Source organism: Halalkalibacter suaedae (assembly GCF_017939705.1).
In the GTDB taxonomy this organism is placed as follows: domain Bacteria; phylum Bacillota; class Bacilli; order Bacillales; family Bacillaceae_D; genus Halalkalibacter; species Halalkalibacter suaedae.
This window is the reverse complement of sequence record NZ_JAGKSQ010000006.1, coordinates 229098-283333: the sequence shown is the minus strand read 5'-3', so window position 1 is coordinate 283333 and position 54236 is coordinate 229098. Positions and strand designations below refer to the sequence as shown.

45 protein-coding genes, 1 rRNA gene and 2 riboswitches are annotated in these 54236 nt (G+C 40.3%); of the genes, 43 read left to right on the top strand and 3 right to left on the bottom strand.

The window, feature by feature from the left end:
- Positions 1-169 precede the first annotated feature (169 nt).
- From rrf to purD, 17 genes are all read left to right on the top strand, one after another.
- Positions 170-285: ribosomal RNA gene (rrf, locus tag J7W16_RS15810) — 5S ribosomal RNA — on the top strand.
- A 470-nt stretch (positions 286-755) separates the two neighbouring features.
- Entirely contained in the window at positions 756-5447 is a 4692-nt protein-coding gene (locus J7W16_RS15805) for a DUF6359 domain-containing protein (RefSeq protein WP_210598416.1), read from the top strand.
- Positions 5448-5565: 118 nt separating this feature from the next.
- Positions 5566-6663 (top strand): type III polyketide synthase, encoded by a 1098-nt coding sequence (locus tag J7W16_RS15800; protein ID WP_210598414.1) that lies wholly within the window; start codon positions 5566-5568, stop codon positions 6661-6663.
- The gene (locus J7W16_RS15795; protein WP_210598413.1) at positions 6663-7229 is read left to right on the top strand and encodes an isoprenylcysteine carboxyl methyltransferase family protein; all 567 of its coding nucleotides are present in this window, start codon (positions 6663-6665) and stop codon (positions 7227-7229) included. The genes J7W16_RS15800 and J7W16_RS15795 overlap by 1 nt, the downstream gene beginning before the upstream one ends.
- 140 nt (positions 7230-7369) lie before the next feature.
- Positions 7370-7579: an NETI motif-containing protein gene (locus tag J7W16_RS15790; protein ID WP_210598411.1), complete on the top strand. Its 210-nt coding sequence runs from the start codon at positions 7370-7372 to the stop codon at positions 7577-7579.
- 76 nt (positions 7580-7655) lie between these two features.
- A riboswitch (purine riboswitch) is annotated at positions 7656-7757 on the top strand.
- Between the two features lie 104 nt (positions 7758-7861).
- Entirely contained in the window at positions 7862-8347 is a 486-nt protein-coding gene (gene purE, locus J7W16_RS15785) for a 5-(carboxyamino)imidazole ribonucleotide mutase (protein ID WP_210598409.1), read from the top strand.
- The gene (gene purK / locus J7W16_RS15780; protein WP_210598407.1) at positions 8344-9480 is read left to right on the top strand and encodes a 5-(carboxyamino)imidazole ribonucleotide synthase; all 1137 of its coding nucleotides are present in this window, start codon (positions 8344-8346) and stop codon (positions 9478-9480) included. The genes purE and purK overlap by 4 nt, the downstream gene beginning before the upstream one ends.
- A gap of 20 nt (positions 9481-9500) precedes the next feature.
- The gene (gene purB / locus J7W16_RS15775; protein ID WP_210598405.1) at positions 9501-10799 is read left to right on the top strand and encodes an adenylosuccinate lyase; all 1299 of its coding nucleotides are present in this window, start codon (positions 9501-9503) and stop codon (positions 10797-10799) included.
- A gap of 22 nt (positions 10800-10821) precedes the next feature.
- Positions 10822-11544 (top strand): phosphoribosylaminoimidazolesuccinocarboxamide synthase, encoded by a 723-nt coding sequence (gene purC, locus J7W16_RS15770; protein WP_210598403.1) that lies wholly within the window; start codon positions 10822-10824, stop codon positions 11542-11544.
- Positions 11532-11783 (top strand): phosphoribosylformylglycinamidine synthase subunit PurS, encoded by a 252-nt coding sequence (gene purS, locus J7W16_RS15765; protein WP_210598401.1) that lies wholly within the window; start codon positions 11532-11534, stop codon positions 11781-11783. The genes purC and purS overlap by 13 nt, the downstream gene beginning before the upstream one ends.
- The gene (purQ, locus tag J7W16_RS15760) at positions 11780-12463 is read left to right on the top strand and encodes a phosphoribosylformylglycinamidine synthase subunit PurQ (RefSeq protein WP_210598400.1); all 684 of its coding nucleotides are present in this window, start codon (positions 11780-11782) and stop codon (positions 12461-12463) included. Before purS ends, purQ begins: the two co-directional genes overlap by 4 nt.
- Entirely contained in the window at positions 12447-14672 is a 2226-nt protein-coding gene (purL, locus tag J7W16_RS15755; RefSeq protein ID WP_210598397.1) for a phosphoribosylformylglycinamidine synthase subunit PurL, read from the top strand. Before purQ ends, purL begins: the two co-directional genes overlap by 17 nt.
- Complete coding sequence (gene purF / locus J7W16_RS15750) at positions 14648-16060, top strand: amidophosphoribosyltransferase (RefSeq protein WP_210598395.1); 1413 nt, start codon at positions 14648-14650, stop codon at positions 16058-16060. Before purL ends, purF begins: the two co-directional genes overlap by 25 nt.
- A 20-nt stretch (positions 16061-16080) precedes the next feature.
- Positions 16081-17115 carry a phosphoribosylformylglycinamidine cyclo-ligase gene (gene purM, locus J7W16_RS15745; protein ID WP_210598394.1) on the top strand — a complete coding sequence of 345 codons (1035 nt, stop codon included), beginning with the start codon at positions 16081-16083 and terminating at the stop codon, positions 17113-17115.
- Entirely contained in the window at positions 17115-17705 is a 591-nt protein-coding gene (gene purN / locus J7W16_RS15740; protein WP_210598391.1) for a phosphoribosylglycinamide formyltransferase, read from the top strand. Before purM ends, purN begins: the two co-directional genes overlap by 1 nt.
- Entirely contained in the window at positions 17698-19236 is a 1539-nt protein-coding gene (gene purH / locus J7W16_RS15735; protein WP_210598390.1) for a bifunctional phosphoribosylaminoimidazolecarboxamide formyltransferase/IMP cyclohydrolase, read from the top strand. Before purN ends, purH begins: the two co-directional genes overlap by 8 nt.
- Positions 19237-19254: 18 nt before the next feature.
- Positions 19255-20526: a phosphoribosylamine--glycine ligase gene (gene purD, locus J7W16_RS15730; RefSeq protein WP_210598388.1), complete on the top strand. Its 1272-nt coding sequence runs from the start codon at positions 19255-19257 to the stop codon at positions 20524-20526.
- On the opposite strand, the gene J7W16_RS22305 is transcribed toward purD, so the two are convergent.
- Together J7W16_RS22305 and J7W16_RS15725 are read right to left on the bottom strand one after the other, a co-directional pair.
- Positions 20501-20611, bottom strand: coding sequence for an EYxxD motif small membrane protein (locus J7W16_RS22305; protein ID WP_346726943.1), 111 nt, complete (start codon positions 20609-20611; stop codon positions 20501-20503). The two genes, purD and J7W16_RS22305, sit on opposite strands and share 26 nt — an antisense overlap.
- 127 nt (positions 20612-20738) lie before the next feature.
- Positions 20739-20996 (bottom strand): YgaP family membrane protein, encoded by a 258-nt coding sequence (locus J7W16_RS15725; RefSeq protein WP_210598386.1) that lies wholly within the window; start codon positions 20994-20996, stop codon positions 20739-20741.
- Between the two features lie 123 nt (positions 20997-21119).
- On the opposite strand from J7W16_RS15725, the gene J7W16_RS15720 reads away from it, so the two are divergent.
- The 4 genes from J7W16_RS15720 (at position 21120) to ade (ending at position 26186) form a co-directional block, all read left to right on the top strand.
- A complete protein-coding gene (locus J7W16_RS15720) occupies positions 21120-22859 on the top strand; it encodes an adenine deaminase C-terminal domain-containing protein (RefSeq protein ID WP_210598384.1) in 1740 nt (579 codons plus the stop codon).
- Between the two features lie 58 nt (positions 22860-22917).
- Positions 22918-23961, top strand: a complete 1044-nt coding sequence (locus J7W16_RS15715; RefSeq protein WP_210598382.1) for a DUF3048 domain-containing protein — start codon at positions 22918-22920, stop codon at positions 23959-23961.
- Between the two features lie 29 nt (positions 23962-23990).
- The gene (locus J7W16_RS15710) at positions 23991-24308 is read left to right on the top strand and encodes a YerC/YecD family TrpR-related protein (RefSeq protein WP_210598380.1); all 318 of its coding nucleotides are present in this window, start codon (positions 23991-23993) and stop codon (positions 24306-24308) included.
- 144 nt (positions 24309-24452) lie between these two features.
- Positions 24453-26186, top strand: coding sequence for an adenine deaminase (gene ade, locus J7W16_RS15705; RefSeq protein ID WP_210598378.1), 1734 nt, complete (start codon positions 24453-24455; stop codon positions 26184-26186).
- 20 nt (positions 26187-26206) lie between these two features.
- Here ade and J7W16_RS15700 read toward each other — a convergent pair whose 3' ends face one another.
- Positions 26207-27445 carry a PucR family transcriptional regulator gene (locus J7W16_RS15700; RefSeq protein WP_210598377.1) on the bottom strand — a complete coding sequence of 413 codons (1239 nt, stop codon included), beginning with the start codon at positions 27443-27445 and terminating at the stop codon, positions 26207-26209.
- Between the two features lie 134 nt (positions 27446-27579).
- Between J7W16_RS15700 and J7W16_RS15695 the strand changes: the two genes are divergently transcribed.
- The 22 genes from J7W16_RS15695 to rlmD all read left to right on the top strand — a co-directional run bounded on the left by J7W16_RS15695 (position 27580) and on the right by rlmD (position 53965).
- Positions 27580-28128, top strand: a complete 549-nt coding sequence (locus J7W16_RS15695) for a helix-turn-helix domain-containing protein (RefSeq protein WP_210598376.1) — start codon at positions 27580-27582, stop codon at positions 28126-28128.
- Positions 28125-29072, top strand: a complete 948-nt coding sequence (locus J7W16_RS15690; RefSeq protein WP_210598375.1) for an alpha/beta hydrolase — start codon at positions 28125-28127, stop codon at positions 29070-29072. The genes J7W16_RS15695 and J7W16_RS15690 overlap by 4 nt, the downstream gene beginning before the upstream one ends.
- Positions 29056-29262, top strand: a complete 207-nt coding sequence (locus tag J7W16_RS15685; RefSeq protein ID WP_210598374.1) for a hypothetical protein — start codon at positions 29056-29058, stop codon at positions 29260-29262. Before J7W16_RS15690 ends, J7W16_RS15685 begins: the two co-directional genes overlap by 17 nt.
- Positions 29243-29563, top strand: a complete 321-nt coding sequence (locus tag J7W16_RS15680; protein ID WP_210598373.1) for a YbjQ family protein — start codon at positions 29243-29245, stop codon at positions 29561-29563. Before J7W16_RS15685 ends, J7W16_RS15680 begins: the two co-directional genes overlap by 20 nt.
- A gap of 58 nt (positions 29564-29621) precedes the next feature.
- Positions 29622-29807: a hypothetical protein gene (locus J7W16_RS15675; RefSeq protein ID WP_210598372.1), complete on the top strand. Its 186-nt coding sequence runs from the start codon at positions 29622-29624 to the stop codon at positions 29805-29807.
- Between the two features lie 158 nt (positions 29808-29965).
- Entirely contained in the window at positions 29966-30655 is a 690-nt protein-coding gene (locus tag J7W16_RS15670; RefSeq protein WP_210598371.1) for a nuclease-related domain-containing protein, read from the top strand.
- Between the two features lie 518 nt (positions 30656-31173).
- Positions 31174-31355: riboswitch (cobalamin riboswitch) on the top strand.
- Between the two features lie 165 nt (positions 31356-31520).
- Positions 31521-33704 carry a ribonucleoside-diphosphate reductase subunit alpha gene (locus J7W16_RS15665; protein WP_210598370.1) on the top strand — a complete coding sequence of 728 codons (2184 nt, stop codon included), beginning with the start codon at positions 31521-31523 and terminating at the stop codon, positions 33702-33704.
- A gap of 18 nt (positions 33705-33722) precedes the next feature.
- Complete coding sequence (locus tag J7W16_RS15660) at positions 33723-34760, top strand: ribonucleotide-diphosphate reductase subunit beta (RefSeq protein WP_210598368.1); 1038 nt, start codon at positions 33723-33725, stop codon at positions 34758-34760.
- Between the two features lie 197 nt (positions 34761-34957).
- Positions 34958-35653: a heptaprenylglyceryl phosphate synthase gene (pcrB, locus tag J7W16_RS15655; protein ID WP_210598366.1), complete on the top strand. Its 696-nt coding sequence runs from the start codon at positions 34958-34960 to the stop codon at positions 35651-35653.
- A gap of 57 nt (positions 35654-35710) precedes the next feature.
- Positions 35711-37933, top strand: a complete 2223-nt coding sequence (gene pcrA / locus J7W16_RS15650) for a DNA helicase PcrA (RefSeq protein ID WP_210598364.1) — start codon at positions 35711-35713, stop codon at positions 37931-37933.
- Positions 37934-37947: 14 nt separating this feature from the next.
- Positions 37948-39960: an NAD-dependent DNA ligase LigA gene (ligA, locus tag J7W16_RS15645; protein ID WP_210598363.1), complete on the top strand. Its 2013-nt coding sequence runs from the start codon at positions 37948-37950 to the stop codon at positions 39958-39960.
- Between the two features lie 29 nt (positions 39961-39989).
- Entirely contained in the window at positions 39990-41177 is a 1188-nt protein-coding gene (locus tag J7W16_RS15640; protein ID WP_346726942.1) for a CamS family sex pheromone protein, read from the top strand.
- A 297-nt stretch (positions 41178-41474) separates the two neighbouring features.
- Complete coding sequence (locus J7W16_RS15635) at positions 41475-42593, top strand: BMP family lipoprotein (protein WP_210598361.1); 1119 nt, start codon at positions 41475-41477, stop codon at positions 42591-42593.
- 148 nt (positions 42594-42741) lie between these two features.
- Positions 42742-44271 (top strand): ABC transporter ATP-binding protein, encoded by a 1530-nt coding sequence (locus tag J7W16_RS15630; RefSeq protein WP_210598359.1) that lies wholly within the window; start codon positions 42742-42744, stop codon positions 44269-44271.
- Positions 44271-45329, top strand: coding sequence for an ABC transporter permease (locus J7W16_RS15625; RefSeq protein ID WP_210598357.1), 1059 nt, complete (start codon positions 44271-44273; stop codon positions 45327-45329). Before J7W16_RS15630 ends, J7W16_RS15625 begins: the two co-directional genes overlap by 1 nt.
- Positions 45330-46292 (top strand): ABC transporter permease, encoded by a 963-nt coding sequence (locus J7W16_RS15620; RefSeq protein WP_210598355.1) that lies wholly within the window; start codon positions 45330-45332, stop codon positions 46290-46292.
- 265 nt (positions 46293-46557) lie between these two features.
- Positions 46558-48066, top strand: a complete 1509-nt coding sequence (gene putP, locus J7W16_RS15615) for a sodium/proline symporter PutP (protein ID WP_210598353.1) — start codon at positions 46558-46560, stop codon at positions 48064-48066.
- 155 nt (positions 48067-48221) lie between these two features.
- On the top strand, positions 48222-48512 hold the full coding sequence (gene gatC / locus J7W16_RS15610) for an Asp-tRNA(Asn)/Glu-tRNA(Gln) amidotransferase subunit GatC (protein ID WP_210598352.1): 291 nt from the start codon (positions 48222-48224) through the stop codon (positions 48510-48512).
- Positions 48513-48527: 15 nt separating this feature from the next.
- Positions 48528-49985: an Asp-tRNA(Asn)/Glu-tRNA(Gln) amidotransferase subunit GatA gene (gene gatA / locus J7W16_RS15605; RefSeq protein ID WP_210598350.1), complete on the top strand. Its 1458-nt coding sequence runs from the start codon at positions 48528-48530 to the stop codon at positions 49983-49985.
- A gap of 12 nt (positions 49986-49997) precedes the next feature.
- Positions 49998-51428 carry an Asp-tRNA(Asn)/Glu-tRNA(Gln) amidotransferase subunit GatB gene (gene gatB / locus J7W16_RS15600; RefSeq protein ID WP_210598348.1) on the top strand — a complete coding sequence of 477 codons (1431 nt, stop codon included), beginning with the start codon at positions 49998-50000 and terminating at the stop codon, positions 51426-51428.
- A 143-nt stretch (positions 51429-51571) separates the two neighbouring features.
- Positions 51572-52474: a diacylglycerol kinase gene (locus tag J7W16_RS15595; RefSeq protein ID WP_210598346.1), complete on the top strand. Its 903-nt coding sequence runs from the start codon at positions 51572-51574 to the stop codon at positions 52472-52474.
- Positions 52475-52588: 114 nt separating this feature from the next.
- Positions 52589-53965 carry a 23S rRNA (uracil(1939)-C(5))-methyltransferase RlmD gene (rlmD, locus tag J7W16_RS15590; RefSeq protein WP_210598344.1) on the top strand — a complete coding sequence of 459 codons (1377 nt, stop codon included), beginning with the start codon at positions 52589-52591 and terminating at the stop codon, positions 53963-53965.
- Positions 53966-54236: the final 271 nt, after the last annotated feature.

Below are 54236 nucleotides of genomic sequence, written 5' to 3'. Positions count from 1 at the left end.
TAGGTCTGGTGTGGAAGCGTGGCGACACGTGGAGCTGACAGATACTAATCGGTCGAGGACTTATCCAATACAATTCTTGATTTGTTTCTTGCGTATTATCTAGTTTTGAGAGAACTATTTCTTTCAACGAAGAACAAAGAGAACCTTTTTAGGTTATCTGACGTTCGAGTCTGGTGGCGATAGCGAAGAGGTCACACCCGTTCCCATGCCGAACACGGTCGTTAAGCTCTTTTGCGCCGATGGTAGTTGGGGGCTTCCCCCTGTGAGAGTAGGACGTTGCCGGGCAATTAAGCACAATCCATTTGGATTGTGCTTTTTAATTTGCATAAAGAAATTTGATATGGAGATTTAATCACAATTTCCTGCCTAATAAAAGATCCAAAAGTTCTCCCTTCAAAACCTACTTTTTCTAATATAAGAGGAAAAGTTATCTTGATAATCACACTATTAAATTCAAGTATAGTACCTATTTTGTCGGTTATTGTAAATTTTTTATTAATAAATTTACAAATCTCTCTAATAGTTAACTGTTCCTTAATATCTAATTAATCTTTATCAAGTAAGATAGTTTAGTAGAGACTCAACTAAATAGATAGGAAGTAAGTCACATTAGGATACATATTTTCCTTATTTAACAGGTGATGTTTAAAGAAGCATACATATAGCCCTGTAAGATTTTGTATCTATAATATTGCTCAAATCTATTTAATTCTTTAATATGAAAGAGTCTTTAAAATTGTTAGAGGAGGAATAGAATGAATCAGCAACCTATGAAGAAGATTTTTAGTTTACTATTAATTTTCACTTTACTATTTTCAAATTTCTCTACAGTGTTTGCAAACGATACATCTGTAGCAGAAGACACTATTTCAGTTAGTGAAGCAATCGCTAACAATACTGGATCAGCAACGGTTGAGGGGTATATTGTTGGAACAATGACAAATGATACGGAGCCTCCCTTTTCAGCCAATACAAATCTAATATTGGCTGATTCTGTAGATGAAACAGACAGTTCTAAATTTTTACCGGTTCAATTACCAAAGGGTTCAATAAGAGATGGATTAAATCTTGTTGATAATCCGGGTAACTATCATGCAAAAATCCAAATAACTGGTGATCTTGCGGCATATTTTAGTAAACCGGGATTAAAAAGTCCAACTTCATACACTGTGGTAGAGGGTGGAGAAGCACCAGAACCGCCTCCAGAACTCGAACTTAAATCAATTAATGAAGTTAGAAGCTTGACTACTGGAAGCGAAGTCATCATCCAAGGTGTAGTTACTGCGGATAATGAAGCGATCGGTGGTGGGAAGTTATCAACTTATATTCAAGATGAAACAGCAGGAATTAATGTATACAATGGTAGCCTAACTGGATTTCCTTCTTTAGTAGAAGGCCAGAAGATTGAAGTAGTAGGAAAGTTAGCAGAATACAATGGTCTTTTAGAAGTCATTCCTAATAGTGATGGAATTAAAATTATAGAAGAGAGTGTAAGTGTACCAACAGCTAAAGCAATAACAATTGCAGAACTGCAAAATGGTGCTGTTGCTGAACCGTTAGAAGGTTCACTTGTAAAAGTAAAAGGCTATGTTCAAACGATTCCTAGTAGTCCTGCTGGTGGGGGTTATAATGTTTCTTTCTTAGATGAAGAATTTAATAGTATCACTTTACGAGTAATGGAAGATACAAATGCAATCGAGTCTTTAGAAGAAGGAAAATGGTATGACATTACAGCAGTTTTGAGTCAATATAATACATATCAGATTCTTCCACGTAAAGCATCTGATATTGTATTATCAGCTGAGCAACCAGATGCTCCTTCAGCAGCTGGAGAATATATTGCAACAGTAGCCAGCGTCACAGATGGAGATACAATTAAATTAGCAACACCTGTACTAGGAGCGAACACAGTTCGCTATGTAAATATTGATACACCGGAAACCTATCATTCTATTAAGAATGCTGCAGATCAAAATCAGAAAGATCATGGTGAAGCAGCAAAGAATTATATGAACACATTATTAAAGGCTGGTGATGAGGTTATTGTCAAAGTTGGTGAAGAACCAACCGATGCTTATGGCCGTATACTAGCTCAAATCATTCGAAAATCTGATGGTTTAAATACAAATTTAGAAATGGTCAAAGCTGGATATGCAACCACATACTTTATTTGGCCTGTAGGAGACGAGGCCGACTATACTCTTTTCCAAGATGCAGTTAAGGAAGCAAAAGACGCTGAACGTGGTATTTGGAATCCAGAAGATGAATTAATGGAGCTTCCATTCGAGTTTCGTGCAAGAGAGCAAGGAAAAGGCTTGCTAAGATATGTAGGGAATTCTGAAACAATGAAATATGTTTCCCCTGAAGACTTTGAAGATGTACCAGTTGAAGCTCGAGTATTCTTTAGTTCGAATGAAGAAGCTGAAGCAAATGGTTATCTACCAGTAGGAGATGACAGTGGTGAGCCTCAAAACCCTGAAGAACCTTCTGATAATGTATCCCTGCAACTTTTAAGTTCTAACGATTGGCATGGAATGATTGATTTAACAACAGAAATTGATGGTGTTAATTACGGCCGTGCAGATTATCTAGCTGCATATTTACGTGAACGTGAAGCAACGAATCCAAATACATTAATTGTTCATCCTGGTGATATGATTGGTGGAAGCCCACTAGTATCTGCATTATACCAAGATGAGCCGACAGTAGAAATTATGAACTCAATTGGTTATGATATCGGAACAGTTGGAAATCATGAATTTGATGAAGGTACGACTGAGCTTTTACGTATGATTAATGGTGGAGATCATCCAGAAGGTAAAGGAACAGAAAACTACACTGGAATGGATACGAAAATGCTTTGTGCAAACTGCGTGTATCGAGATTCTGGTGAAACAATTCTTGATCCTTATACAATCGAAGAAGTAGATGGTGTGAAAGTTGGATTTATTGGTGTTAATACGCCAGCTACAGCAACGATGGTAATCCCAACAGGTATCAAGGATATTAAGTTTACTGATCCGGTTGAAGCAGTAGATAAGGCAGTAGTAGAACTAAAGCAACAAGGTGTAAGAGCAATTGTTGTTCTATCTCATTTACCAGCAACACAAAATGGTGACTCAGCAACCGGTGAAGCCGCTGACTTAGCAATGAGTGTCGATGATGAAGTCGATATTGTTTATGCTGCACATAATCATGTGAAGGTGAATGCAGTTGTAGATAACAAATTGGTTGTACAAGCATGGGATTATGGTAATGCATTTTCTGACATTGATGTTGAAATTGACCGTACGACTGGTGACATAGTTGAAATGTCGGCTGAGTTAGTTGATGTTATTCAAGCTGATATTGAGCCAGATCCGGAAGTTGCGGCAATTTTAAAGAAATATTCAGACTTAGTTGATGAGCAAAAAAATGAAGTAGTAGGGAAGTCTGCCCAGACTCTAGTTAATAGCTACCCTACAAGAGACAAGTTTGGTGACCCAGGTGTAGGTAATTTACTTGCCGATTCAATGAAATTTTCAATGGATAGTGATTTTGCTTTAATGAATGGTGGGGGAGTTCGAAATCCACTACATGAGGGTGAGATTACATGGGGAGACCTATTTAACATTACTCCTTTTGGAAACTATTTAGTGAAAATTGAAATATCTGGCGCTGAATTTAAGAATATTTTAAACGCAATGATTTCTCCGCAGTATGGTGCAGATTCATTTATTGCAGGTGCAAAATATACGTGGGATCCATTAGAAAATGAAGTTGTTGATGTTTTCCTTTTAGATGAAGAAGGAAAGGTTGGAAGTGAAATCGATCCAACAGCTACGTATTCATTAGTAGTTAACAACTATATGTATGAAAACAGTGAACATAGCGATTACCGTTTACTTTCACAATACGGAAAGAACAAAATTGATGGAAAGATTGATGTTGAAGCATTAGTCGATTATGTGAAAAGCTATAACAATGAGCCTATCGTTTATCCAAATGAAGGTTTAGGACGTATTGAGGCAATTGAAGTAGTTACACCAGATCTTGGTGAAGTTACAATTAAAGAAGCTCGTGAAGCTGGTGTGAAGAAAAAAGTTACAGTTGAAGGAATTGTTACAGTGACTCCAGGTGTTTGGGGAAGCAATGGATATTATATTCAAGATGATACGGCGGGTGTCTATGTAAATGGTGCTGGAGTCAAAATTGGTGATCGTGTCAAACTGACGGGTATCACAGCAGAATCTGCTGGAGAGTTTCAGTTAACTAATTTAATCGGTCAAGCAGAAATACTTGGATCTGTCGATGTTCCTGCTGCAATTCAGTTAACACCTTCTGAAATTAACGAGGCAACTGAAGGTAAGCTAGTTGAAGTTAAGGGTGCTACAATTTCAGAATTAAAGAGCGTTAATACGTATGGTACATTCGAATTTATTGCAACAAAAGAGGGCAAATCAGTATCTGTTCGTGTTGATAATCGCGCTGGTGTAACGTATGATAACTTCGCATATAAAAACGGTGATGTTGTTAACGTAAAGGGTGTTGTTGGTGAGTTTAATGGTACGTACCAACTAAAGCCAAGAATGGTTGAAGATATCGTTGTAGCAACTGATAACGGAAATGATAATGGCTCAGGAAATGGTTCTACAGTTATAACTAAGCCAATCATCTCAGAAAAAGAGGCGGCTGTTAGCTCAGAGGATCTTGCGATTGTCACCGAGAATGGAACAGTCTCAATTGATCTGACAGATCATGAGGATGTTGAGACATTAAACTTAACGAAAGAACAATTGCAAACTCTGAAAACCAAGAATGCAGATGTATCAATTGTTAAAGATGGTGTTCAATTAAACATACCTACTTCGATTTTTAATTTAGGAGAAGATGTTGCTGTCGAGTTTAAAAAAGGTACTAGAGTAAACACGATTAGCGATGTGTACGATTTCACCATTTATATAGGGAATGATGGATCAACTCTTTCAACTTTTAGTGGGATTGAATTAGTGTTTGAAGTTGACTTGAAAGATGTCAAGAACCCAGAGAATCTTAAAGTTTTCTATCTAAATGAGATTACTGGGAAATGGGAACTAGTCGGTGGGGAGTATAAGGATGGCAAAGTGACAGCGACTACGACTCACTTTAGTGTATTTACAGTACAAGAAGTAATTACTCCAGGAGATGGAACTGACGGAGGAACTGACAGTGGATCAGGAGATGGAACTGACGGAGGGACTGACAATGGTTCAGAAGATGGAACTGATGGAGGAACTGACAACAGCTCAGAGAATGGAAAAGATATCGATTCTTCTGATAGTGAAATTGAAGATGTGACTAAAGGTGATGATGGTAAGAAATTACCTAACACTGCAACAGCAACTTATAATTGGTTAATTGTTGGAACGCTTATCCTTGCGTTCGGTCTAGTTGTACGTGCGGGCAGTCGTAAAAGAAAGCTAATCTAATAAAACTCTTAAGCTCCCCTTTCATGGGGAGCTTTTTTGTTTGCTTCGATTAGCGGTTTGTATGTTCTTTTAAAGATTGGTAATGCTAACCTTACTATCCTAAAAATGAGGTGAGTACATGCCTTCCATCATATCAGTTAGTACATTTATTCCTCCGTATACGCTTGATCAAGATACGACAACTGAATTTGCTCGTGAGCTTTTTAATGAAAGCTTCAAAGACATTGATCGTTTGCTAAAAATCTTTAAAAATGGACAAATAGACGAAAGGCAGTTTGCTGTACCAATGGATTGGTTTAAGGAGAATCATTCATTACAAGATAGAAATGATACATATATTGAGTTAGCTACTTTGTTTGGTGCTGAAGCGATAAAAGCATGCTTAAGTCAGACTGAGTTCTTGAAGAATGATGTTCGTGTCGAGGACATTGATGCGATTGTTCTCGTTTCGAGTTCAGGAATGTCGACGCCAAGTATTGATGCCAGGATTATGAATGTACTTCCCTTTTCACCACATACGAAACGAATTCCACTTTGGGGACTCGGCTGTGCGGGTGGGACTGCTGGTGTCAGTCGAGCATTTGAGTATTGCAAGGCATTTCCAGATCAGAACGTGTTAGTTGTTTGTATTGAGTTATGTAGTTTGACCTTTCAAAAAAATGATCGTTCGAAAAGCAATCTCGTTGGTACCTCTCTCTTTGCTGATGGTGTTGCTTGTGCCCTTATATGTGGGGAAGACTCTCGACTTTTAGATGAGGCGAAGCAGCCAATCCGTCCATCAATCCTTTCAACTCAATCGACATTGATGCCACATTCAGAAGAGGTGATGGGATGGGATGTGAAGGATACGGGATTACATGTTGTGTTTTCACGAGACATTCCTTCGATTATTCAAGAATGGTTACAGCCTAATGTTACATCATTTTTAAAGGACAATGGTTTAGATCTACAAAGATTGTCTTCGTTCATTGCCCATCCAGGAGGCAAGAAAGTTCTCGATGCCTACATTCATTCATTAGGAATTGATGAGGGGATGGTTACCACATCCAAAGAAGTCCTTAAACAACATGGGAATATGTCATCACCGACTGTATTATATGTATTAAAAAGCATTATGCTCGACGAACATCTTGATGGTGATTACGGATTGATGGCCTCACTAGGTCCTGGTTTTTGTTCAGAGTTAGTTCTATTACAATGGAGAGGGGTTCACTAATGATTGCAATTTATATTTTTATTACAATTGTTATTGCACAACGAATGGCAGAGGTGATGATTGCAAATCGAAATGCAAAGTGGATTGTTAGTCAAGGAGGCTATGAGGTTGGTAGGGACCATTATAAATACATTGTTATGGTTCATTCCCTTTTTTTTATAGCATTACTTATTGAAGTCTCGCTTTCAAGAAATACAGCTACCACATGGGCGATTGCACCTTTGATTGTTTTCTTAATTGCACAAGTTGGTAGAGTGTGGGCGTTGTCTTCTTTAGGGAGATTTTGGAATACGAGAATTATGATTTTACCTGGTGCAAAAGTTATTGCAAAAGGACCCTACCGTTTCTTGCGTCATCCTAACTATGTTATTGTTATTACAGAACTTGCTGTTCTTCCCCTTATCTTTCAGGCTTATTGGACTGCGATTATCTTTACAGTCATTAATGCACTGATTTTATCTGTTAGAATAAAGAAAGAAGAACAAGCTTTACAGGAAGTAACGAACTATGATGCTATTTTCGAGAAGAAAAAACGATTTATTCCTTTCCGTGATTCAAAAAATTAGTAAGTTTTTTCTCAAATAGGCTATTTAGAAAGAGTAACTTCCTCTATTATTGTTGATATGATAGTAGAGGATAAGTGAGAGGTTCTGAAGATTGTTTTCATGGTTTCTAGCAGTGTGTGAATGAGGAGGTAGAAGTGTTAGTGTCAAAAAAGAAAAAGCAGCAATTTGAAGTATTAGAATCAGAAACGATTGATCAGTGTTTAGAGAGAATGAAGGAAGAAGGGTATCAGCCGACTAGGAGAATGGAGAAGCCCATTTTTGAGGAGCGTCATTCTAAATCTACTAAGGAGTATGTACCTGTTCGTCAACAAATTATTTTTGAAGGAATTTTAGTAGAAGGCGAACAATAGATGTATGATTTTTTAAAACGTTCGACATTTTGTTGACAGCTACTACGCTTCCTTGTAATATGTAGCTATAAGATTGAACAAAAAACGAAATAGACCTCATATAAAATTGGAAATATGGTCCAAAAGTTTCTACCCAGTTACCGTAAATAACTGGACTATGAGGGAAAGTGGTTGCATGTTGGAACCATGAAAGCGTAGAAGTGGCTTCCTTTCTCTCAGATTGAGCAGATAAAGTAAGTTATTTCTACGCTTTTTTTGTACGAAAGGGGAGAGACTAGTTAAATGAATCCTGAAATTAGTATTATTATGGGGAGTACGTCTGATTGGGAAACAATGAGTGCAGCTTGTGATGTGCTTGATGAGTTAGACATTGCTTATGAGAAAAAGGTTGTTTCGGCACATCGAACTCCTGATCTAATGTTTGAATATGCTGAACAAGCAAGAGGAAAAGGTATAAAGGTCATTATTGCAGGAGCTGGTGGGGCAGCACATCTTCCTGGAATGGTTGCGGCAAAAACAACGCTTCCAGTGATAGGAGTTCCTGTTCAATCAAAAGCATTACAAGGTCTCGATTCGCTATTATCGATAGTTCAGATGCCAGGTGGTGTTCCAGTTGCAACGGTTGCTATTGGTAAGGCTGGTGCGACAAATGCGGGATTGCTGGCGGCCCAAATTCTTGGTACATACAAGCCAGAAGTCAGTCAACGTCTTGATGAACGAAGGGAACAAACAAGACAAGCTGTTATCGAGAGTAGTGAGCAACTATGAGTCAATTAATTAGACCAGGACAAACGATTGGAATTATTGGCGGTGGGCAGCTTGGAAGAATGATGGCTCTTTCGGCAAAGCAAATGGGCTACCGAATTGCAGTGCTTGAACCAACTGTCGATTCTCCCTGTGGTCAAGTGGCCGACGTCGTAATTGAAGCTGCTTATGACGATCGTGATGGAGCGAAAAGACTTGCCGAGGTCTCTGATGTCATTACCTATGAGTTTGAAAACATTGATGAGGAAACAGCTAATTGGTTAACAGCAGAAGCTGATTTTCCTCAAGGTGCAAAAGTGCTGGGTTTGACACAACATCGTCTTACAGAGAAAAGAACGATTCAATCACTAGGCATTCCGGTTGCACCTTTTCACGAAATCTCCACTTTAACAGATGTTGAGGAAGCAGCAAAAGTCATTGGTTTTCCGGCTGTATTAAAAACCTGCCGAGGAGGATATGACGGGAAAGGTCAACGGGTTGTTCGTAATCTAGACCAATTAAAGCAAGGAGCAAGTGAGTTGTTACAAAGCTCAGAATGTGTCCTCGAAGCATGGATACCCTTTGCACTAGAACTTTCTGTTATTGTTACTAGATCTAGAAATGGTGAGATAGAAGTGTTTCCGGTAGCAGAAAATGAACATCGTGACAATATTTTATATCGCTCCTATGTCCCGGCACGAGTGAACGAAGCGACTCTTGATGAAGCGAAATCAATTGCCTTGAAGCTAGCAGAAGAATTAGAAGTCGTCGGAACACTTGCAGTGGAGCTTTTTATGCTTGAAAATGGAAGATTATATGTCAATGAACTTGCACCAAGGCCACATAATTCAGGCCATTACTCAATTGAGGCATGTGTCACATCACAATTTGAACAGCATATTCGGGCGATTTGTGGATTGCCACTTGGCCCAACCACATTGATATCTCCTGTTGTTATGGAAAATATCTTAGGTGAACAGCTTGATGATGTGTTAAGAGCTCTTCCGAATCTAAATGAAGTTAAGCTCCATCTTTACGGTAAGGATGAGGCGAAAGCGAAGCGTAAAATGGGTCATTTAACTGCGACAGCTAGTACGGTAGAAGAGGCAAGCAACAATCTAGCAAGCTATATGAACGAAAAAATAGAGAATATATAGGACAGTGGAGGCTAAATTATATGATTGAACGTTATACAAGACCTGAAATGGGTGCAATTTGGACAGAGGAAAATAGATTCCAAGCTTGGTTAGAGGTTGAAATTGTTGCTTGTGAGGCATGGGCTGAGTTAGGTGAAATACCAAAGGCGGATGTTGAGAAAATCCGTGAAAATGCCAGCTTCAATGTAGAGAGAATTTATGAGATTGAAGAAGAAACACGTCATGATGTTGTCGCATTTACTCGTGCCGTATCAGAAACATTAGGCGAAGAGCGTAAATGGGTACATTATGGACTAACGTCAACAGATGTTGTAGATACTGCTCTTTCTTATTTATTAAAGCAAGCAAATGACATTCTTCTTGCAGATATTGAGCGATTTATTGAAATTTTAAAAAATAAAGCTCTTGAGCATAAATTCACGATCATGATGGGACGTACTCATGGGGTTCATGCGGAGCCAACGACATTTGGACTTAAGCTTGCCCTGTGGTATGAGGAAATGAAGCGTAACTTAGAGCGTTTCAAGCATGCAGCTGAAGGTGTTCGTGTTGGGAAGCTGTCAGGAGCTGTTGGGACATTTGCGAATATCGATCCAGCAATTGAAGCATTTGTATGTAAGAACTTAGGGCTACAAGCAGCACCGATCTCGACTCAAACCCTTCAACGTGATCGTCATGCTGAATATATGGCTGCTCTTGCATTGATTGCAACATCAATTGAAAAGTTTGCTGTTGAAGTTCGTGGTCTTCAAAAGAGTGAAACACGCGAAGTTGAAGAGTTCTTTTCAAAGGGTCAAAAGGGTTCTTCTGCAATGCCGCATAAGCGTAATCCAATTGGCTCTGAGAATATGACTGGGCTTGCTCGATTAATTCGTGGGTATATGATGACAGCGTATGAGAATGTGCCACTTTGGCATGAAAGAGATATTTCTCATTCATCTGCAGAGCGTGTCATTCTTCCAGATGCAACGATTGCTCTAAATTATATGTTAAATCGTTTTGGTAACATTATTAAGAACTTAACGGTGTTCCCTGAAAATATGAAGAGAAACATGACTCGCACCTATGGCTTGATCTACTCACAACGTGTGCTACTTTCATTAATTGATAAAGGGATGGCTCGTGAGGAAGCATATGATCTTGTTCAACCAAAAGCAATGGAAGCATGGGAAAAAGGAATTCAGTTCCGTGAATTAGTAGAAGGTGAGGAACGCATTACAGCTGTTCTTAGTCCTGCTGAAATTGAGGACTGCTTCAATTATGAGCACCATATGAAGCATGTCGATACAATTTTTACTAGAGTTGGTTTACAAGATTAATTAAAGGATCGGAGGGTCAATCATGGGAAAAGGTAACTTGCTCTATGAGGGAAAAGCGAAGCAAATCTATCAAACTGAAAATGAATCTGAGCTTTGGGTTCAATACAAAGATTCGGCTACTGCTTTTAATGGGGAGAAGAAAGAAATACTTGAAGGAAAAGCTCGTTTGAATAATGAGATTACGTCACTTATTTTTAATTATTTACAAGAGAATGGAGTAGATAGTCATTTTATTAAGAGACTATCTGAAACAGAACAGCTTGTAAAAAAAGTAGATATTATTCCATTAGAAGTAGTTGTACGAAACGTCATCGCAGGGAGCCTTTCTAGTCGCTTAGGGATTGAGGAAGGAACCGAGCTCGAAACAGCGATTGTCGAGTTCTATTACAAGGATGATGATTTAGGTGATCCATTAGTAACTGAGGATCATATTGCTATTCTGAATGTAGCAACAAGTGCCGATTTAGTGGCATTACGAGAAAAAGCACTAGCTGTTAACACCCATTTGATTACCCTTTTCGATACGATGAACATTCGTCTCATCGATTTTAAATTAGAATTTGGTCGCACGCAGTCAGGTGATATCCTGCTTGCGGATGAGATTTCTCCTGATACGTGCCGACTATGGGATAAAGAAACGAACCAACGATTTGATAAAGACTTGTTCAGACGAAATCTAGGAAGCTTGCAAGAAGGATACCAAGAAATTCTATCACGCTTAGGAGGCGCATCATGTACAAAGTAAAAGTCTACGTTACGTTAAGAGAAAGTGTTCTTGATCCACAAGGAGGAGCTGTAAAGCGTGCTCTTCACACAATGGATTATAAGGAAGTAGAAGAAGTTCGTATCGGTAAGTACATGGAGTTACTTTTGAAAGACACAACAGATGTTGAAGGGCGTATTGATGAAATGTGTTCGAAGCTACTAGCGAATACTGTAATTGAAGATTACAGCTACGAGATCGAGGAGGTTGTTCCTTCATGAAATTTGCAGTGATTGTATTTCCAGGATCAAACTGCGATTCAGATATGTTTCACGCGATCAGTGATGCTCTTCAAGAGGAAGTAGCATATGTGCGTTATGATGAGACATCTCTTGAAGGATTTGATGGTGTGCTTTTACCAGGAGGCTTCTCATATGGTGACTATCTTCGTTCAGGAGCAATTGCTCGTTTTGCACCAATTATGGATTCAGTTCAACAATTTGCAGAGCAAGGAAAGCCAGTCCTAGGGGTTTGTAATGGATTTCAAATTCTCCTTGAGGTTGGGTTACTTCCAGGGGCAATGAAACGAAATGATGGTTTGAAGTTCTTATGTCGACCTACTAATCTAGTTGTTGAAAATGATCAAACGATGTTCACAACTGGTTATAGCAAAGGCGATATCATTGAGATCCCTGTTGCACATGGTGAAGGAAACTATGAATGCAATGAGGAAACACTAGCTTCACTTGAAGAGAACAATCAAATTGTTTTCCGATACGAACGAGCGATTAATGGATCAAAAGCCAATATTGCTGGAATCACAAACGAACGCGGAAATGTCTTAGGGATGATGCCACATCCAGAACGTGCGGTTGATGCACTATTAGGCCGCGAAGATGGAATCAAATTATTTCAATCAATTGTACGAAATTGGAGGGAATCTCATGTCACTACTTCTTGAACCAACAGCTGAGCGAGTAAAAAGTGAAAAACTTTACCGAGCAATGGGATTGACAGATGAAGAGTTTGGAATGGTTGAAACGATTCTTGGTCGTACGCCAAACTACACTGAAACAGGTATTTTCTCGGTTATGTGGTCGGAGCATTGTAGCTACAAAAATTCTAAGGTTGTACTAAAGAAGTTTCCGACTGAAGGAGAACAAGTATTACAAGGACCTGGTGAAGGTGCTGGAATCATTGATATCGGTGATGGGCAAGCGGTTGTGTTCAAGGTTGAAAGTCATAACCATCCGTCTGCAATTGAGCCATTTCAAGGAGCAGCGACTGGAGTCGGCGGGATCCTTCGTGATGTGTTCTCAATGGGAGCTCGTCCAATTGCGTTACTAAATTCTTTGCGTTTTGGTGAATTAGAATCACCACGTGTTCGTTATTTATTTGAAGAAGTGGTTGCAGGGATTGCTGGCTATGGTAACTGTATGGGTGTTCCAACTGTAGGAGGAGAAATTCAATTTGATCCTTGTTATGAAGGAAATCCTCTCGTTAATGCGATGTGTGTTGGACTTATTGATCATAAAGACATACAAAAGGGTCAAGCCAAGGGGATTGGTAACACAGTCATGTATGTTGGAGCAAGCACAGGCCGTGACGGAATTCACGGTGCAACCTTTGCATCTGAAGAGCTTGGTGAGGATGCAGATGAGAAGCGTCCAGCAGTTCAAGTTGGTGACCCGTTTATGGAGAAGCTGCTTCTTGAAGCGTGCTTAGAGCTTATTCAAAATGATGCATTGGTCGGGATTCAAGATATGGGGGCAGCAGGGCTTACTTCTTCTGCGGCAGAAATGGCAAGTAAAGCTGGTTCTGGAATGGTCATGGATTTAGATCTTGTCCCACAACGTGAAGCAGGTATGACACCATATGAAATGATGCTGTCAGAGTCGCAAGAAAGAATGCTAATCGTTGTTGAAAAGGGTCGCGAGCAAGAAATTAAAGAGATTTTTGATCGTTGGGGCCTTCTATCAGCAGAGGTTGGTTATGTTACAGATGATAAGCATCTTCGCTTGCTGCATAAGGGTGAGGTTGTTGCAAATCTTCCTGTTGATGCATTAGCAGAGGAAGCTCCTGTCTACCACAAGCCTTCAAAGGTAGCAGCTTATTATGAAAAGTTTCAAAAGTTAGAAAACAAAACACCAGAAGTGAAAAATCCGAAAGATACATTGCTTCAATTATTAGCTCAGCCAACAATCGCTAGTAAGGAATGGGTCTATGATCAATATGATTATATGGTTCAAACAAATACGGTTGTTGAGCCAGGTTCAGATGCTGCGGTTGTTCGCATTCGTGGAACAAGAAAAGCACTAGCGATGACAACCGATTGTAATTCACGTTACATCTATCTTGACCCTGAAATCGGGGGCCAAATTGCTGTAGCAGAAGCGGCTCGTAACATCGTTTGTTCTGGTGCAAAACCACTTGGCTTAACAGATGGTTTAAATTATGGTAGCCCAGAGAAGCCAGAGATTTTCTGGCAATTAGAGAAATCAACAGATGGAATGAGTGAAGCATGTCGTGTACTTGAAACACCAGTTATTGGTGGAAATGTGTCACTTTACAACGAATCAAATGGTGTCGCGATCTATCCAACACCTGTAATCGGAATGGTTGGATTGGTAGAGGACGTTGATCATATAACAACACAGTCGTTCAAACAAGCAGGAGATATCATCTATCTTTTAGGTGAAACGAAGCCTGAATTCGGTGGAAGTGAGCTTCAAAAAATGGTTGAGGGCGAAATTACTGGTAAGGCACCAACTCTTGATCTTGCTGAAGAGAAGAAGCGCCAAGAAGAGCTTCTTGCTGCAATCAAAGCAGGTCTTGTCCAATCCGCACATGATGTTGCTGAAGGTGGTTTAAGTGTTGCACTAGCAGAATCAATGACTTCTGGTACAGTGGGTGCAAACGTAACAGTAACAGGGGAAGTGACTGCAGCTTTATTTGCAGAGTCACAATCTCGATTTATTGTAACAGTGCCTGCAGAGAAATCAGCACAATTCGAAGCGACTGTGTCAGCTACGAAAATCGGTGAAGTAACAGATACAGCAGTCCTTACTATTGCTGATCAACAACAACGTGTCATCTTAGAGGCGACTCAGGATGAAATCGTAACGGCTTGGAAAGGAGCCATTCCATGTTTGCTGAAATCAAAGGCTTAAATGAAGAATGTGGCGTCTTTGCAATTTGGGGTCATAAGGATGCAGCGCAGTTAACCTACTATGGTCTTCATAGCTTACAACACCGCGGTCAAGAAGGAGCGGGGATAGTCGTATCAGATGGCGAACAATTAAAAATTCATAAAGGTCTAGGACTTGTTAACGAGGTCTTTAATCCAAATACGTTCTCAGAATTAAGCGGACATGCAGCAATTGGGCATGTTCGTTATGCGACAGCGGGTGGTGGCGGTTTTGCAAATGTGCAGCCGCTTATGTTCCGCTCGCAAATGGGAAGTTTAGCGATCGCACATAACGGAAATTTGGTTAATGCCAATAGCATGAAGCATCAATTAGAAAGTCAAGGTAGTATCTTTCAATCCACTTCTGACACGGAGGTAGTCGCCCATCTAATTAAAAGAAGTGGCTATCAAACATTAGTTGATCAATTCCGTAATGCTTTAGAAATGTTAAAGGGTGCCTATGCACTTGCGGTTATGAATGAACACCAGTTGATGGTTGCTCTTGATCCAAACGGCTTACGTCCACTATCAATTGGGCGCCTAGGTGATGCTTATGTTATCGCTTCTGAAACATGTGCATTTGATATTATTGGTGCAACATATGAGCGTGAGGTAGAACCTGGCGAATTAATTGTAATTGATGACGATGGTCTCCGCTCTCAGCGTTTCTCTGGTTCAGCGACAAGAGCTATTTGCAGTATGGAGTATGTCTATTTTGCTCGTCCAGATAGTAATGTTGATGAGTTAAATGTTCACACATCTAGAAAGAACCTTGGAAAACAGTTAGCGATGGAATTTCCGGTTGAGGCAGATGTTGTCACGGGAGTACCGGATTCAAGTATTTCTGCAGCGATTGGCTATGCTGAGCAATCAGGTATTCCTTATGAGCTTGGAATGATCAAGAACCGCTATGTTGGGAGAACATTCATTCAACCATCACAAGAACTACGTGAACAAGGGGTGAAGATGAAGCTTTCTCCTGTACGTGGTGTTGTCGAAGGAAAACGAGTTGTGATGATTGATGATTCGATAGTACGTGGAACAACGAGCAAACGTATCGTTAACATGCTTCGTGAAGCGGGGGCATTAGAGGTGCATGTGCGTATAAGTTCTCCACCAATTAAGCACCCGTGTTTCTACGGAATTGATACATCTAATTCTGGTGAGCTTATTGCAGCAAATCATTCAATTGAAGAAATGCGTGTCATGATGGGAGCAGATTCATTAGCCTTTCTATCAACAGAAGGATTAACAAAAGGGATTGGACGCTCTGATGATGTCCCGAACTGTGGACAATGTTTAGCATGTTTTACTGGACAGTATCCAACAGAAATTTATCCAGATACGTTACATCCGTATGCGAAGGTTTAGAAAAGAAGGGAGCATGAAGAATGTCAGAAGCGTATAAACGAGCAGGTGTCAGTCTTGAAGCAGGATATGAAGCGGTTGAACGAATGAAAAGCCACGTCAATCGTACGAAGCGTTCTGGTGTAATGGGATCGCTTGGTGGATTTGGTGGGATGTTTGATCTTTCAACACTTGGACTAGAGGAGCCGGTACTTGTTTCAGGAACAGATGGTGTAGGAACGAAGCTGATGCTTGCCTTTATGCTCGATCGTCACGATACAATTGGTGTCGATGCAGTGGCAATGTGTGTCAATGATATCGTTGTTCAAGGAGCAGAGCCGCTCTATTTTCTAGATTATATCGCTTGTGGGAAAGCAGTGCCTGAGCGACTAGAAGCGATTGTTAAAGGAGTCGCTGACGGTTGCGCGCAGGCTGGATGTGCACTTGTTGGTGGCGAAACGGCTGAAATGCCTGGGATGTACAGTGAGGATGAATATGATCTAGCTGGATTTGCTGTTGGAGCTGTTGAGAAGAAGAAAGTAATTACTGGAGAGAAGATTGCAGCAGGAGATGTTGTAATTGGACTTTCTTCAAGTGGACTTCATAGCAATGGTTTTTCCCTTGTCCGTAAAATCTTTCTTCAAGATCACGGGTTTTCATTGAATGATCAAATAGCTGAACTAGGAAAAACACTAGGTGAGGAATTATTAACACCTACTAAAATATATGTGAAATCATTGCTCGCTTGTTTACGTCAGCAAACGGTACATGGCATGGCCCATATTACTGGTGGTGGATTCTATGAAAATATTCCACGGATGCTTCCAGAGGGAGTAGGAATTGAGATTGAAAATGGTTCATGGCAAATCCCACCTATTTTTGAGCTATTAAAAAATTACGGAGAACTTACGGATCGTGAGTTGTTCTCAACATTTAATATGGGGATCGGTATGGTGGTTGTCGTTCCTGAAAATGAGAGTGAGGAAGTTCTTTCATTACTTAAGGAACATGGTGAATCCGCATATGTCATTGGTCATGTTAAAGAAGGTAGTAATGTTTCAATTGGGGGCATTGCGTAATGAAAATAGCTATATTTGCTTCAGGGTCTGGAACGAATGCTGAAGCGATTATTCAAGCAACCGAGCAAGGCAGGCTCGATGCTACTGTAAGTCTCATTGTCACAGACCGACCGAGTGCTAAGGTTGTTGAAAGAGCAGAAAAGCACTGTATTGACGTCTTTGCTTTTAATCCAAAAGAGTATGAAACGAAAGCTGAGTTCGAGAAAGAAATTGTTGAAATACTTCAAGAGAACAAGATTAGCTTTGTTGTTCTTGCTGGCTATATGCGTTTGATCGGTTCAACATTACTTGAAGCATATGAAGGAAGGATGATCAATATTCATCCTTCCTTGCTTCCTTCTTTCCCGGGATTAGATGCAATTGGACAAGCGTTGGCTGCCAATGTCCAAGTGACTGGAGTGACCATTCATCTAGTTGATTCCGGAATGGATACTGGTCCAATTATTGCCCAGGAGCCTGTTCGAATTGAAAAAAATGATACAATTGAAACATTAAGACAAAAGGTGCAGGCATTAGAACATAGAGTATATCCAGAAACATTACAAGCACTCTTCATAGAGCAAAGAGAAAGGTTGGATAGGGATGAGTAAAAAGCGAGCGTTAGTGAGTGTGTCGAATAAAGAAGGCATTGTTGAGTTTGTTCAAGCACTTGTCGAGCAAGGATTTGAAGTAGTATCTACTGGAGGAACAAAAAAAGCTCTTCAAGATGCCGATGTTCCGGTGATTGGTATTTCTGAAGTAACTAATTTCCCAGAAATCTTGGATGGTCGTGTCAAAACATTACATCCAAATATACATAGTGGCTTGCTTGCGATGAGAGAACGAGCAGAGCATCAGGAGCAACTTTCTGAACACAATATTACACCAATTGATCTTGTCGTTGTAAATCTATATCCTTTTAAAGAAACGATTGCAAAGCCTAATTGTACATTTGAAGATGCGATTGAAAATATTGATATCGGTGGACCGAGTATGCTACGCGCAGCAGCCAAAAACCATAATCATGTAACAGTTGTTGTTGATCCAGTCGACTATGCAACGGTTCTAACTGAGCTTAAAGACAGTCAAGACGTTTCAATTGAAACAAAGCGCCGCCTTGCTGCAAAGGTATTCCGTCATACAGCAGCGTATGACGCATTAATTGCTGAGTATTTAACAGAAGCTGTTGAAGAGACAGAGCCTGAAACATTCACAGTAACATATGAGCGTAAGCAAGGACTGCGTTACGGAGAAAATCCACATCAACAAGCAACATTCTACAAAAAGCCATTAGCAGATGCGGGCTCAATTGCTAGTGCAACTCAGTTACACGGCAAAGAGCTTTCTTATAACAATATTCATGATGCAGACGCTGCACTTGCAATCGTTAAGGAATTTACTGAGCCAGCTGTTGTTGCCGTTAAGCATATGAATCCATGTGGCGTTGGTTCTGGTACAACGATTGAAGAAGCATATGGACGAGCGTACGAGGCAGATCCAGTTTCTATATTTGGTGGAATTGTCGCAGCAAACCGTGAGATTGATGAAGCAACCGCTCTAAAGATGAAAGAAATTTTCCTTGAGATCATTATTGCTCCATCATTTTCACAAGCAGCACTAGATGTGTTAACAACTAAGAAGAATTTACGCCTTTTAACTGTCGATGTAACAAAGCAAGCGAAGCCAGAAGCCATGCTAACATCAATTCATGGCGGATTACTTGTTCAAGATGAGGATCAATTCGGTTTTGATGAAGCAACAATTTCAGTGCCTACAAAACGTGAACCGACAGAAGAGGAATGGGCTGCACTTAAGCTTGCATGGAAAGTTGTGAAGCATGTTAAATCAAATGCGATCGTATTAACAAATGGCCAAATGACTGTCGGTGTTGGTGCGGGCCAAATGAATCGTGTTGGGGCAGCTGACATCGCCATTGCTCAGGCGAATGATCGTGTTCAAGGATCGGTTATGGGTTCAGATGCCTTCTTCCCAATGGGTGATACAGTTGAACTGGCGGGTAAAGCAGGGATTACGGCAATTATCCAACCAGGTGGGTCAATCAAGGATCAAGATTCGATTGATATGGCTGATAAATATGGAATTGCGATGGTTATGACAGGCGTACGTCATTTCAAACATTAAAAAAGGAGGACATTGACTGTGAAGGTTCTTATTATTGGTAGTGGTGGACGTGAACACGCTTTGGCATGGAAAGTTGCTCAAAGTACTCAAGTAACGGAAGTCTTTGTTGCTCCAGGAAATGACGGAATGGCTGACGTCGCTACTCCTATTTCGATTGGTGAAAATGATTTCGATAAATTGATCACTTTTGCGAAGGAAGAGCAAATTGACCTAACGATTGTCGGGCCAGAAGTACCACTACTTGGTGGAGTCGTTGATCGTTTCCAGGAAGAGGAGTTACGTATATTTGGTCCTAGAAAAGGAGCTGCTCTTTTAGAAGGTAGTAAATCCTTTGCGAAATCAATAATGAAAAAATACAATATCCCGACTGGGAGCTATGAGACGTTCACTGATTATGATCTGGCAGTCGCCTATGTAAAAGAACAAGGTGCACCGATTGTGATTAAGGCAGATGGTCTAGCTGCTGGAAAAGGTGTAACGGTTGCTATGACGGAGGAAGAAGCAATTACTTCGCTTCAATCAATGCTCAAGGATGCGGCTTTCGGTGAAGCAAGTGCTCAAGTTGTGATTGAGGAATATCTAGAAGGGGAAGAACTTTCTCTAATGGCCTTTGTTAATCACGGTACTGTTATTCCAATGGTGGGAGCACAGGATCACAAACGGGCATTTGACGGGGATCAAGGTCCTAATACAGGTGGAATGGGTGCCTATTCACCTGTTCCACAATTTACAAGTGCTGATGTTCAAGAGGCAGTTGATAAAGTATTGCAGCCGACAGCTGATGCTTTAATTGCTGAAGGGACACCATTTACTGGCTTCCTGTATGCAGGTCTTATGATGACAACTGCAGGTCCAAAGGTGATTGAATTCAATGTGCGTTTTGGAGACCCGGAAACACAAGTCATTCTTCCCCGTCTTGACTCAGATTTAGCCCAAATCTGTATTGATTTACTTGATGGCAAAACGCCTGAACCAGTATGGTCAAATGATGCAGTGGTTGGTGTTGTTCTGGCAAGTGAAGGCTACCCGGGATCATACCCTAAGGGGACAGTTATTGAAGGACTTGATCGCTTAGAAGATGATGTCTTTGTTTTCCATGCTGGAACGAAAAAGGAAGAAGGTAAATGGAAAACGACTGGTGGACGTGTGTTACTTGTTGCTACAAGAAAAGACACGTTAGAAGAAGCACAACAACGTGTATATGAACAAGTCCAACAAATTAGTAAAACCGGTCTATTTTATCGAAATGATATTGGTCACCGAGCTATTTCGCACGTTTCTTCTTCATGAACAAGTAAATCAATGCGACGATCCCACCAATTATCATAATATAAACAAAAAGCGAGTCTGTTGCGTATTCTTGGATGCTGAACATAGGATGTGACCTCCTTTTATCTGTATGCCAACATTTTTCCCGCTAACGCCAAACAATATGTATGTTTAAAAAAGCAGCATTTATGTTAACAAAAAGGGACCCTGCAATGGGATCCCTTTTTGTTTTTTTAATGATTCATTTCCTGCGTGCTTTCTTCGTTTCCGTTAACATCATCTACCATGTTCTTCACTTTGTGTTCTGCCATGTAGACAAGTGGGCAGAAGCGAGTGATTCCTTCAGCGACCTTCATCCCACCACACATAGCCATCAATAATGGCATAGCTGGGTCAGATTTTCCAGAAAGTTTAGCTGTTGACCAGGCAAGCATTGTAAATCCCATTGTAATCCTACAGTATGAGTCGATTCGTCCGATATTTGGTTTCATTTGTTATGTCTCCTTTACATTGTATTCACAAAAAGTTCGTGAAAAGATTTCACATCTTTTATAAATTAATTAATAAATATGTGATAAAGTATATCTAAGGAAAAACGAAAGTAGTGATGACAGATGCCAGAACGTTTATATCGTTGGACAAAACAGCGATTACGTCAACACCTTGATGTAATTAAAGGAGAACGCGCACCTTCTCTTGTATTGCAAAACGCCACGTATCTTAACTTTGCTCGTCGTAAATGGTTAAAGGCTAATATCTGGATTTCAGATGACAGAATTGTTTATGTCGGTCAAGAAATGCCAGCAATGGTTACTGATACTGAAGTGGTTAACTGTGAAAATGTAAAGGTTGTACCAGGCTATATTGAACACCATGCACACCCTTTCCAATTATATAATCCCCATAGCTTTGCTAAGTATGCATCGACAAGGGGAACGACAACACTGATGAATGATAATTTATTATTTTTTTTGCAACTTCAAAAAAAGAAAGCGCTTACTATAATTGAGGCACTTGATGAACTGCCAACTTCAATGTACTGGTGGGCTCGCTATGACTCACAAACCGAGCTTCAGTCAGAGGAACCTTTTTCGAATTCTAAGATGAAGGAATGGCTTGATCACCCATTAGTTGTTCAAGGGGGGGAACTGACTTCTTGGCCAAAAGTTTTGAATGGTGATGATTCAATCTTACATTGGATGCAGGAAACAACAAGACTCAGAAAGCCGATTGAGGGTCATCTACCGGGAGCATCTGAAAAGACACTTGCGAAAATGGCCTTGCTAGGAGTGACTTCAGATCATGAAGCAATGAGCGGAGAGGAAGCTGTTAGAAGACTTGATATGGGGTATGTGACCTCGTTACGTCATTCATCGATTCGCCCTGATTTAGCAAAAATTCTTAAAGAAATGCAAGAATTAGGTGTCGATCACTTTGACCGTTGCTTAATGACAACAGATGGATCACCTCCTTCATTTTATGAAGATGGATTTATGGATAAACTAATAGGTATTGCAATTGAAAGCGGAATCGATCCAATTGATGCGTATGCAATGGCAAGCTACAATGTCGCTAACTATTATCAGCTTGATCAAAAGCTAGGAATGATCGCTCCAGGCAGAATTGCTCATTTGAATATTCTTGAAGACATTGACAAACCTACACCGATCTCTGTACTTGCAAAGGGACAGTGGATTGTTCGTAATCAAAACGTATGCGAAGGATTTGAGAGCTTTCCTTGGGAGAAGTATGGGTTTGATTCATTCCAATTAGATTGGGACTTAACAGAGGATCAACTGCATTTTTCAATGCCGATGGGAATCGAAATGGTCAATTCTGTTATTCTGAAGCCATATCAGATCCCGATAGAAGCATCAGATCGACATTTGAGTACAGAGCATGATGAGAGTTTCTTTGTGATGATTGATAAGAAAGGCAAGTGGCATATTTCAACATTATTAAAAGGCTTTGCGACCCATGTGTTAGGCTTTGCTAGTTCTTATACAATAACGGGTGATATCATTCTTATTGGAAAGAACATCTCTGATATGATTACTGCATTTCGTGCCTTAAAGGAGCAGGGGGGCGGAATGGCATTAGCTGAGCATGGTGAGGTTATCGGCAGAGTTCCGCTTGAGCTATTAGGCATTTGTTCAAAAAAACCGATGCACGAATTAATGAAAGAGGAAGCAGCATTAGTTCAGCAACTAAGAGTAAGAGGCTACAAGCATGAAGACCCGATTTATAGCTTATTATTTTTCTCAGCCACCCATCTTCCATATATTCGTGTCACCCAAAAAGGAATTTATGATGTGAAGAAGAAAACGATACTCTTTCCTGCGATTATGCGTTAAACTAGAAAAGATTAAGAAAAAGTCATATAGTAGTAAATGAAAAAGGTTGTGTCAATATATGAAGTCAACATTCCTACTCACTGTTCTTCTTGCTGGAGGACTGACCATAACCGGGTGTTCAACTACAGAGGAAGCAGAACAAAGTGAATCAAATGAACCAATAGTAGAACCAATAGAAATAGAGGAAGAGGAGCAGGAGGAAATTATCCCTCCTTCTTCTGTATTTCCTCTTACGGGTATGGCAACCGATGAAGAGCTTGAAAGAAGGGTCATCGGTGTATCAATCAACAATGATCCTGCAGCACGGCCACAATCTGGTCTGATTGAAGCTGATATTGTATATGAGATGCTTGCAGAAGGAACGATTACTCGTTTTATTGCCTTATATCATAGTACACTTCCTGAACGGATTGGTCCTGTTCGAAGCTCAAGAACGTATCATATTGACTTATTAAAGGGCTACAACAGTATCTTTGTTAACCATGGCTGGAGTCCAGAGGCTAAGCATCGTTTAACAGTACTGGGGGAATTAGACTATATTAGTGGTATGGTCTATGATGGATACTTATTTAAAAGATCCTCCGACAGAGTCGCCCCACACAATTCCTATATCTCACCAGAGAATATTTTTAAAGGGGTTGAGTTAGAAGGCTACGAGTTAAATGGCGAAGTCCCTGAACTGTCTTTCTATGATGGAGATCCAGCACAATTAGCCGGCGATGAAGGAAAGAATATTACGCTTAGGTACTCAAATAATCATATTTTAACGTATGATTTTGATGATCAGCTTGGCCTCTATACAAGAGCAAATGGAAACGAACCTACTGTTGATTATGAGACAGGTGAACCACAACTAATATCGAACCTTCTTGTTATTGAAACTGAACATAAAGTGTTGGATAGTGAGGGAAGACGATCTATTGATTTAACTTCAGGTGGTCAAGCTCTATTATTTCAAAATGGCAAAGCAAGAAAGATCGAATGGGAGAACAGGGATGGAATCATGGTTCCAGTTTCTGAAGGAGAGGTCATTCCATTGTTACCTGGTCAAACATGGGTCAATATTGTTCCGATGGGTATGGAACAAAGCGTAACTTATTAAGTCATTGTGGATAGAAGGATGTGAAGAAGATGCAGATCGATAAACTTCGTGGAAAAGAGCTAGATCAATTATTTAATGCGATTCTATCCTTGAAAGATCTAGAGGAATGTTATCAATTCTTTGATGATTTGTGCACGATTAATGAAATTCAATCTCTTGCTCAGCGTTTAGAGGTAGCAAGAATGCTTCAAAATGGTTTTACATATCACAAGATCGAAACCGAAACAGGTGCAAGTACAGCGACGATTTCACGTGTGAAGCGTTGTCTAAACTATGGCAATGATGGCTATAAAATGACTTTGGATCGAGTCAAGGAGCAAGAGCAAGAGAAAGAAGTGAAGGAATAAAGAATAGGAGTGCATCACAGGTCATAGCAGACCTCTGGTGCACTTTATTTTTTGCACATTGTCAGGAAATCTTTCCCGAATCGTGCATTCCGTGTTATTTCATACTACAATAGGTAGAATAAATAACGGACTAGGAGGTGCCATATGCAAGAAAAGCTCAAAAAAAGAATTGCAGCAGCAACGAAAAGAGATAGAGCTGAAATAGTGATCAAGAATGCGATCATTGTCGATGTGTTCACATTAACAACGTACCAGGCAGATGTTGCGATCACTGATGGAATGATTGTTGGGATTGGGGAATACGAGGGAGAGTCAGTAATTGATGCAAAGGGTGCGTATATTGCACCGACATTTATTGATGGCCATGTTCATATTGAATCAGCGATGGTACCACCAGAGGAATTTAGTAAAATTGTTGTTCCAAGAGGTGTTACGACAGTCATGGCTGATCCTCATGAAATTGCCAATGTAGGTGGAATTGAAGCCGTGAAATATATGATTAAAGCATCAGAACAACTACCTTTAACGGTGAAAATCATGGTGCCGTCCTCTGTGCCTGCGACGGCATTTGAGAACAGTGGAGCAAGGCTAGAGGCTAGTGAGGTTGAACAGTTATTTGGTGAAACCGATGCTTATGGATTAGCTGAGGTAATGGATTATCCCGCAGTTTTTGCTGGAGATGATGAGATGATTGAAAAGCTCTATGCCGCCCAAAAAAGAGGTAGAAAAATTGATGGTCACGCAGCAGGGTTAGACCGAACGGGCTTGAATGCCTACCGGGTTGCGGGGATTCAAAATGATCATGAAGCGATAACGGCCGAAGAAGGCCTTGAACGTATTCGTAGTGGAATGTATTTATTAATGCGTGAAGGAACAGCCGCCAAGGATGTGGAAGCATTATTGCCTGTGTTAACACCGCATAATGCCAGACGTTGTGTCTTCGCAACAGATGACAAGCATTTAGATGATTTAATTGAAGAAGGTAGTATTGATGCATCTGTTCGAAAGGCGATTCGACTTGGTGTCGATCCTCTTCAGGCGATCCAAATGGCAAGCTTAAATGCAGCAGAATGCTTTGGATTAGAACATAAGGGGGCTATTGCACCTGGCTATGAAGCAAGTTTCGTTTTGATTGAAGATTTAAATGAGCTAACGATTCGAGAGGTGTACGTTGATGGCCGTTGTGTTGCAAAGGATGGTAAGCTAACGATTCCAGTTAGAGAGCGAATTCAACCACCAGAGTATCTCATGGACAGTGTTCATCTAAGTATTGAGAAGGCTACTCTTGAGCTTAATTTAGATCATGCCTCTAAGGCACATGTCATTGGTGTGAAGCCGGGTTCTATTGTGACCGAACATCTAATTGAAGAGGTCGATACAAATCAAGGGATTTTCATGTCATCTGTGACTAGAGATCAGCTAAAGCTCGTCGTGACCGAACGACATAAAGGGCTTGGGAATGTTGGCATAGGGATTGTCAAAGGATTTTCAATTACAAATGGAGCAATTGTTGCCACTGTTGCTCACGATTCACATAATATTGTTGCTTGTGGGACGGACGATGAGAGTATTTTCAAAGCAATTGCCCATGTCACTTCACTAAAAGGCGGTATAGCTGTTGTCTCTGAGGGAAAGGTGTTGGCTGATTTGTCATTGCCGCTTGCTGGATTAATGTCTCTTGAACCATTTGAGCAGATTAATGATTCGTTGAAGGAGCTTGAGAATGCATTGACTGAGATTGGATTTGACGGAGATTGGAATCCGTTTTTAACATTGTCCTTTCTCGCTCTCCCTGTCATTCCATCATTAAAATTAACCGATATGGGTCTGTTTGATGTTCAATCCTTTTCCCATATTGACGTAGCCGTAAAAGAATAAAGAAGAGCCTGCTACGATGACTACTCATCCTGCAGGCCTTTTTTTGCGAGAGTGCTTAGTTTGATTTCAAATAACAGGGCAAGACGGTGGAGTGGGTCTTTTAACTGAATGTCGGTTATCTCTTGAATCCGTTTCATACGATAGGCTAATGTATTGACATGGATATGTAATGCCTTCGAGGTTTCATTGACATTTCCGTCTTTAGAGAGAAAGACATCTAATGTTTCAAATAGAGATGTGTTGTTATTTGTATCATATATCAGCAGACTCTTAAGCACAGGGTTTTCGATAGTAATAGGTTCAGCATGCTGTTGAATAATGTCCAGATAACGGTAAATCCCTAATTCATGTAGAAAATAATTGAAGGTCAGCTCACTCTGATGCCATTTTTTTGCACGAACCACTTTTTGGGCTTCCTGGTAGCTTTGAATTAATTTTGAGTAATCATTATACAGATAGCCACAGCCTATAGTCATATCTTTAACAGCAAACCGTTCCTTCATTTGCTCCTGCATTGTTCGACTAAATTCACGTAACGCTTGTTCAGGTGAATGCTCAAGAAGTGGTGATAATAAGAAAATAATCTGGTTACGATCCGTTGTATTGATGACTAACTGAACATCCTTCGTCGTTTTTGCAACGTATTTTACATTCCGATATAAGCTATCATCTAATTTAGGGAAAGAAATCACCATAATCGTCAAAGCTCGTATTTGGGGAATGCCTGCTTCTTTAAATAATGTAGCTATAGTATGGTGCGACTGTTTTTCTGTAATTAGCTGCCATAGTAATTGCTCATTCGTCTGTTCACGGTGTTTCTTTTTGAGGGTTAATTGCATCAGTAAATTCTTTGCCTTATCTGCAGCGATTTTCATTAATTGTTTATCAGCAGCAGTTAGCTTTTTCTTCACTTCAATAACCCATATATAGCCAAGGATTTCTTGGTTTTTACGAATAGAAATCGCTACACGATTTCTGAGCCCTAGTTCAGTAATACTTGGAATGTCTAAAGGCTGATCACTTTGGTGCAGGGCTGGAATGACCCCTTCCTGCCAAAAACGATTAATGACCTTCTCCGGAACTCTGCGTCCAATAATAGTCGAGATTCTCGCAGCGTCGGTCTCATCATCATGTGAACTATAGGCAAGCAATTGGTGATTGGCATCTTCCAATGTCACAGGACAGCTTAGAGTATCACTGATCGTGTCAACAAAGTCCTCAAGTGAATGAAAGACGCGGTCAAATGGAGTTGTCTTCATTGCGGGACTCCTTTACTAGCTTAGATTATCTTTTACTATAGCATAGCTTAATAAATGTAGCGCACTCCCTTGCAATATTATTCTTTTAGTATTATTATCATTATATAAAATGATAATAATGAGAAGGGGTCGTTATGAAGAAAAAGGCAGATATGATGTTGCACCCGATCCGAATGAGAATTATTCAAACATTGCTTACACATCAACGATTAACGGTTCAACAGCTTATTGATGAATTAAAGGATGTCCCGCAAGCAACGATGTATAGACATTTAAAACAATTAACCGAAGCCGACCTAATTGAAGTGGTTGAGACAAATAAAATTAGAGGAACAATTGAAAAGATTTATTCCGTTCGAAAAGAAAATATTGCATTGTCTGATGAAGATATCAATGGAACACCTCCAGAGGAGCATCTTCGCTTTTTTATGACATACCAGGCTAATTTGTTAAAAGAATTCGAAAACTATGTCATGAATCATCAACCTGAGCAATATAAAGAAGACGGTCTTGGATATTGGCAAACAACGTTCCATTTATCAGGAGAGGAAATGCAGGAATTTGGTGAAGCCCTTTCGACTGTTTTTCAAAAATTCTCGAAGTTAGAACCATCTCCAGAACGTCATGCTCGTACGATCGCTTCCATTTTTATCCCGCAAAAAGGAACGGAGGAGAAAAAATGAAGGAACTTGAAATTCAATTTTCAACAGAACCAGCTCTCTTTGGTAGTTTAACGATTCCTGATGGTAACAGTGAGGGACCGAGGCCGACTGTACTAATTTTAAGTGGCTCTGGTCCACTAAACCGCGACGGGAATGGCAAAGGAAAACAACGCTTCGACCTCTACAATCAGCTTGCCGCTTATTTAACAGAGAAAGGCTTCGTGACATTCCGCTACGATAAAAGAGGAACGGGGAAAAGTGAGGGACGTCTAACATATACAGGTTTCTGGGATTTGGTTCACGATGGTAAGCGTGCCGTCGAGATGCTTAAGAAACATGAGTGTGTTGATGAAAATCAACTATTCATTTTAGGTCATAGTGAAGGTGGACTGCTCGCTCCGAAAATAGGAGAGGGAGAACAGATTGCCGGCTTTCTTTTTGTTGCGAGTGCAGAGTCATTACAACATTCACTAGAATTTCAGAGGGAGCAAATCGTTAGCGGCTTAAAAGAGTTAGCTGGATTCAAGGGGAAGCTCATTAGACTATTTAAGATTGACCAGAAAGCAGCGAAGCAAGGAAAGGCGTTTGATAAAAAAGTCGAAGCAACATCGAAGGATATTCTTTGGCATCAAGGAATTAAAATACCGGCAAAATGGTTCCGAGAGCATTACCAACATGATTTCTATGAGAGCTTACGTGAGATTGACTGTCCAGTTCTTGCTGTAACAGGTGCAAAAGATGTTCAGTCAAATCCAGCAAAGGTGTTTGAGATGGGAGACTATCTTTCAGGTGAACTAGATGCCAAAATCATTGCAAATATGAATCATATGTTACGTGATCAACAAGAAGAAGCGGATATTATGAAATTGAAAAAGGTCTACAAAGGTGCAGGTGGAAATCCATTATCAAAAGAGTTTCTAGAAGTAGTTGAACGGTGGTTAAGTGATCATGTCCGAACGAAGTAAATATCTATTAATCGCATTTATCTTGTTGGCTCAGCTCGTAGGCTTTGTCTTTATATTTATAAATGCTAGCGTTGCGATTGTTAGCTTTGTCATTCACTTTGTCGGGACGTTGATCTTGTTCATTTTATTCATTAAAGAACGAAGAAAAGAAAAAGAGGAGGAAATTGACTATGATGATTGTGACTACTGAGCAGGTGGCCGGATACGCGGTGGCAGAGGTGATAGGATATGTCAAAGGCAGCACGATTCAAACAAAGCATATTGGACGTGATATAACAGCTGGTCTGAAGGGGCTCGTTGGTGGTGAGATAAAAAGCTACAATGAGATGATGACAGAGGCTAGAAAGCTAGCTATGCACCGAATGGTAGAGGAAGCCAAGGCCAAAGGAGCCAATGCGATCATAGGGATGAGGATGCAAACATCAACCGTGATGGCGAACGCTGCTGAAATTATTACTTATGGCACAGCAGTTGTCATTGAGAAAAAGTAAGCCTCTCGGATGAGAGGTTTTTTTGTTTGTTGAGGCAGTGGGGAGGGGCGTGTGGCGAGTGATGGAGAGAAATCGGCGAGTAAAGGTATGGATGCGGCGAGTAAACAAGGCAAAAAAGGGAGTAAACGAAGAGCCAGCCGGTGTTGCTGGAGTTGTGGCGAGTGCTGGAGAGAAATCGGTGAGTAAAGGCACGGATGCGGCGAGTAAACAAGGCAAAAGAGAGAGTAAACGAAGAGCCAGCTGATGTCGCTAGAGGGATGGCGAGAACCGGAGCAAGATCGGCGAGTAGGGACCCAACAGCGGCGAGTAAACCAACTAAATCAGCCGGTAAATCACCTCCCCTAAAAAGGATTTCTACACATTCAGCTAGAAATACATACAATAGAAAGGAGATCTGATCATATGATTAAAAAGCCAAGAGATATTCCACTCAAAATCCTTAAATTAGAAGCTCTATTAAGGAGATTGCCCCAATTTCATCCTAGTCGAAAAAAGCTAGAAGATGAGCTAGCGAAAAACTACGCCGGGTACAGAGGGGAGCAAGCGGTTGATTATCAGTTGAAATTTCTAAAAGAGGACAACTGGCAATTTTTATTTAATGTTAGACTGGCTGGAATCAAGGATACGTTCTTTCAAATGGATAGTTTACTTATTTCTGACCGATTCCTAGTTTTACTTGAGATCAAAAATATTTCAGGTACGCTTATTTTTGATCAAGAGTTCAATCAGTTAATTCGAGTGACAAGTGAACAAGAGGATTCTTACCTAGATCCACTTCTCCAACTGCAAAGGCAGAAGGTACAAATGCAGACGTGGTTACAAACGTATAAAAATCCTCAGATTCCGATTAGTTCTCTTGTCGTGATTAGTCAACCTTCAACTAGAATTAAAGCAACCTCCAACCCAACAACCCTCGCTAAAAAGGTTGTCCATGCAGCGGCCCTTCCAGATATGATTCATTCCTTTTCTACTATATATAAAGACCCCATCCTAACGAAGAATGAAGTAAATAAACTTACCAAACTCCTAATGAAACATAATATTGAATCGAATCCGAATGTGCTTAACCAATTTCAGATTAATCCGAATTAACTACAGACAGGGGTCCATTGTCCTACTTGTTTCTCGCTTCCGATTGCGAGGGTAAAAGGTAGTTGGTTTTGTCATGAGTGTAAGCAGCCACAACGATATGCTCATCTATCTGCTCTAATTGATTATTTCCTCCTGTACGGCTCAACTATAACGAATCGACAGTGTCGTGATTATCTGCATGTCTCCTCTCAATCGAGCACTACTAAATTGCTCGCTTCACTTAATCTCTCCTATTCAGGATCATTCAGAAATCGTCAGTACCATCTATCACTAGATTCATTGCAAAGTCGGCTATTTTGCGGTAAAAAGTAGCTCGTCGACAGTAGTTCACATAATCTGGCTAGTAAACTATTTTAATCGGACAGTAAAGCCAAAAAAACGGCTAGTAACGAGGATTTTCTCCGTTTTTTGGAGCTGATTTAGAGCTGAATGTCGAAAAATAGTGCTTGCATTCCAATGATTGAGACTGTACGATATACCATATACAGTAACTATTAAAAATAAAAACAACTATATATTGATTTTGCGGAATGATCGGTGTCAATTCGACTTAAAAGGGAATCTGGTGCAATACCAGAACTGTCCCCGCAACTGTAAGTGCGACAAAATGAGGTTAACCACTGTGTAATTGTCTTACATGGGAAGGCTCAAAGTAGGTAGAAGCACGAGTCAGGAGACCTGCCGTTTTTTATTCCTTAGTCAACTATCTTCGGGGTGTGAGAGGTGAGACGGCAGAAGACTATGAGATGCTGCGACTAAGTCGTATGTTTTTCTATGTCATGTTACATACACCCGCCGTTTTACGTCCATTCTCACTCAACAAGAGAATGGGCGTTTTTATTTTCAGACAAAGGGAGAGAGCTAAATGAATCAAATCCTTGAAAAGATGAGCTTTAAAGAACGACTAGAGAATGACTTTCCATATTTGAATTTGGTTGATTGGATGAATAAATGGAAAGATGGAGATACATGGGAAAAGCGTGCACTAGATGCTTTAAATGAATTAGATATTGAACAACCTGATTGGACCTATGTTGCAGCGAGATGCTATTTGCAGTCATTATATGAGCAAGTTGAACAGGTAAGAGGGTCAAGCCTACTTGTTAAAGAGTTTCCATCATGGGTTGCAAAGCTAATTGACGACGGTATCTATGATGCACGGCTATTAAACTACTCTTTTCAAGAGCTAGAAGAATTAGCAAGAACACTAGATTTATCACAGGACAAGCGTTTTACATATATCGGAATTAAAACACTAGCTGATCGCTATTTGGCACGTCATTATGACGGAGCATTACTTGAGTTGCCACAGGAGCGTTGGATGGTTATCGCAATGATGCTGATGGTTGAAGAGCCGGTAGAGAAAAGAGTCGAGCTTGTGAAAGAAAGCTACTGGGCGTTGTCCAATCTCTATATGACTGTTGCGACTCCAACATTAGCGAATGCTGGGAAAAAGGGTGGTCAATTATCTAGCTGTTTTATTGATACGGTTGAGGATGACCTACGTTCAATTTTTGATAGTTGTACAGATGCTGCGACGGTTAGTAAGAATGGTGGGGGCCTTGGTGTCTATCTTGGAAAGATCCGAGCAAAGGGTTCGACTATTAGAGGTTTCAAAGGTGTGTCTTCGGGTGTTATTCCTTGGATGAAGCAACTAAATAATGTGGCTGTAAGTGTTGATCAGCTTGGACAACGCCAAGGAGCGATTGCCGTCTATCTTGATGTCTGGCATAAGGATATATTTGCTTTCTTAGATGCTAAGTTGAATAACGGGGACGAGCGCCAGCGGACACATGATTTATTTACAGCTGTTTCTCTTCCGGATGTGTTTATGGAGGCTGTTGATAATCGTGAATCATGGTATTTATTCGATCCGCATGAGGTCAGACAGGTGATGGGCTATTCGCTTGAGGACTTTTACGATGAGAAGCTAGGTGCTGGTTCATTCAGAGAGCGCTATGAGCAATGTGTACAAAATGAAGCATTATCAAAGGTTGAGGTTCCAGCGATTGAAATTATGAAACGAATCATGGTTTCCCAGCTTGAAACGGGTACACCGTACATGTTCTACCGTGATACAGTCAATCGACTTAATCCGAATCCGCATAACGGAATGATTTACGGATCTAACTTATGTACTGAAATCATGCAAAATATGAGCTCGACGGTAATTGCTGAAGAGGTCTTGGATAATGGGAACATTCAAATTACAAAGAAACCAGGAGATTATGTTGTTTGTAATTTAAGCTCGCTTTCAATTGCTAATGTGTTAAAAGATGATGTTCTAGAGAGAGTTGTCGAGATTCAAATTAGAATGCTAGATAATGTAATCGATATTAATCGCCTTGATGTTAAGCAAGCAGAGCTTACTAACAAGACATACCGAGCAATCGGCGGAGGCACTTACGGCTGGCATCATCATCTAGCTGTTAACGGAATCAAGTGGGAATCTGAAGAGGCTGTTGAAGAGGTTGAAAGAGTATATGAAGCGATCAATTATGCGGCAATTAAATCAAGCATGAAGCTTGCAAAGGAAAAAGGGACTTATTCGAAGTTTAAAGGATCAGATTGGGAAACAGGAGCTTACTTTAGTAAGCGGAAGTATGAATCAGCAAAGTGGACTGAGCTTCAAGAAGAAGTGAAGGAGCATGGGGTTCGAAATGGCTACTTACTTGCAGTTGCTCCGAATGCGACAACAGCACTTATTGCTGGCTCGACTGCGTCAATTGATCCAATTTTCTCGAAGCTTTATATGGAAGAAAAGAAAAACTACCGAATCCCAGTAGTTGCACCAGACTTAAATGCGAATACGACATGGTTGTATAAGCCGGCTCATCTAATCGATCAAAAATGGAGCATTCGTCAAAATGGCCGAAGACAGCGTCATGTCGACCAAGGAATTTCATTTAATATTTATGTACCAAATAACGTAAAAGCAAAGGAATTGCTAGAGTTGCACTTACTAGCTTGGCAGGAAGGTCTTAAAACAACCTATTATGTTCGCTCAACATCTGTAACAGTCGATGATTGTGAAAGTTGTTCTAGCTAAAAAAGTGGAGGATTTATTATGGATACAATGAAAAAAAGAAAATTATATGATATTCACGCTCCAAATGCTTCGACTGGGTTAATTAATGGCGAAAGCTCAAATGTGCTAAATTGGGATGATGTTCGTTTTTCATGGGCATATCCTTTATATAAGAACATGCTCGCTAATTTCTGGACACCATTTGAAATTAATATGACACATGATGCAAAGCAATTTCCTAACCTAACAGGTGATGAGCAGGAAGCCTTCAAGAAAATTATTGGACTGCTTGCTTTTCTGGATAGTATTCAGACTGATTACTCAATGAAAGTAGCAGACTATTTAACTGACTCGAGTATGGCTGCGTTAATGAGTGTCCTATCATTTCAGGAGGTTGTTCATAACCAAAGCTACTCCTATGTCTTGTCTAGTCTTGTGCCAAAATCAATGCAGGATGAGATTTATGAATATTGGAAGCATGATCCTGTTTTGAGAGAGCGTAACGAGTTTATTGTTGATGGCTATGAGGAGTTTGTTAGTGATCCGACAGCAGAATCTCTTGCTAAGTCCATTGTTTATGATGTTATTTTAGAAGGGTTAAACTTCTATTCTGGATTTGCTTTCTTCTATAATTTAGCTCGACATCAAAAGATGGTTTCAACGTCCACGATGATTAATTATATCAATCGTGATGAGCAGCTACATGTTCATTTCTTTACGAATTTGTTTAAGGAGCTTCTAAAAGAAAATCCTGAACTAGATACCCCAGAAATGAAGCAATTTGTTGAAGATGCATTTAAAGAAGCAACTGATCTTGAGATTAAATGGTTCCGTTATATTATAGGGGACAAGCTTGATGGGATTGATCCAGAGGAAATGGAATCATATTTAAAATTTATGGCAAATAAACGTGTGAAACAGCTTGGCTATGATCATATTTTCCCTGAGCACCGTACAAATACGATGCGATGGATCAAAGCATATGAGGATGTGAATGCGGCAAAGAGCGATTTCTTTGAGCAAAAGTCACGCCAGTATGCGAAGGTTTCTAGTGATAATGGATTTGATGAGTTATAGAATGGACGTCTTAAGGATCAATATGGTCCTTGAGACGTTTTTTTTCTGATAGGTAAAATGTTGGAGGGTGCACGTGACTTTTGTTAATCGAATCTACATAATTGGAAAAAAGATGAGCCGACAGCTTGGGCGACAACCCTAATCATCTTTGCTATAATTAGGGCTTAGACATACGAAACGAACGGAGTTGAAATGTCGTGCTTGAGTATCAAGAGTGGCGTCATGTATTTAAATTAGATCCAAATAAAAACATAACAGATGAAGAGCTAGAACAGATTTGTGAATCTGGGACGGATGGCCTCATTATTGGTGGCAGTGATGGTGTGACATTAGATAACACACTCCAACTTCTTATGCGTGTACGCCGGTATACGGTATCTTGTGCGCTGGAGGTTTCAACGATCGAATCAATCACGCCTGGATTTGATTACTTTTTTATCCCATCTGTAATGAATAGTCAAAAGGTAGACTGGGTTTTGGGCTATCATCATCAGGCGATTAAAGAATACGGTGCTATCATGAACTGGGATGAGATCAAGGTCGAGGGCTATTGTATACTTAATCCTGAAGCAAAGGCTGCTAAGCTAACAGAAGCGAAGACAGACCTATCAATTGATGATGTAGTCGCATATGCGAGAATGGCTGAAAACCTCTATCGTTTTCCAATTTTCTATGTAGAGTATAGTGGAACATATGGAGACGTCGAGCTTGTCAAGCAGGTAGGGAAGGTATTGTCAGATACGAAACTTTTCTACGGTGGTGGGATTCGTTCTGTCGCACAAGCGAGTGAAATGGCTGCGGTTGCGGATACTATTGTCGTTGGGAATTTAATCTATGATGATCTAAATGCAGCTATAAAAACCGTACAAGCGGTAAAAGAGACATTGAAATAAGACAAACAACAAAGTAAACTATAGAGAATAACTAGAACAAATGTTTGGAGTGAGGGTATGCAAGCGAAGATTATTGAGAAGATGCTCGCAGGACTTAATCCAGAGCAGAGACAAGCGGTAACACATACAGATGGACCTCTATTGTTGATGGCTGGTGCGGGGAGTGGGAAGACAAGAGTGCTGACCCACCGGATTGCTTATTTACTGCGTGAAAAGGCTATTGCACCATGGAGTGTACTTGCTATCACCTTTACGAATAAGGCTGCTAGAGAGATGAAAGAGCGTGTTGCTAGTCTAGTTGGACCAATTGCTGAAGATATTTGGATTTCGACATTTCACTCGATGTGTGTTCGGATTTTACGTCGTGATATTGACCGTATCGGGTATAGTCGGAACTTTACGATATTAGATTCAGGTGATCAGCTTTCTGTGATTAAGCAAATTTTAAAAAATCAAAACATTGATCCTAAGAAGTTTGATGCACGAAGCATTCTTGGGATGATTAGTAGTGCCAAAAATGAGCTGAAAAAGCCAGATGAGTATGCAAGTACGGCAACTGGTCCTTTCGAACAAACGGCAGCAGATGTCTATGTTGATTATCAGAAGCAATTAAAAAAGAACCAAGCACTGGATTTTGATGATCTTATTATGAAAACAATTGAGTTGTTTAAGCTTGTTCCTGAAGTGCTAGAGTTTTATCAACGGAAATTTCAATATATTCACGTGGATGAGTATCAGGATACAAACAGAGCACAGTATATGCTCGTTAAAATGCTTGCAGCCAAGTTTGAAAATATTTGTGTTGTTGGTGACTCAGATCAATCGATCTATCGGTGGCGCGGGGCGGATATTGCTAATATTCTTTCGTTTGAAGAGGATTACCCTAAAGCGCAGGTGATTTTGCTTGAGCAAAACTATCGTTCAAGTAAAACAATTTTGGAAGCAGCCAATAAGGTAATTGCAAATAATAGTAACCGCAAAAAGAAAAATCTTTGGACATGCAACGATGATGGTGCGAAGATTGGCTATTATGCAGCAGATACAGAGCATTCAGAGGCTCAGTTTGTTGTTGAAAAGATCCAGGATGCGATGCTAGAAACTGAGTATACTTCCTCTGATATCGCGATTCTATATCGGACAAATGCACAGTCACGTGTTATTGAGGAATTCTTTGTGAAATCAAATCTTGATTATACAATTGTCGGTGGAACCAAATTCTATGATCGTAAAGAAATAAAAGATGTTCTTGCTTATTTACGCTTAATATCCAATCCAGATGATGATATCAGTCTACAAAGAATTGTTAATGTACCAAAGCGAGGCATTGGTGGAACAACTGTCGATAAAGTAGCTGCATATGCAACGGCACACGACTTATCATTGTTTGCTGCATTGCAGGAAATTGAGCAAATAGGATTACCAGCACGAACTGCCGGGAAGCTGAAGGATTTTGCTGACCAGCTTAGTAATTGGGTGAACATGCAGGAATATTTATCAGTTACTGAACTTGTTGAAGAGCTCCTGGACCGAACGGGTTACAGAGAAATGTTGAAAAATGAACAATCGATTGAGGCACAGAGTCGTCTTGAGAATATTGATGAATTTATAACTGTTACAAACGAATTTGAGAAGCAAAATGACGATAAATCACTTATTAACTTCTTAACTGATTTGGCATTGGTTGCTGATATTGATAAGCTTGATGACGACAATGATGGTAAGCCTAAAGAGTCAATCACACTTATGACCCTGCATTCAGCAAAGGGACTGGAATTCCCATTAGTCTTTTTAATAGGAATGGAAGAAGGGATTTTCCCACATAGTCGCTCCCTCTTTGAAGCGGAAGAGATGGAAGAAGAACGAAGACTTGCATATGTTGGAATCACTCGTGCTGAAAAGCAATTGTATATGACGAACGCTAGAATACGGACATTATATGGAAGAACGAATTCCAATCCTCCGTCACGCTTTATTTCTGAAATTCCTGAAGAGTGTATGGAGCTGCTACATGAAGTGAAAGAAGCACCAAACTGGATGACAGCTAGAGCTGTTGAGAAGCCACAAACACCGGCCACAACAGGCCGTTCAAAGGTGACACATACTGGTGGAGATCAAATTTCATGGAGTGTTGGTGACAAGGCGGAGCATAAGAAGTGGGGAGTAGGAACGGTCGTCAGCATAAAGGGCGAGCAGGATTCACTTGAGCTTGATATTGCTTTTCCTAATCCAATAGGTGTGAAGCGATTGTTTGCTAAGTTTGCCCCAATTACGAAGCAATAGAAAGGACGAGGTTGATGGAGCGACAAGTTGCAGAGAAGCGTGTTGAAGAACTTCGAGCGTCTTTAGAGGAGTATGGCTATCATTATTATGTATTAGATAACCCTATCGTTTCAGATGCTGAATATGATCAATTATTAAATGAATTAATTAAGCTTGAAACTGATTTTCCTGATTTGGTGACAGAGGACTCTCCTACTGTAAGAGTAGGGGGGCAGCCTTTGCCATTTTTCGAGAAGGTTGAGCACCGGACTCCAATGTTAAGCTTAGGGAATGCTTTTTCTGCAGATGATCTGCTTGACTTTGATCGAAGGGTGCGTTCGCTTGTCGGTGATGAGGTCAGCTATAGCTGTGAGCTGAAGATTGACGGACTAGCGATCTCTTTGACTTATGAAAATGGTCGACTTGTTCGAGGAGCAACGCGTGGAGACGGAACGGTTGGAGAAGATATCACCGAAAATCTGAAAACAATTCCGGCGATTCCACTGAAACTAAAAGAGAATTTGACACTTGAAGTGCGTGGAGAGGCTTTTATGCCGAAGCGTTCCTTTGATCAATTAAATGAAGCAAAGGAGCAAGCGGGTGAGGAGCGATTTGCAAATCCGAGGAATGCAGCAGCAGGATCATTGCGACAATTAGACCCGAAACTAGCAGCGAAACGGAATCTCTCGATGTTTGTGTATGCGATTGGATATATTGAAGGACAGGAATTGCCGTCACATCATGGTGGACTACAATATCTTCAAAAAATAGGTTTTAGAGTGAATCAAGAAAGTAAGAAATGTGAAACGATTGAAGACGTTATTCAGTATACAGAGGAATGGGTAGCAAAAAGATCTGATCTTCCGTACGAAATTGATGGAATTGTCATTAAGGTTGATCAATTGGATCTGCAACAGGAGCTTGGCTTTACCGCTAAGAGTCCACGCTGGGCTATTGCGTTTAAATTTCCTGCCGAAGAGGTTATTACAACCCTAGAAGATATTGAATTAAATATCGGAAGAACGGGTGTCGTTACACCGACAGCGATCTTAACTCCAGTAACAGTTGCCGGTACAACAGTAAAACGGGCATCATTACATAATGAGGATTTAATTAGAGAAAAGGATCTAAAGCTTGGTGATTCTGTTGTTATCAAAAAAGCAGGCGATATTATTCCTGAGGTTGTAAATGTCTTGCCTGAGTTAAGGGATGGAAGTGAACGTGATTTCGCAATGCCGACCCATTGTCCGGCATGTGGAAGTGACCTTGTTCGTTTGGAAGGAGAAGTGGCACTTCGCTGTATTAATCCACAATGTCCTGCTCAGATCAAGGAAGGCTTGATCCATTTTGTCTCGAGAAATGCAATGAATATTGATGGACTTGGCGAACGAATTATCGTCCAATTGTTTGATCATGACCTTGTCCATGATGTAGCTGATATTTATAAACTTGAGCGTAGTGCTCTCTTGCAGCTTGAACGAATGGGTGAAAAATCTGTAGATAACCTTCTTGATGCAATTGAGAAAACAAAATCTAATTCACTTGAGAAACTGCTGTTTGGTCTAGGTATTCGCTTTGTAGGTGCCAAGGCTGCGAAAACATTAGCAATTGAATTCGAATCAATGAAGAGTCTTAAGCAGGCGAGTGTAGATGAATTAGTTGCAGTGAACGAAATAGGGGAAAAGATGGCTGCCTCTATTCATCGATATTTTCAGAAACCAGAAGTAAATGACCTCTTAAATGAACTAGAGCACTTAGGGATAAATATGAATTATACTGGACCACGGAAGAAGCTGGTTGCTGAGATTGCCGACAGTCCTTTCTCAGGAAAGACAATTGTTCTTACTGGTAAACTCGAACAGCTAACGCGTGATGAAGCGAAAGAAAAAATTGAGGCGTTAGGTGGAAAAGTCGTAGGGAGTGTAAGTAAGAAAACCGATTTGCTTATTGCTGGAGAAGCCGCTGGATCGAAGAGAACAAAGGCCGAGGATCTTCAAATTGAAATTTGGGATGAGGCCGAACTCATTGACGTGTTATCGAAGTTCTAGATTTTTTAGATGAGAGAGGAGGGGGAAATGTGAATAAGCGTTACTTTTGGATAATGTCTATCCTAGTGATTTTTCTATCGGGATGCTTTCAAATTTTACCCCAAGAGGAAGAGGAAGAAGCCATTATCGATGAGTCAATTGATAGTGAAGAAGAGCAAGTAGTTGAAGTTGTTCCTCCGATTTTAACCCCAGATAATTACTATCAAAGTGTTATTTATGATGGTACCTATCTTCATGGTGAATCAAGAGGTTTTGGGACAGCAGTTGTAGACAATCGGATGGATCTTGACCAGTTAGAGATGGGACTTACTCGTATTGCCCAGCAGCATTTCGATCCAGATACTTACTTTTTTAGAGAAGGTCAGTTCATTAAAAGAGACCAGTTGAATAGCTGGCTGATGAGATATAACGAAGAAACGAACCCAACGGGATTAAATCCTGCTCTAGGAGATGAAAAAGACCAGAAGGAACGGGAAGAAAATCATCCAAGATATCTTTCTCATATTTTAGAGCATAACTATCTTGTCAAGAGTGAAGATGGTCAAATGAAGCTAGGTGGTATTGTGCTTGGGCTTTCTTTGAATAGTGTCTATAATTTTCGGACTGAGACAGAGGATGGTCTTTATAATTTCTATGAGACAGTCATACCTGACGATGTCATTGAACGAGAGGGGAAACGAATTGCAGAGGAAATACTCAGTCGACTAAGATCCGGAGAGTTTGAAGACGGAGCCTTTCAAGACATACCGATTGTGATCGCTCTTTTTAGGGAGCAGCCTAGACAATCTGCAATTCCAGGTAATTTCATCTCACAAGCAAAGGCCGATCCAGGTAATGCCTTGCAACGATGGCAGGAAATTAATGAACAATACTATTTGTTTCCTTCAAGTGAAGCGAGTGAGCATGCTAGAGGGGAAGCCGATCAATTCCAACGTTTCAAAGATGATGTACAGGGTTTCTTTGATTCATATATTGGCGTTGTAGGAAAAGGAAGATATTTAGATAACAAAATACAGGAGCTCTCGATTGAGATCCCCATTCGTTTCCAAGGAAAAGCTGAAATTGTTGCATTGACGCAATATGCAGCTAGCCAACTCCAACAAAGATTCGATCCAAATTATAAGATTAGTCTAAAGGTGAGTTCGGTTTCTGGTAAATTAGAAAGTCTTATTGTTCAGAATCCTGGTAGTGAACCAATTATTCATATATTTGATTAATAATGGTAAATAGAGGCAGTTTTCCTATAACTGTCTCTATTTATAACCTAAAATACTAAATTTATATAGAACCGTAAGAAATATAACAAAATGTATTTATTATTCAAAATGTACATGATATATTTAATTCGCTTGAGGACTCGTTCAAGAAGTCTGAAGTCTGACTTTAACGTTAAAATTGTTGATTGATTATTTTCGGTTTCGGGTATAGAACCAATCGATGGTGAAAACCTAAGGTGAAGAACCAATCAGCGTAGTAATCTTTTGGTCAGCATTAAAAAAATAGGGGGATATAACATGAAAAAGTGGTTACGTACTTTGGTAATGTCAACGGTTGCAGTAACAACACTTGCTGCATGTGGGACTGCGGAAGAAAGCCCAGCACCAGCTGAAGGAGGGGCAACAGACACTCCTGCAGAAGAAACATCAGATTTTAAAGTTGGGATGGTTACTGATATTGGTGGAATTGACGATAAGTCATTCAACGAATCAGCATGGGCTGGATTATCGGAATTTGGAACAGAGTTCGGTCTTGAGGAAGGAACTGGATATCGTTATGTTCAATCAGGCGATATTGCTGAATTTGAACCGAATATTCGTAATTTAGTGCGTGAAGATCTTGATTTGACTTGGGCAATTGGTTACTTAATGAACGATGCGGTGCTAACTGTTTCTGAACAAAATGCTGATGCACAGTTTGCGATTGTTGATTCAGTTGTAACAAATAAAGAAGGAACTCCATTACAGAACGTAGCTCATATCACGTTTAAGGAACATGAAGGATCTTTCCTTGTTGGGGTTGCAGCTGGTCTTCAAACAGAAAGTAATATTGTAGGATTTGTTGGTGGTGTTGAAGGAGAATTAATTAAGAAATTCGAAAATGGTTTTAAAGCTGGAGTGAAGGCTGTAAACCCTGACGCAGAGATCCGTGTTCAGTATGCTGAAAGCTTCAATGCTGCGGATGTTGGTACTCAAATTGCAGATACAATGTACAGCCAAGGTGCAGATATTATCTATCATGCATCAGGAGCAACTGGAAACGGTGTATTTACAGAGGCTAGAAACCGTGCATTAAATGGTGAAAATGTTTGGGTAATTGGTGTTGACCAAGATCAACATGAAGAAGGTATTTATGATGAAGAAACAGGTGCATCTGTTACATTAACATCAATGATTAAGCGTGTTGATAGAGCTGTATACCTTGTTACTGAACAAACAATGAATGGCGATTTCCCTGGTGGAGAAATCCTTGAATATGGTTTAGAAGATGAAGGCGTTGGTATTGCTACGACTACTGATAATATGTCAGAAGAAGCTCTTTCAACTGTTGATGAATACATTGAGAGAATACTGTCTGGTGAAATCAATGTACCAACTACTGATGAGCAATACGAAGAATACTTGAAAACCCTTTAATTTGTAACAAGGGTGTCTTTAGATGTATTGTCTAAGACGCCCTTCTCTTTTTAGAAGGGACAATGATGAATTGACTAATTGCCCCGATCCATCATTGCCCCTTATCGCTACATAGTTGGAAGTTGTTAAAAGGTGGGAGGAAAAAGAAATGACTTATGTTATTGAAATGAATAATATTAGAAAAGAATTCCCTGGTATTGTTGCAAATGATAATATCACATTACAAGTTAAAAAAGGGGAGATTCACGCTCTTCTGGGTGAGAATGGTGCCGGGAAATCAACATTAATGAATGTGCTTTTTGGATTATATCAACCCGAAAAAGGAGAAATTATTGTTCGTGGAGAGAAGATCAATATATCAGATCCGAATGTAGCTAATCGCTTAGGGATTGGGATGGTCCATCAACATTTTATGCTTATTGAAAAGTTCACCGTAACAGAAAATATCATATTGGGTAATGAGCCGAAGAAGGCTACCCTTGTTGATATTAAAAAGGCGGCAAAGGAAGTCGAAGAAATTTCAAACCGCTATGGTCTGAAGGTAGATCCATATGCAAAAATTGAAGATATTTCTGTTGGAATGCAGCAAAGAGTAGAAATACTTAAAACACTTTATCGTGGTGCAGAAATTTTGATTTTCGACGAACCAACAGCAGTACTGACACCGCAGGAAATAAACGAATTAATGGCAATTATGAAGGTGTTAGTTTCTGAAGGTAAATCAATCATACTAATCACACATAAATTAAAAGAAATTATGGCAGTTTGTGATCGTTGCACAGTTATTAGAAGAGGAAAAGGAATTGGCACGGTTGATGTCAGTGAATCTGACCCTGATAAGCTTGCGGCAATGATGGTTGGTAGAGAGGTTAACTTCTCTGTTGAAAAGGAAGAAGCTAAACCGAAGCAGGTCGTCTTAGCTGTATCAAATTTAACAGTAAAGGACTCAAGGGGAATAAAAGCAGTAAACAATCTATCCCTAGATATAAAATCTGGAGAGATTGTGGGTCTAGCTGGGGTTGATGGAAATGGTCAGAGTGAGTTAATTGAGGCTATTTCAGGTCTAAGAAAAGCAGAGTCTGGCTCAATCACTCTGAATGATAAGGAAATTACAAATTTAGCACCTAGAAAAGTCACGGAATCGGGTATTGGCCATATCCCTGAAGATCGTCATAAGCACGGATTAGTTCTTGACTTTTCTGTTGGAGAGAATATGGCTATCCAAACTTACTACCGTAAGCCTTTGTCGAAAAAAGGGGTACTAAATTATCAGGAAATTTATAAAAAAGCTCGTGCTCTCATTGAAGCGTACGATGTTAGAACTCCAAGTGAATATACTGCAGCTCGGGCGCTTTCAGGTGGGAATCAACAAAAAGCGATTATTGCCCGTGAGGTTGATCGTTCACCAGATTTCTTAATTGCCGCACAGCCAACCCGTGGTCTAGATGTTGGAGCGATTGAGTCCATTCATAGTCGACTTATTTCCGAGCGCGACAAAGGACGAGCCGTTTTACTTATGTCCTTAGAGTTAGATGAGATTCTAAATGTGAGTGATCGAATTGCGGTTATGTATGAAGGAGAAATTGTTGCAATTGTCGATGGAGATAAAACGAACGAGCAAGAACTAGGCCTCCTAATGGCCGGGGGTAAGAAAGAGAAAGCAGGTGAAGCAAACTAATGCGTAAGTGGCTTCCGACGGGGAAATTATTATCATTATCTGTTCCGATTATTGCTGTATTATTAGGAATTCTTATCGGTGCAATTGTTATGGTTGTTAGTGGGTATAATCCAATTGTAGGATATACGGCTCTACTAACAGGGATTTTTAGTCACCCTTATTATATAGGTGAAACAATCAGATCAATGACACCATTAATATTAGCTGGGTTATCAGTTGCCTTTGCATTTCGTACTGGCCTATTTAATATCGGTGTAGAAGGTCAGTTAATTGTTGGTTGGTTGGCTTCCGTCTATGTTGGTATTGTCTTGGACTTACCACAAGTAATTCATTTACCATTAGCTATTATGGCTGGGGCATTAGCAGGTGCTCTGTGGGGAGTAATACCAGGAATTCTAAAAGCTCGCTATCAGGTACATGAAGTTATTGTAACAATCATGATGAACTATATTGCTCTATATACTGCTAATTTTTTAATTCGGGAATACTTAATTGTTCCTGGTGAAAGAACGGAATCGATTGCACCAACAGCTTCACTTGCATCACCTTTTATCCAATCGATTACAGATTACTCAAGAGCCCATTACGGCTTTATTGTAGCAATACTTGCTTGTTTAATTATGTGGTTCATATTATGGAGAACAACAAAGGGATATGAGCTTCGTGCAGTTGGACTTAATCAACATGCTTCTCAATACGCTGGTATGAATGTCAAAAATAATATTGTCTTATCAATGATTATTGCAGGTGCGTTTGCTGGTGTAGCAGGTTCAATGGAAGGACTTGGAACATTCGGATATATGAATATTCTGTCAGGATTTACAGGTGTTGGTTTTGATGGAATTGCAGTTGCCTTGCTAGGGGCTAATGCAGCCTTGGGTGTTTTTCTAGCGGCATTCTTATTTGGTGGACTTCAAGTCGGGTCTTTAACGATGCAATCACAGGCTGGGATACCGGCAGAGCTAATCGATATAGTGATTGCACTTATCATTTTCTTTGTTGCATCTAGCTATGTGATTCACTGGATTATTAATCGCGTAAAAAAGGAGGGGCTCTAAATGGATCTTATGCAAATCCTCGCCCTCATTATTCCAGCAGCGATCATTGCTGCGGCTCCACTTATTTTAACAGCACTAGGTGGACTGTTTAGTGAACGTTCTGGTGTTGTTAATATTGGTCTTGAGGGACTTATGGTTATGGGAGCATTTACTGCGATTATTGCGACATTAACTCTTGAACGCTCAGGAGTTGGGGCGTTGTCTCCGTGGCTAGCATTACTGATAGCAGCTGTTGTTGGCTCCATTTTCTCATTATTTCATGCAGTTGCTTCAATAAACTTCCGGGCTGATCAGGTTGTAAGTGGTGTGGCCCTGAACTTCCTGGCTGTCGGTTTAAGTGTTTTTCTCGTACGTTTAATTTATGGAAAAGGTCAAACTGATTTCATTCAAAATCGATTAAATCGTATTGATATTCCTTTTCTAAGTGATATTCCAATTATCGGTCCATTGCTATTTTCTAGAACGTATGTGACGTCATTCTTAGCGATTTTATTAGTATTTGTCGTCCTATATGTGGTCTTCTATACACCATTTGGTCTGCGTTTACGTTCTGTCGGCGAACATCCAATGGCAGCCGACACAATGGGAATCAATGTTAATAAGATGCGTTATGTTGGAGTCATGTTAAGTGGTGCACTAGGTGGTCTTGGTGGAGCTGTCTATGCAGTAACCATCGCTGGTAACTTTTCTGGTGGAACCATTGCTGGTCAAGGGTTCATGGCTTTGGCAGTTTTGATTTTTGGAAAGTGGAATCCTTTAGGGGTTTTAGGAGCTGCCTTATTCTTCGGTTTAGCTCAAGCATTAAGTATAACAGGACAACAAATACCGCTTTTTGCAAATATACCAAGTGTATTTTTGTTAATTGCTCCTTATGTTCTAACTATTCTTGCTTTAGCAGGATTTGTCGGTAGGGCAGATGCTCCGAAGGCAGTAGGGAAACCGTATGTTAAAGGTTCAAGATAATATGTAAAACCTTCTAAGAATATCTTAGAAGGTTTTATTTTTGTGTAATTTTATGTTTGAAGAGCATGAAATTCGGGTATTTAGATTAGGTCGTCTGTAATGAATCTGTCTTTTGCTGCATAAGGCTAATTTAAGACAGGGAAGAGGAGGGGAGAACAATGGGTTACGAATTAACAACAGCAACATGGTTGTTATTGGCGATTCCTATGCCATTATTAATTATTTTATCGTTAATCTCATTATCAACAAAAAGGAGTGAGTAAATTTGGAAACGGCCACGTTAGTCACATTTATTATTTATTTAGTAGGGATGCTTGCAATAGGACTTGTCTCATACAAATTAACGAGCAATCTTTCTGATTATGTACTTGGAGGAAGGCGTTTAGGTGGAAGTGTTGCCGCATTAAGTGCTGGTGCTTCGGATATGAGTAGTTGGTTATTACTCGGATTACCTGGTGCGATGTATGTCGGTGGTATGGGTGAAATATGGATTGCTGTTGGTTTAGCAATTGGTGCGTATTTAAATTGGCAGTTTGTTGCGGAGCGTCTTCGCACTTACACTGAGGTAGCGAATGATTCAATTACGTTACCTGATTTCTTAGAAAACAGGTTTCATGATAAGTCGAACTTACTTCGTATTATCTCTGCACTTGTTATTCTTGTCTTCTTCGCATTTTACACGTCATCTGGTCTTGTTGGTGGAGCATTGCTATTTGAAGCTTCATTCGGGATGACTTACACTCAAGCCCTATGGATTGGTGCAATTGTTATTATTTCTTATACTTTCCTAGGTGGCTTCCTTGCCGTTAGTTGGACTGACTTTGCACAAGGGATTTTAATGTTCTTAGCATTAATTATCGTGCCAATTGTTGCAATTTCAGAAATCGGTGGTTGGAGTGAAACAGTAAATGCAGTTGGAGCAATTGATCCTGCCTATTTAGATGCGTTCCAAGGAGCCACATTTATTGGGGTTATTTCTTTACTTGCGTGGGGTTTAGGTTATTTTGGTCAACCACATATCCTGACACGCTTCATGGCTGTAAAGTCTGTTAAGGAAATTCCAAAGGCTCGTGCAGTTGGGATGACATGGATGGTTCTTGCCTTATTCGGTGCGATTTTCACTGGATTTGCTGGTATTGCCTATTTCTCAGCTGGTGGATTAGGTGGAGGAGCTCTACCTGAAGGCGCACACGAAACATTATTTATCATGTTTACTCAAGTGTTATTTAATCCTTGGGTATCAGGTTTCTTACTCGCAGCGATTCTTTCAGCAATTATGAGTACAATTGATTCACAGCTACTTGTATCATCTAGTGCATTAGCAGAGGATGTATACAAAGCCTTTATTCGTAAGGATGCGAGTCAGAATGAACTTGTTTGGGTTGGGCGTCTAGGTGTGGTCATTATTGCACTTATTGCGATCTGGCTTGCCTATAACCCAGAAAGCTCTGTTCTTGATTTAGTTGGTTATGCATGGGCTGGTTTTGGGGCTGCATTTGGCCCTGTTATTATTCTGGCTCTATTCTGGAAACGAATGACACGTAATGGTGCATTAGCAGGTATGATTGTCGGTGGAGCAACCGTTATTATCTGGGCGGAATTGACGAATTGGTTTGATATCTCAGCAGATCAATATCCGATTCTAGGCCTATATGAAATCATTCCTGGTTTCATTCTTGCATGGCTTGCTGTTTGGTTAGTCAGCTTGGCAGGTCAAGAGCCTTCTAAAGAAATTGAAGAAGAATTTGAAAAGGCAACATCGAAAACGGTATAGTAGTTAGATTAGATTGAACTCCCAGTGGTGATAGCTGGGAGTTCTTTTCTTGGAAGGAATGCCGAGTCATTACCGCTTATTGCCTATAGGTGTGTAATTTGGTATTATTAATCATATTGTCATTACGTGCAAATTTTTGCGGAGGTGAATAGATAATGTCCCGAATTTCAGAGGAACAGGTGAAGCATGTTGCTAATTTAGCAAGACTTGCGATTACTGAGGAAGAAGCAACAATGTTTACACAGCAGCTTGATGCAATTATTTCATTTGCAGAACAGCTAAATGAGCTTGATACAACAGGAGTAAAGCCGACGACACATGTGCTTGATATGAAGAATGTGTTGCGTGAAGATAAGCCAGACAAAGGTTTACCAATTGAAGATGTATTAAAAAATGCACCAGATCATGAGGATGGACAGATCCGCGTACCGTCCATTTTAGAATAGGGGAGGACAAGCTTAATGTCATTATTTGACCATAAGATGTCAGAGCTACATTCGATGCTTCAGAGCAAAGAAATTAAAGTTTCTGATCTTGTAGATGAATCGTATAAGCGTATTTCTGAAACAGATGGTAAAGTCAAAGCGTTTATGACGTTAGACGAAGAAAAGGCACGTGCATATGCTGCTGAATTGGACGAAGCGCTTGGTTCAGGAAGTGAACGTGGGCTTTTATTTGGTATGCCGATTGGAATTAAAGATAACATCGTAACAAAAGGTTTACGCACAACATGCTCAAGTCGTATCCTTGAAAACTTTGATCCAATCTATGATGCAACAGTTGTACAGAAGTTGAGACAAGCTCAATCAGTTACAATTGGAAAGCTAAATATGGATGAGTTTGCAATGGGATCGTCAACTGAAAACTCAGCCTATCAAGAAACGAAAAACCCATGGAATCTTGACCATGTTCCAGGTGGATCAAGTGGTGGATCTGCAGCAACCGTTGCAGCAGGACAAGTTCCTTTTGCACTAGGGTCAGATACTGGTGGTTCGATTCGTCAGCCAGCAGCTTATTGTGGTGTTGTTGGATTAAAGCCTACATACGGACGTGTATCTCGTTTTGGACTAGTTGCATTTGCTTCGTCACTGGATCAAATTGGACCAGTTACTAGAACAGTAGAAGACAATGCGTATCTTCTTCAGTCAATTGTCGGTGTCGATCCAATGGATTCAACATCAGCGAATGTTGAAGTACCTGACTTCTTATCTGCTCTAACGGGAGATGTTAAAGGATTGAAGATTGCAGTTCCGAAAGAATACCTTGCTGAAGGTGTTCAAGAAGAAGTTAAGCAATCTGTGCTAGATGCATTAAAGGTTCTAGAAGGACAAGGAGCAACATGGGAAGAGGTCTCATTACCGCATTCTAAATATGCTCTTGCAACCTACTACTTAATTTCTTCATCTGAGGCATCTGCCAATCTTTCTCGTTTTGATGGTGTTCGCTATGGATATAGAACGGATAATGCTGAAAATCTTCTTGAATTATATAAGCAGACACGTGCAGAGGGCTTTGGGGATGAGGTTAAGCGTCGTATCATGCTAGGAACATTTGCTCTAAGCTCTGGCTACTATGATGCTTACTACAAGAAAGCACAGCAGGTTCGTACTTTAATCAAACAAGATTTTGAGAAAATCTTTGAAACCTATGACGTTATTATTGGACCAACATCACCAACCCCAGCCTTTAAGATTGGTGAGAACACGAAGGATCCATTAACAATGTATGCAAATGATATTTTAACAATTCCAGTGAACCTTGCAGGAGTACCAGGGATTTCAGTTCCTTGTGGATTCAAGGATGGTTTACCACTTGGCCTACAAATTATCGGGAAGCATTTTGATGAAAGCACTGTGTATCGTGTGGCACATGCCTTTGAACAAGCAACAGACTACCACACTAAAAAACCAACACTGTAAGGAGGGATTGCGATGAATTTTGAAACGATTATTGGACTTGAGGTCCACGTTGAATTAAAGACAGAATCGAAAATTTTCTCAGCTAGTCCCAATCATTTCGGGTCTGAACCAAACGCGAACACAAGTGTCATTGACCTTGGCTATCCGGGAGTTCTACCTGTTTTGAACCGATCAGCTGTTGAATTTGGAATGAAAGCAGCGATGGCATTAAATTGTCAAGTTGCTACAGATACAAAGTTTGACCGTAAGAACTACTTCTATCCAGACAATCCGAAAGCATATCAAATTTCACAGTTTGATAAGCCGATTGGCGAACATGGCTGGATTGAAATTGAAGTTGACGGCTATAAGAAGCGTATCGGGATCACTCGTCTTCATCTTGAAGAGGATGCAGGTAAGCTTACGCACTCAGGCAATGGTTATTCGCTTGTCGATTATAACCGTCAAGGAACACCATTAATTGAGATCGTTTCAGAGCCAGACATCCGCACACCAGCAGAAGCATATGCTTACTTAGAAAAGCTAAAGGCAATTATTCAATACACTGGCGTATCTGATTGTAAGATGGAGGAAGGATCTCTTCGCTGTGACGCGAACATTTCTCTTCGTCCTGTTGGTCAAGAGAAATTTGGAACAAAGGCAGAGCTTAAGAATTTGAACTCATTTAACTTTGTTCGTAAAGGTCTTGAATATGAAGAGAAACGTCAAGAGCAGGTATTATTATCTGGTGGGATCATCGAGCAAGAAACACGTCGTTATGATGAAGCAGCTAATAAAACAGTCTTAATGCGTGTTAAAGAAGGTTCTGATGACTATCGTTATTTCCCTGAGCCAGATTTAACTGATTTGTATATTGATGAAGAATGGAAGGAACGCATTCGTGCGGAAATTCCAGAGCTTCCAGATGCTCGTAAGCAACGTTATGTTGAACAATTAGGACTTCCAGCGTATGATGCGATGGTTTTGACATTAACGAAGGAAATGTCAGATTTCTTTGAAAGCACAGTTCAACAAGGTGCTGGAGCGAAGCAAGCATCGAACTGGTTAATGGGCGAGGTTTCGGCATATCTTAATGCCGAACAAAAAGAATTAGAAGATGTTGCCTTAACGCCTGAAGGATTGGCAAAAATGATTCAATTAATTGAAAAGGGGACAATCTCTTCGAAAATTGCGAAGAAGGTCTTCAAGGAATTAATTGAAAACGGTGGCGATCCTGAGCAAATTGTTAAGGATAAGGGACTTGTGCAAATTTCTGATGAAGGTGCACTTCTGAAGATGGTTACAGAAGTTCTTGATAACAATGAACAATCAATTGAGGATTACAAGAACGGAAAAGACCGGGCAATTGGTTTCCTTGTCGGACAAATTATGAAGGCATCAAAAGGAAAAGCCAATCCACCAATGGTGAACAAGCTCTTACTAGAGGAGATTGCTAAACGTTAAAGGAAGTATAGAAGGTTTCCAAAAAAGGAGAACATTGGCCTTTTGGAAACCTTCTTCTTTATTTGCTGTCTGGTGTTGATTTAATGTACAATACAATTTAGAAGAATTTGGATAGACTATTACATTGAAGTAGGGGATCCGCTATGAAACGAGCTCGTTTTATTTATAACCCGACATCGGGACGAGAACAAATAAGAAAGAATCTTGCCTATGTTCTAGAAAGACTAGAAAAGGCCGGCTATGAAACGTCTGCCCATGCGACAACAGGAGAAGGCTGTGCTAAGAGGGCCGCACGAAAAGCAGGAGAAAACGGGTATGACCTTGTCATTGCTGCAGGCGGTGACGGTACAATATTTGAGGTTGTCAATGGTTTAGCTGATTTGGATAAAAGACCAATGCTTGGTTTAATTCCAGCTGGGACAACAAATGATTTTGCTAGAGCCCTGCACATTCCACGTGATATTGAAAAAGCCTGTGATGTCTTATGTGGAGATCATCTTGAACCGATTGATATCGGTAAGGTTGATGATCGTTATTTCATTAATATTGCCGCTGCCGGATCGCTAACAGAGCTGACCTATGAGGTTCCTAGTAAATTAAAGACCGCAGTTGGTCAATTTGCCTATTATTTAAAAGGACTTGAGAAGCTCCCGCAGGTCACACCTAAGAGAGTTCGAATTGAATACGACGGGAAACTTTTTGAAGATGAGATTATGATGTTCCTCGTAGCAAATACGAATTCTGTTGGTGGCTTTGAAAAGCTTGCTCCGAACGCCTCTTTAAAGGATGGAATGTTCGATTTCATCATTGTCAAAAAGATTTCATTTCCTGAATTTATTCAGATCGGCTCCCTCGCCTTACGTGGTGAACATATTAATCATCCAAAGGTGATGTATGTTCATGCAAATCGTATTAAGGTCCAAGTAGAAGGAGACATGCAATTGAATCTAGACGGTGAACATGGTGGAGCATTACCTGCTGAATTCGTTAATATGTATCAGCATTTTCAAATGCTGACACCAAGTGATCGCAAAAGTAAATACTAGATGAGAAAGAGAGTACACCTAATCGGCGAACTCTCTTATTTTTGTGACATTTTTAATGCTATTTGTAAGTGTGGTACAATGATTCACGATAACCGAGAAAAAGGACGGAACCTAATGACGAAACAACCACTACCTGTTCAAAAGAATGAACAGCTTCAAGTCGAAATTGAAGATTTAACGCATGAGGGTGCAGGCGTTGCCAAGGTCAATGGCTACACCTTATTTGTCCCGAAAGCACTTCCTGGGGAACACGTAACGATAAAAGTAACGAAAACGAATAAGGGCTACGGCTTTGCTCGTTTACTAGAAATAAATGAAGCGAGTCCACATCGCATCGAGCCACCATGTCCAATTTACAATCGCTGTGGTGGCTGTCAGGTCCAGCACTTAAGCTACGAGGGACAACTACTAGCCAAACAAAAGCAAGTCAAGGACGTCCTTGAACGAATTGGCGGAATTAAAGACATCCCAATTCACCCGACACTTGGGATGGACGAGCCATGGCGCTACCGCAACAAAGCACAGGTTCCGATTGGGGAAGAAGGTGGGCTTGTGATAGGTGGTTTTTACCAAGAACGCAGCCATCAAATTATCGATATGGACGAATGTCTTATACAGCATGAGGACAACGATAAAATTGTAGCCGTTGTGAAACGAATTGCTAACAACTATGGCATTAGAGGCTATGATGAAGAAAAGCACAGAGGCACATTACGACATGTTGTCGCAAGAAAAGGCTATAAAACAGGTGAAATTATGGTGGTTCTTGTTACAAGAGGACAAGAGCTTTCACATAAAAAGCAATTAATTGACGAGATCCAAGCCGAGATCCCAGACGTCAAATCAATTGTCCAGAACATCAACCCAAAACGAACGAATGTCATATTCGGTGATCAAACAACAGTCCTTTGGGGAGAAGAATATATTCACGATTACATCGGAGACATTAAGTTTGCGATCTCGGCACGCTCCTTCTATCAAGTAAACCCAGAGCAAACAAAGGTCCTCTATGACAAAGCACTAGAGTACGCCGAGTTATCAGGAAAAGAAACTGTGATCGATGCTTATTGCGGAATAGGAACGATCTCATTGTTTCTAGCTCAACGTGCAAAACATGTATACGGAGTTGAAATTGTTCCAGACGCGATTGCTGATGCAAAGCGAAATGCTGAACTAAACGGCATCTCAAATGTGGACTTTGCAGTAGGAGAAGCAGAGAAGGTTATGCCATGGTGGTATGCACAAGGCATCAGACCAGATGTCATCGTTGTGGACCCACCACGAAAAGGCTGTGACGAAGCATTGCTAGAAACGATCCTAAATATGAAGCCAAAGCGCGTCGTGTACGTCTCCTGTAACCCGGCTACTCTCGCTCGCGATCTGAAGTATTTGGAGCAGGGTGGCTACAAGACGAAGGAAGTGCAACCGGTAGATATGTTTCCTCATTCGACGCACATAGAAAATGTTGCAGTACTTGAAATGAATAATTGATAAAAAGAGTCCGAATTTGGGCTCTTTTTTAACTGGCTTCTGGTTGAGATGAATAAAGGCTAGAGATAGATAAAATGTGAGATTGTTTCAATGTGTACTAGACTCATACTAGCAGCAGATATAGTGGTGATTTTGAAATAACCTAATGAATATAAATTGGGTATTTATGCTAAAATTAGGGTGTTAGATGGAAGGGGGATGGAAGGGCATTATGGTTTTTGACAATTGTTTCTATCTTACTAAATATAGCACCAATACTTTTAGAACGAAA

Coding starts and splice junctions, on each gene's coding strand:
- purS (WP_210598401.1), top strand. CDS start 11,532: ATGTACAAAGTAAAAGTCTACGTTACGTTAAGAGAAAGTGTTCTTGAT.
- ade (WP_210598378.1), top strand. CDS start 24,453: ATGCAAGAAAAGCTCAAAAAAAGAATTGCAGCAGCAACGAAAAGAGAT.
- J7W16_RS15685 (WP_210598374.1), top strand. CDS start 29,056: ATGTCCGAACGAAGTAAATATCTATTAATCGCATTTATCTTGTTGGCT.
- gatA (WP_210598350.1), top strand. CDS start 48,528: ATGTCATTATTTGACCATAAGATGTCAGAGCTACATTCGATGCTTCAG.
- gatB (WP_210598348.1), top strand. CDS start 49,998: ATGAATTTTGAAACGATTATTGGACTTGAGGTCCACGTTGAATTAAAG.
- gatC (WP_210598352.1), top strand. CDS start 48,222: ATGTCCCGAATTTCAGAGGAACAGGTGAAGCATGTTGCTAATTTAGCA.
- J7W16_RS15795 (WP_210598413.1), top strand. CDS start 6,663: ATGATTGCAATTTATATTTTTATTACAATTGTTATTGCACAACGAATG.
- purL (WP_210598397.1), top strand. CDS start 12,447: ATGTCACTACTTCTTGAACCAACAGCTGAGCGAGTAAAAAGTGAAAAA.
- J7W16_RS15725 (WP_210598386.1), bottom strand. CDS start 20,996: ATGAAACCAAATATCGGACGAATCGACTCATACTGTAGGATTACAATG.
- purE (WP_210598409.1), top strand. CDS start 7,862: ATGAATCCTGAAATTAGTATTATTATGGGGAGTACGTCTGATTGGGAA.
- J7W16_RS15620 (WP_210598355.1), top strand. CDS start 45,330: ATGGATCTTATGCAAATCCTCGCCCTCATTATTCCAGCAGCGATCATT.
- purM (WP_210598394.1), top strand. CDS start 16,081: ATGTCAGAAGCGTATAAACGAGCAGGTGTCAGTCTTGAAGCAGGATAT.
- J7W16_RS15710 (WP_210598380.1), top strand. CDS start 23,991: ATGCAGATCGATAAACTTCGTGGAAAAGAGCTAGATCAATTATTTAAT.
- purN (WP_210598391.1), top strand. CDS start 17,115: ATGAAAATAGCTATATTTGCTTCAGGGTCTGGAACGAATGCTGAAGCG.
- J7W16_RS15690 (WP_210598375.1), top strand. CDS start 28,125: ATGAAGGAACTTGAAATTCAATTTTCAACAGAACCAGCTCTCTTTGGT.
- J7W16_RS15670 (WP_210598371.1), top strand. CDS start 29,966: ATGATTAAAAAGCCAAGAGATATTCCACTCAAAATCCTTAAATTAGAA.
- pcrA (WP_210598364.1), top strand. CDS start 35,711: ATGCAAGCGAAGATTATTGAGAAGATGCTCGCAGGACTTAATCCAGAG.
- J7W16_RS15680 (WP_210598373.1), top strand. CDS start 29,243: ATGATGATTGTGACTACTGAGCAGGTGGCCGGATACGCGGTGGCAGAG.
- J7W16_RS15805 (WP_210598416.1), top strand. CDS start 756: ATGAATCAGCAACCTATGAAGAAGATTTTTAGTTTACTATTAATTTTC.
- purK (WP_210598407.1), top strand. CDS start 8,344: ATGAGTCAATTAATTAGACCAGGACAAACGATTGGAATTATTGGCGGT.
- J7W16_RS15595 (WP_210598346.1), top strand. CDS start 51,572: ATGAAACGAGCTCGTTTTATTTATAACCCGACATCGGGACGAGAACAA.
- J7W16_RS15665 (WP_210598370.1), top strand. CDS start 31,521: ATGAATCAAATCCTTGAAAAGATGAGCTTTAAAGAACGACTAGAGAAT.
- J7W16_RS15800 (WP_210598414.1), top strand. CDS start 5,566: ATGCCTTCCATCATATCAGTTAGTACATTTATTCCTCCGTATACGCTT.
- J7W16_RS22305 (WP_346726943.1), bottom strand. CDS start 20,611: ATGTTCAGCATCCAAGAATACGCAACAGACTCGCTTTTTGTTTATATT.
- purC (WP_210598403.1), top strand. CDS start 10,822: ATGGGAAAAGGTAACTTGCTCTATGAGGGAAAAGCGAAGCAAATCTAT.
- purH (WP_210598390.1), top strand. CDS start 17,698: ATGAGTAAAAAGCGAGCGTTAGTGAGTGTGTCGAATAAAGAAGGCATT.
- J7W16_RS15715 (WP_210598382.1), top strand. CDS start 22,918: ATGAAGTCAACATTCCTACTCACTGTTCTTCTTGCTGGAGGACTGACC.
- J7W16_RS15660 (WP_210598368.1), top strand. CDS start 33,723: ATGGATACAATGAAAAAAAGAAAATTATATGATATTCACGCTCCAAAT.
- J7W16_RS15720 (WP_210598384.1), top strand. CDS start 21,120: ATGCCAGAACGTTTATATCGTTGGACAAAACAGCGATTACGTCAACAC.
- J7W16_RS15625 (WP_210598357.1), top strand. CDS start 44,271: ATGCGTAAGTGGCTTCCGACGGGGAAATTATTATCATTATCTGTTCCG.
- J7W16_RS15700 (WP_210598377.1), bottom strand. CDS start 27,445: ATGAAGACAACTCCATTTGACCGCGTCTTTCATTCACTTGAGGACTTT.
- purQ (WP_210598400.1), top strand. CDS start 11,780: ATGAAATTTGCAGTGATTGTATTTCCAGGATCAAACTGCGATTCAGAT.
- J7W16_RS15635 (WP_210598361.1), top strand. CDS start 41,475: ATGAAAAAGTGGTTACGTACTTTGGTAATGTCAACGGTTGCAGTAACA.
- purB (WP_210598405.1), top strand. CDS start 9,501: ATGATTGAACGTTATACAAGACCTGAAATGGGTGCAATTTGGACAGAG.
- J7W16_RS15630 (WP_210598359.1), top strand. CDS start 42,742: ATGACTTATGTTATTGAAATGAATAATATTAGAAAAGAATTCCCTGGT.
- rlmD (WP_210598344.1), top strand. CDS start 52,589: ATGACGAAACAACCACTACCTGTTCAAAAGAATGAACAGCTTCAAGTC.
- J7W16_RS15695 (WP_210598376.1), top strand. CDS start 27,580: ATGAAGAAAAAGGCAGATATGATGTTGCACCCGATCCGAATGAGAATT.
- ligA (WP_210598363.1), top strand. CDS start 37,948: ATGGAGCGACAAGTTGCAGAGAAGCGTGTTGAAGAACTTCGAGCGTCT.
- purF (WP_210598395.1), top strand. CDS start 14,648: ATGTTTGCTGAAATCAAAGGCTTAAATGAAGAATGTGGCGTCTTTGCA.